At 71.6% G+C, this 57,671-nt stretch carries 47 protein-coding genes (1 of these 47 cut by a window edge); 32 read left to right on the top strand and 15 right to left on the bottom strand.

Going from position 1 to position 57,671, the window contains the following annotated elements; all coding sequences use genetic code 11:
- Window positions 1-244 carry the start of an alpha/beta fold hydrolase gene (locus tag IE107_RS07905; RefSeq protein WP_189542530.1) on the bottom strand. The gene continues 605 nt to the left of window position 1, outside the view, so the window shows 244 of its 849 coding nt (coding positions 1-244); the start codon lies at window positions 242-244; its stop codon lies beyond the left edge, outside the window.
- A gap of 115 nt (window positions 245-359) precedes the next feature.
- Window positions 360-2,210 carry a DEAD/DEAH box helicase gene (locus tag IE107_RS07900; RefSeq protein ID WP_189542914.1) on the bottom strand — a complete coding sequence of 617 codons (1,851 nt, stop codon included), beginning with the start codon at window positions 2,208-2,210 and terminating at the stop codon, window positions 360-362.
- 483 nt (window positions 2,211-2,693) lie between these two features.
- Here IE107_RS07900 and IE107_RS07895 point away from each other — a divergent pair, with 483 nt between their 5' ends.
- Window positions 2,694-3,428 (top strand): ferritin-like fold-containing protein, encoded by a 735-nt coding sequence (locus IE107_RS07895; protein WP_189542528.1) that lies wholly within the window; start codon window positions 2,694-2,696, stop codon window positions 3,426-3,428.
- Window positions 3,429-3,462: 34 nt separating this feature from the next.
- Here IE107_RS07895 and IE107_RS07890 read toward each other — a convergent pair whose 3' ends face one another.
- The 4 genes from IE107_RS07890 to IE107_RS07875 all read right to left on the bottom strand — a co-directional run bounded on the left by IE107_RS07890 (window position 3,463) and on the right by IE107_RS07875 (window position 5,322).
- Window positions 3,463-3,732: a hypothetical protein gene (locus IE107_RS07890; RefSeq protein WP_189542527.1), complete on the bottom strand. Its 270-nt coding sequence runs from the start codon at window positions 3,730-3,732 to the stop codon at window positions 3,463-3,465.
- Window positions 3,733-3,927: 195 nt separating this feature from the next.
- The gene (locus IE107_RS07885) at window positions 3,928-4,155 is read right to left on the bottom strand and encodes a DUF3107 domain-containing protein (protein WP_189542525.1); all 228 of its coding nucleotides are present in this window, start codon (window positions 4,153-4,155) and stop codon (window positions 3,928-3,930) included.
- Between the two features lie 141 nt (window positions 4,156-4,296).
- Window positions 4,297-4,938, bottom strand: a complete 642-nt coding sequence (locus IE107_RS07880; protein WP_030915445.1) for a TetR/AcrR family transcriptional regulator — start codon at window positions 4,936-4,938, stop codon at window positions 4,297-4,299.
- Window positions 4,939-5,106: 168 nt separating this feature from the next.
- Window positions 5,107-5,322 carry a hypothetical protein gene (locus IE107_RS07875; protein ID WP_189542523.1) on the bottom strand — a complete coding sequence of 72 codons (216 nt, stop codon included), beginning with the start codon at window positions 5,320-5,322 and terminating at the stop codon, window positions 5,107-5,109.
- A 110-nt stretch (window positions 5,323-5,432) separates the two neighbouring features.
- Between IE107_RS07875 and IE107_RS07870 the strand changes: the two genes are divergently transcribed.
- The 12 genes from IE107_RS07870 (at window position 5,433) to moeZ (ending at window position 20,116) form a co-directional block, all read left to right on the top strand.
- Entirely contained in the window at window positions 5,433-6,398 is a 966-nt protein-coding gene (locus IE107_RS07870) for an alpha/beta fold hydrolase (protein WP_189542521.1), read from the top strand.
- A gap of 8 nt (window positions 6,399-6,406) precedes the next feature.
- Window positions 6,407-7,684, top strand: a complete 1,278-nt coding sequence (locus tag IE107_RS07865; RefSeq protein WP_189542520.1) for a DUF3152 domain-containing protein — start codon at window positions 6,407-6,409, stop codon at window positions 7,682-7,684.
- Window positions 7,685-7,852: 168 nt separating this feature from the next.
- Window positions 7,853-7,948 (top strand): Ms4533A family Cys-rich leader peptide, encoded by a 96-nt coding sequence (locus IE107_RS36070; RefSeq protein ID WP_323138501.1) that lies wholly within the window; start codon window positions 7,853-7,855, stop codon window positions 7,946-7,948.
- A 227-nt stretch (window positions 7,949-8,175) separates the two neighbouring features.
- Complete coding sequence (locus IE107_RS07860) at window positions 8,176-9,900, top strand: ABC transporter substrate-binding protein (protein ID WP_189542518.1); 1,725 nt, start codon at window positions 8,176-8,178, stop codon at window positions 9,898-9,900.
- A gap of 2 nt (window positions 9,901-9,902) precedes the next feature.
- On the top strand, window positions 9,903-10,886 hold the full coding sequence (locus IE107_RS07855) for an ABC transporter permease (protein WP_189542516.1): 984 nt from the start codon (window positions 9,903-9,905) through the stop codon (window positions 10,884-10,886).
- On the top strand, window positions 10,883-11,872 hold the full coding sequence (locus IE107_RS07850; protein ID WP_189542514.1) for an ABC transporter permease: 990 nt from the start codon (window positions 10,883-10,885) through the stop codon (window positions 11,870-11,872). The genes IE107_RS07855 and IE107_RS07850 overlap by 4 nt, the downstream gene beginning before the upstream one ends.
- Window positions 11,869-13,449 carry a dipeptide ABC transporter ATP-binding protein gene (locus IE107_RS07845; protein WP_189542512.1) on the top strand — a complete coding sequence of 527 codons (1,581 nt, stop codon included), beginning with the start codon at window positions 11,869-11,871 and terminating at the stop codon, window positions 13,447-13,449. The genes IE107_RS07850 and IE107_RS07845 overlap by 4 nt, the downstream gene beginning before the upstream one ends.
- A 191-nt stretch (window positions 13,450-13,640) precedes the next feature.
- Window positions 13,641-15,461, top strand: a complete 1,821-nt coding sequence (locus tag IE107_RS07840; RefSeq protein WP_189542912.1) for a glycosyltransferase — start codon at window positions 13,641-13,643, stop codon at window positions 15,459-15,461.
- Complete coding sequence (locus IE107_RS07835) at window positions 15,454-16,914, top strand: hypothetical protein (RefSeq protein WP_229866758.1); 1,461 nt, start codon at window positions 15,454-15,456, stop codon at window positions 16,912-16,914. The genes IE107_RS07840 and IE107_RS07835 overlap by 8 nt, the downstream gene beginning before the upstream one ends.
- Before the next feature lie 154 nt (window positions 16,915-17,068).
- The gene (locus IE107_RS07830; protein ID WP_189542510.1) at window positions 17,069-18,034 is read left to right on the top strand and encodes an NAD-dependent epimerase/dehydratase family protein; all 966 of its coding nucleotides are present in this window, start codon (window positions 17,069-17,071) and stop codon (window positions 18,032-18,034) included.
- Window positions 18,022-18,852, top strand: a complete 831-nt coding sequence (locus tag IE107_RS07825) for a spherulation-specific family 4 protein (protein ID WP_189542508.1) — start codon at window positions 18,022-18,024, stop codon at window positions 18,850-18,852. Before IE107_RS07830 ends, IE107_RS07825 begins: the two co-directional genes overlap by 13 nt.
- A gap of 85 nt (window positions 18,853-18,937) precedes the next feature.
- Window positions 18,938-20,116: an adenylyltransferase/sulfurtransferase MoeZ gene (moeZ, locus tag IE107_RS07820; protein ID WP_189542506.1), complete on the top strand. Its 1,179-nt coding sequence runs from the start codon at window positions 18,938-18,940 to the stop codon at window positions 20,114-20,116.
- A 70-nt stretch (window positions 20,117-20,186) separates the two neighbouring features.
- Here the strand turns inward: moeZ and IE107_RS07815 are convergent, their stop codons facing one another.
- From IE107_RS07815 to IE107_RS07805, 3 genes are all read right to left on the bottom strand, one after another.
- Window positions 20,187-21,764: an alpha/beta hydrolase gene (locus IE107_RS07815; protein ID WP_189542504.1), complete on the bottom strand. Its 1,578-nt coding sequence runs from the start codon at window positions 21,762-21,764 to the stop codon at window positions 20,187-20,189.
- Window positions 21,765-21,858: 94 nt separating this feature from the next.
- Window positions 21,859-23,463 carry an alpha/beta hydrolase gene (locus IE107_RS07810; RefSeq protein WP_189542502.1) on the bottom strand — a complete coding sequence of 535 codons (1,605 nt, stop codon included), beginning with the start codon at window positions 23,461-23,463 and terminating at the stop codon, window positions 21,859-21,861.
- 121 nt (window positions 23,464-23,584) lie between these two features.
- Window positions 23,585-26,356, bottom strand: coding sequence for a lysylphosphatidylglycerol synthase domain-containing protein (locus tag IE107_RS07805; RefSeq protein WP_189542500.1), 2,772 nt, complete (start codon window positions 26,354-26,356; stop codon window positions 23,585-23,587).
- A gap of 221 nt (window positions 26,357-26,577) precedes the next feature.
- Between IE107_RS07805 and IE107_RS07800 the strand changes: the two genes are divergently transcribed.
- From IE107_RS07800 to nudC, 5 genes are all read left to right on the top strand, one after another.
- On the top strand, window positions 26,578-26,997 hold the full coding sequence (locus tag IE107_RS07800; RefSeq protein WP_229866757.1) for an MGMT family protein: 420 nt from the start codon (window positions 26,578-26,580) through the stop codon (window positions 26,995-26,997).
- 395 nt (window positions 26,998-27,392) lie between these two features.
- Window positions 27,393-30,881, top strand: a complete 3,489-nt coding sequence (locus IE107_RS07795; protein WP_189542497.1) for an ATP-dependent helicase — start codon at window positions 27,393-27,395, stop codon at window positions 30,879-30,881.
- 116 nt (window positions 30,882-30,997) lie between these two features.
- Entirely contained in the window at window positions 30,998-34,486 is a 3,489-nt protein-coding gene (locus IE107_RS07790; RefSeq protein WP_189542495.1) for an ATP-dependent helicase, read from the top strand.
- A gap of 202 nt (window positions 34,487-34,688) precedes the next feature.
- On the top strand, window positions 34,689-36,083 hold the full coding sequence (locus IE107_RS07785; protein ID WP_189542493.1) for a dipeptidase: 1,395 nt from the start codon (window positions 34,689-34,691) through the stop codon (window positions 36,081-36,083).
- A 44-nt stretch (window positions 36,084-36,127) separates the two neighbouring features.
- Window positions 36,128-37,072 (top strand): NAD(+) diphosphatase, encoded by a 945-nt coding sequence (gene nudC / locus IE107_RS07780; protein ID WP_189542491.1) that lies wholly within the window; start codon window positions 36,128-36,130, stop codon window positions 37,070-37,072.
- A gap of 75 nt (window positions 37,073-37,147) precedes the next feature.
- Here nudC and IE107_RS07775 read toward each other — a convergent pair whose 3' ends face one another.
- Entirely contained in the window at window positions 37,148-37,402 is a 255-nt protein-coding gene (locus tag IE107_RS07775) for a mycoredoxin (RefSeq protein WP_072483861.1), read from the bottom strand.
- A 259-nt stretch (window positions 37,403-37,661) separates the two neighbouring features.
- Between IE107_RS07775 and IE107_RS07770 the strand changes: the two genes are divergently transcribed.
- From IE107_RS07770 to IE107_RS07750, 5 genes are all read left to right on the top strand, one after another.
- Window positions 37,662-39,914 (top strand): ATP-dependent DNA helicase UvrD2, encoded by a 2,253-nt coding sequence (locus IE107_RS07770; protein WP_373302410.1) that lies wholly within the window; start codon window positions 37,662-37,664, stop codon window positions 39,912-39,914.
- A gap of 165 nt (window positions 39,915-40,079) precedes the next feature.
- Entirely contained in the window at window positions 40,080-40,415 is a 336-nt protein-coding gene (locus IE107_RS07765) for a hypothetical protein (protein ID WP_189542487.1), read from the top strand.
- A 172-nt stretch (window positions 40,416-40,587) separates the two neighbouring features.
- A complete protein-coding gene (locus IE107_RS07760; protein ID WP_189542485.1) occupies window positions 40,588-40,956 on the top strand; it encodes a WhiB family transcriptional regulator in 369 nt (122 codons plus the stop codon).
- Between the two features lie 32 nt (window positions 40,957-40,988).
- A complete protein-coding gene (locus IE107_RS07755; RefSeq protein ID WP_189542908.1) occupies window positions 40,989-41,312 on the top strand; it encodes a putative WhiB-interacting protein in 324 nt (107 codons plus the stop codon).
- Window positions 41,313-41,504: 192 nt separating this feature from the next.
- Entirely contained in the window at window positions 41,505-41,717 is a 213-nt protein-coding gene (locus IE107_RS07750) for a hypothetical protein (protein ID WP_189542483.1), read from the top strand.
- 58 nt (window positions 41,718-41,775) lie between these two features.
- On the opposite strand, the gene IE107_RS07745 is transcribed toward IE107_RS07750, so the two are convergent.
- Both IE107_RS07745 and IE107_RS07740 read right to left on the bottom strand, forming a co-directional pair.
- Entirely contained in the window at window positions 41,776-43,170 is a 1,395-nt protein-coding gene (locus IE107_RS07745) for an ABC1 kinase family protein (RefSeq protein ID WP_189542481.1), read from the bottom strand.
- Between the two features lie 41 nt (window positions 43,171-43,211).
- Entirely contained in the window at window positions 43,212-44,357 is a 1,146-nt protein-coding gene (locus IE107_RS07740) for a ThiF family adenylyltransferase (RefSeq protein WP_189542479.1), read from the bottom strand.
- A 220-nt stretch (window positions 44,358-44,577) separates the two neighbouring features.
- On the opposite strand from IE107_RS07740, the gene IE107_RS07735 reads away from it, so the two are divergent.
- From IE107_RS07735 to IE107_RS07720, 4 genes are all read left to right on the top strand, one after another.
- Window positions 44,578-45,201: a M48 metallopeptidase family protein gene (locus IE107_RS07735; protein WP_189542476.1), complete on the top strand. Its 624-nt coding sequence runs from the start codon at window positions 44,578-44,580 to the stop codon at window positions 45,199-45,201.
- A gap of 107 nt (window positions 45,202-45,308) precedes the next feature.
- Window positions 45,309-46,949 carry a TerD family protein gene (locus tag IE107_RS07730; protein ID WP_189542474.1) on the top strand — a complete coding sequence of 547 codons (1,641 nt, stop codon included), beginning with the start codon at window positions 45,309-45,311 and terminating at the stop codon, window positions 46,947-46,949.
- A gap of 11 nt (window positions 46,950-46,960) precedes the next feature.
- Entirely contained in the window at window positions 46,961-47,641 is a 681-nt protein-coding gene (locus IE107_RS07725) for an AIM24 family protein (RefSeq protein ID WP_189542472.1), read from the top strand.
- 19 nt (window positions 47,642-47,660) lie between these two features.
- On the top strand, window positions 47,661-48,416 hold the full coding sequence (locus IE107_RS07720; RefSeq protein WP_189542471.1) for an AIM24 family protein: 756 nt from the start codon (window positions 47,661-47,663) through the stop codon (window positions 48,414-48,416).
- Window positions 48,417-48,487: 71 nt separating this feature from the next.
- On the opposite strand, the gene IE107_RS07715 is transcribed toward IE107_RS07720, so the two are convergent.
- Together IE107_RS07715 and IE107_RS07710 are read right to left on the bottom strand one after the other, a co-directional pair.
- Complete coding sequence (locus tag IE107_RS07715; RefSeq protein ID WP_189542469.1) at window positions 48,488-49,036, bottom strand: NUDIX hydrolase; 549 nt, start codon at window positions 49,034-49,036, stop codon at window positions 48,488-48,490.
- On the bottom strand, window positions 49,033-50,493 hold the full coding sequence (locus IE107_RS07710) for a zinc-dependent metalloprotease (protein ID WP_189542467.1): 1,461 nt from the start codon (window positions 50,491-50,493) through the stop codon (window positions 49,033-49,035). Before IE107_RS07710 ends, IE107_RS07715 begins: the two co-directional genes overlap by 4 nt.
- A gap of 193 nt (window positions 50,494-50,686) precedes the next feature.
- Between IE107_RS07710 and IE107_RS07705 the strand changes: the two genes are divergently transcribed.
- The 4 genes from IE107_RS07705 (at window position 50,687) to IE107_RS07690 (ending at window position 53,940) form a co-directional block, all read left to right on the top strand.
- A complete protein-coding gene (locus IE107_RS07705; RefSeq protein WP_189542465.1) occupies window positions 50,687-51,829 on the top strand; it encodes an SDR family oxidoreductase in 1,143 nt (380 codons plus the stop codon).
- A gap of 118 nt (window positions 51,830-51,947) precedes the next feature.
- Window positions 51,948-52,409 (top strand): molybdenum cofactor biosynthesis protein MoaE, encoded by a 462-nt coding sequence (locus IE107_RS07700; protein ID WP_189542463.1) that lies wholly within the window; start codon window positions 51,948-51,950, stop codon window positions 52,407-52,409.
- Between the two features lie 128 nt (window positions 52,410-52,537).
- A complete protein-coding gene (locus tag IE107_RS07695) occupies window positions 52,538-52,708 on the top strand; it encodes a hypothetical protein (RefSeq protein ID WP_189542461.1) in 171 nt (56 codons plus the stop codon).
- Between the two features lie 143 nt (window positions 52,709-52,851).
- Complete coding sequence (locus tag IE107_RS07690; protein ID WP_189542459.1) at window positions 52,852-53,940, top strand: YlbL family protein; 1,089 nt, start codon at window positions 52,852-52,854, stop codon at window positions 53,938-53,940.
- A 28-nt stretch (window positions 53,941-53,968) separates the two neighbouring features.
- Here IE107_RS07690 and IE107_RS07685 read toward each other — a convergent pair whose 3' ends face one another.
- A complete protein-coding gene (locus tag IE107_RS07685; RefSeq protein ID WP_229866756.1) occupies window positions 53,969-54,529 on the bottom strand; it encodes a PPA1309 family protein in 561 nt (186 codons plus the stop codon).
- 137 nt (window positions 54,530-54,666) lie between these two features.
- Between IE107_RS07685 and IE107_RS07680 the strand changes: the two genes are divergently transcribed.
- Complete coding sequence (locus tag IE107_RS07680) at window positions 54,667-57,627, top strand: UPF0182 family membrane protein (RefSeq protein ID WP_189542904.1); 2,961 nt, start codon at window positions 54,667-54,669, stop codon at window positions 57,625-57,627.
- Window positions 57,628-57,671: the final 44 nt, after the last annotated feature.

Below are 57,671 nucleotides of genomic sequence, written 5' to 3'. Positions count from 1 at the left end.
CAGTCCCCTCGGTCTCGTACTGTCCGCGGCCGTCCACGGCGACGGTCCGGTACCCGGCGGCCGAGAGCGGTTCGAGGAGCGCTATGAAGTCCTCCTTGCTGCCCGTGTACCCGGGCAGCAGGAGGGCGGTGCCACGCACGGCGCCGGACGGCGAGGCGTCCAGCACGGCGAAGTCGCCGCGCGGAGTGCGCAGCTGGCGGGCGTGGGCGCAGGGGGGCGGGGTGAAGGTGTGCGGCCGGCTCATGGGACGAGGTTATGCCGTGGAACGCCGGACGGGCAGAAGAGAGGCGTCTGAACGCCGGACGGGCCCGAGGACATCCTCGGGCCCGTCGGCGTTCGGGCTGCTGAGCGGTGGCCGCTCAGCCCTCGGTCTTCGCGGCGGCCGCGCGCGGCGCCCGGCGCCTGCGCGGCTTCGCCTCGCCCTCGGTGACCGGGGCCTCGGCCACGGCCTCCGTCTTCGGCTTGGCGGCCGCACGGGTGCGGCGGCGCGGCCTGGTCTCCGGGACGGGCTCGGAGATGGGCGCGATCTGGAAGTCGACCTCGTCCTCGACCGGCTTGACGACGCGGGGGCGGCGACGCGGCTTGGTCACCGTCCTCGTCCCGGCCACCGGCTCGGAGATCGGCGCGATCTGGAAGTCGACCTCCTCCTCGACCGGCTTGACGACGCGGGCGCGGCGACGGCGCGGCCTGGTCTCGGCCACGGGCGCGTCCTCGGCCGGGGCCTCGGCGGCCTTCGGCTCCACCGTGACCTCGACCACGGCCTCCACCGTGTTGACCACGGCCTCGGCGGCGGCTTCCGCGGCACCGGCCCGGGTACGGCGACGGCGACGCGGCGTACGCGGCTCCGACGGGGCGTCAGCGGCCTCGGCGGCCGGGGCCGGCACCGCGGCGGTGGTGGCGGGCGTTTCCTGGACGGCGGCGCCGCCCCGGGTGCGACGGCGCTGGCGCGGCGTACGCGGCGCACGCTCCTCGCGGACGACGGGTGCCGAGGGCGCGGAGGACTTGCGGCCGCGGCCGCCCGTCTCACCGAGGTCCTCGATCTCCTCGGCCCGCAGACCCGCACGGGTCCGCTCGGCGCGCGGCAGGACACCCTTGGTGCCGGCCGGGATGTCGAGCTCCTCGAAGAGGTGCGGCGAGGTGGAGTAGGTCTCGACCGGGTCGTTGAACGTCAGGTCGAGCGCCTTGTTGATCAGCTGCCAGCGCGGGATGTCGTCCCAGTCGACCAGTGTGATCGCGATGCCCTTGGCGCCGGCGCGGCCGGTACGGCCGATGCGGTGGAGGTACGTCTTCTCGTCCTCCGGCGACTGGTAGTTGATGACGTGGGTCACACCCTCGACATCGATACCGCGGGCGGCGACGTCGGTGCAGACGAGCACGTCCACCTTGCCGTTGCGGAAGGCGCGCAGCGCCTGCTCGCGGGCGCCCTGGCCGAGGTCGCCGTGGACCGCGCCGGACGCGAAGCCGCGCTTCTCCAGCTGCTCGGCGATGTCGGCCGCAGTGCGCTTGGTGCGGCAGAAGATCATCGCGAGTCCGCGGCCGTTGGCCTGCAGGATGCGGGAGACCATCTCCGGCTTGTCCATCGAGTGGGCCCGGTAGACGTGCTGCGAGATGTTCGCGACGGTCGCGCCCTCGCCGTCGGGGGAGGTGGCGCGGATGTGCGTCGGCTGCGACATGTAGCGGCGGGCGAGACCGATGACGGCGCCCGGCATGGTCGCCGAGAACAGCATCGTCTGGCGCTTTGCCGGAAGCATCGTGATGATCTTCTCGACATCGGGCAGGAAGCCCAGGTCGAGCATCTCGTCGGCCTCGTCGAGCACCAGCGCGCGGACGTGCGAGAGGTCGAGCTTGCGCTGTCCGGCCAGGTCGAGCAGCCGGCCCGGGGTGCCGACGATCACGTCGACGCCCTTCTTCAGGGCCTCGACCTGCGGCTCGTACGCCCGGCCGCCGTAGATCGCGAGCACGCGGACGTTGCGCACCTTGCCAGCGGTGAGCAGGTCGTTGGTGACCTGCTGGCAGAGCTCACGGGTGGGGACGACGACGAGCGCCTGCGGCGCGTCGGTCAGCTGCTCGGGCCTGGCCCGGCCCGCCTCGACGTCGGCGGGGACGGTGACGCGCTCCAGCAGCGGCAGACCGAAACCGAGGGTCTTGCCCGTGCCGGTCTTGGCCTGGCCGATGACATCGGAGCCGGAGAGTGCGACGGGGAGCGTCATCTCCTGGATGGGGAAGGGGGACACGATACCGACGGCCTCAAGGGCCTCGGCCGTCTCGGAAAGAATCCCGAGTTCACGAAACGTAGTCAGGGTGCTGCCTCTTCTGTGAGACGCGGTCCGAGGCGAACGCTGGGGGTCGTACCGTGCCGGGGTTGGTCATCCGGCCGGGATGGGCCGGGTGGCGCGGGACCACTGCCGTCGCTCGAGCGCTCGTGCCGCTGAGGGGGCCCCTCATCTGCGGTCGTACGTGTCGTACGCACCGCGTGGAGGGCTGTCGGGTCGGAGCCGATCGGGCCACCGACCGGGCATCCTCATTCGTTTTCACCATTTTCACGCCACCGGTACGTCCAAAATACTCAGTAGGCGCAATACCACTGTACCCCGGATTCGCGCATGTGTGTCGGGCGAATTCGTCGGAACGGTGTGATGTCACTGGCTGACCAGGCCCTTCCGTCGCCCGCCGAGCGGGCTATTCTGCGCTCCATGGAGACGCCTGACAACGCCACTGAAACCCCTGAACCCACCGGAATCGCCGCCCAGGACTGGGCCGCCGCTTCGGTGGAGCCGCAGTACCGGGCAGCGGTCGTGGATCTGCTGGGAGCACTCGCGTACGGGGAGCTGGCAGCCTTCGAGCGGCTCGCCGAGGACGCCAAACTCGCGCCGACGCTGGCGGACAAGGCGGAGCTGGCAAAGATGGCCTCCGCCGAATTCCATCACTTCGAGCGGCTCACCGACCGGCTGACCACGATCGAGGTGGACCCCACCGGCGCGATGGAGCCGTTCGCCAAGGCGCTCGACGACTTCCACCGCCAGACCGCGCCGTCGGACTGGCTGGAGGGCCTGGTCAAGGCCTACGTCGGCGATTCGATCGCCAGTGACTTCTACCGCGAGGTCGCGGTCCGGCTCGACTCGGACACCCGCTCCCTGGTCCTCGCCGTGCTCGACGACACCGGGCACGGGAACTTCGCCGTCGAGAAGGTGCGCGCCGCGATCGAGGCCGACCCGCGCGTCGGCGGACGGCTCGCGCTGTGGGCCCGCCGGCTGATGGGCGAGGCGCTCTCCCAGGCGCAGCGGGTGGTTGCCGACCGCGACGCGCTGTCGACGATGCTCGTCGGCGGCGTGGCGGACGGCTTCGACCTGGCGGAGGTCGGTCGGATGTTCTCGCGGATCACCGAGGCGCACACCAAGCGCATGGCCGCGCTGGGACTGGCCGCGTAGCAGGCTCACCGGGGGCCGGTCCGCCGGGCCGGCCTCAGGCCGCCGCTGATCGGCTCAGCCGACGGCTCCGGGGGCGGACCAGCAGCGAGAGCGTCACGGCCCCGATCAGCACCGCGCCGATCAGTGTGGCCACGACGTGGCCGGGACCCAGCACCGAGTGCATGAGATATGCGCCGAACAGGGATCCCAGGGCGCCGGTGGTGAAGACGGCACGGCGGGACGGGAGCCGGTGCGGCAGGGAGCGGAGCGCCACCCAGGCAAGGGCGAGTCCGAGCACGACGGAGCCGAGTGGTACCAGGATCACAGATGATCACCTCGCGAGTTGCGGGGCGGTTAGGGCCTGACCTGAATCGGTCATCAGCGGTACTACCCGCCGGTTGCGGAACGCAACCCTCCTCGGCACCGGCTTCGCTCCGGAACCACCCTGAACAGCAACGGGCGGCGGCCCGGTGGGGGGGTCCCACCGGGCCGCCGCCGGTCACCGCTCGGAGCGTGCTGTCTACAGCGCGCCGAACCCCACACGACGCGCGGTGGGCTCGCCGATCTCCACGTAAGCGATCCGGTCGGCCGGCACCAGGACCTTGCGGCCCTTGTCGTCCGTGAGGCTGAGCAGCTCCGCCTTACCGGTGAGAGCCTCGGCGACCGTGCTCTCGACCTCTTCGGCGGAAAGCCCGCTCTCCAGAACGATCTCCCGGGGAGTGTGCTGCACCCCGATCTTGACCTCCACGGCTATGTCCCTCCGACGGTCAGTCCCTGCGCGGTGAGCCGCGCCGTACGCAGCACACATTAGCCCGCTGAGGGGAGCCGTCAGTGGTCGGCGGGCAACGCCCGCAGCGAACACGGGCGGCGGCCGCGCCGGGCGGACCGGTCAGTGCTGATCGATGCCGTGCAGCGGGAAGCCCGCGATGCCCCGCCAGGCCAGCGAGGTGAGCAACTGGACCGCGGTGTCCCGCGGAATGGCGGACTGGCTGGAGAGCCAGTAGCGGGCGACCACCTGGGAGACCCCGCCCAGGCCGACCGCGAGCAGCATGGACTCGTCCTTGGACAGTCCCGTGTCACCGGCGATGACGTCGGAGATCGCCTCCGCGCACTGCAACGACACCCGGTCGACGCGCTCGCGCACCGCGGGCTCGTTGGTCAGGTCGGACTCGAAGACCAGCCGGAAGGCGCCGCCCTCGTCCTCGACGTACGCGAAGTAGGCGTCCATCGTCGCGGCGACCCGGAGCTTGTTGTCGGTGGTCGAGGCCAGGGCCGTACGGACCGCCTGGAGAAGCGACTCGCAGTGCTGGTCGAGAAGGGCCAGGTAGAGCTCCAGCTTTCCCGGGAAGTGCTGGTAGAGCACCGGCTTGCTGACCCCGGCCCGCTCGGCGATGTCGTCCATCGCGGCGGAGTGGTAGCCCTGCGCCACAAAGACTTCCTGCGCGGCGCCCAGCAGTTGATTGCGTCGGGCGCGGCGAGGCAGGCGAGTGCCCCGCGGGCGCGCCGCCTCGGTCTGCTCGATGGCTGTCACGCCGCCTCCCAAATTTGTGATCGGACACAGCTTTTCCGTGCACGCTGCGCCGCACAGCCATCGTACTTTTGGGTAACCCGGGCGTGCGCGGCGCGGACGCAGAATTTCATGGACCGGACGGCTGCGGTACCCACAGATTCCTCGGCCGCCGGGACAAAACGGTTTGTATCAGCGGTAATCGTCCTCATCCTGTGTCACGACGCGGGCCTGTTCCGCCGCGTCGGCCTCGTTGGCGGCGTCCCGGTCGATGTCCGTGAGCGGTTCGTCGTGCCGCTGCTGGAGATCGGCCCGCTGTTCGGCGGCGTCCGCCCGGGGCGTCTCCTGGTCCGGTTCGTCCGGCTGGATGTCCTCGAAGGTCTCCGGGTCACTGGGGTCGACCGTCATGGTGACTCCCTTCCTTGCCTCCGAGCGTAGGAGCTGGCTCCGCAGGCCGCTACGCGGTCTGTGACCGCGAACACATGAATCGGGGTGTGATCGTCTCGTAACATTGCCGCATGTCTTCGACCGAGCTGCCGGGAGTCCGTGCCGTCGCCGCCGCGGCGTCCCCGGCGGTGAGCGCCGTCCGGGTCGCGGAGGGGGAGGAGCTGCGCGCCGTGGCTCTGCCCGGTCTGACGCTGACCGTCCGCTCCCGGCCGCCGGAGCGGACCGGGCTGCCGCCCGCGCTCTTCGTGCACGGGCTCGGTGGCTCCTCGCAGAACTGGTCGGCGCTGACGCCGCTGCTCCAGGACGTGGTGGACGGCGAGGCGGTGGATCTGCCCGGCTTCGGTGACTCGCCGCCGCCGGACGACGGGAATTACTCGGTCACCGGGCACGCCCGCGCCGTGATCCGGTTCCTCGACGCCGAGGAGCGCGGGCCGGTGCACCTGTTCGGCAATTCGCTCGGCGGGGCCGTGGCCACCCGGGTCGCCGCGGTCCGCCCCGATCTGGTGCGCACCCTCACCCTCGTCTCGCCCGCGCTCCCCGAGATCCGGGTGCAGCGGTCCGCGCTGCCCACGGGGCTGCTCGCCGTGCCCGGCGTCGCCGGCCTGTTCGCCCGGATGACCAGGGACTGGTCCGCGGAGGACCGCACCCGCGGCGTGATGGCGCTCTGCTACGGCGATCCGGGGCGCGTCTCCGAGGCGGGCTTCCGCGAAGCGGTGGCCGAAATGGAGCGCCGGACGGGGCTGCCTTACTTCTGGGACGCGATGGCGCGCTCGGCACGTGGCATTGTCGATGCGTACACGCTCGGCGGGCAGCACGGACTGTGGCGCCAGGCCGAGCGGGTGCTCGCACCGACCCAGCTCGTGTACGGCGGACGGGACCAGCTCGTCTCGTACCGGATGGCGCGCAAGGCGTCCGCGGCCTTCCGTGATTCACGGCTGCTGACCCTGCCCGACGCGGGGCACGTGGCGATGATGGAGTACCCGGAGGCGGTCGCCCAGGCCTTCCGGGAACTGCTCGACGAACGCGGCGGGAGCTGATCCGGGGCGTGGGACGACATAGTCGAAAGGGCCCCGAACCCTCGGGGCCCGGCATCGAGGCCGCCGCCGCGGACGCGGGCGGCGATCGCGCGGCCGCCCGGCCGGGCACCGGGCGGCGCCGGAGGCCGGCGGACACACCGGCCGACGCCGACGGGCACACCCCCTTCCAGCAGGCCGGACACGTCCGCGGCGGCCATCCCGAACAGCACGAACCCGGCGGCGGCTGGGGGACGGGCCCCCAGCCGCGCTTGCGGGCCGACGACCACCGGCCCGGAGCGCGGCCGCAGGCGGCGCCCCGGCAGCAGCCGCCCGGAACCCGGCCGCTGATACCGGGACCGCGGCGCGAGTTCGTCGAGGCCTTCGACACACCGCCCGCACCGCGCGGGTCTTCCGTCCCGCCGACCCGCTCCGCCGATCCGCACGCCCCGGCCGGCGAGCGGGACGAGCGGTCGCCCGGCGGCGACGCCCCGGCGCCGGGCAAGGGCGCCAGGGGGCGTACCTTCACCGGGATCGCGGCCGCCGCGGTGACCACCGTGCTCGCGGTGGTGGTGGCCGGGCAGGTCACCCAGGACAACGGCGGCGGGACCACCGCCGCACAGCCCTCGGGCGTCGACCGGCGCGGCCCCGACGGCGCCTCCCGCTCGGACGACCGGCCGGCCCCGGAGCCGGTGCGGGCCAAGCCGCTCTCGTACGCCCAGAAGATGGCCAAGGCCTATCCGCTCGCCCCGGACCTGAAGGCGTCCGGGAAGTTCGAGGCGGTTCCGGGGACGGCGAAGGCCCCGGGCCGGGGGCACAAGTACCGCTACCGGATCGATGTGGAGAAGGGCCTCGGCCTCGACGCCGCGCTCTTCGCCAGGGCCGTCCAGGAGACGCTCAACGACGACCGCAGCTGGGCGCACGACGGGGCCATGACGTTCGAACGGGTCTCCACCGACGACCCCGATTTCGTGATCACCCTGGCCAGCCCCGGGACCACCGGCGAATGGTGCATGAAGTCCGACCTGGACACGACGGTGGACAACGTCAGTTGCGACTCCGCGGCGACCGAGCGCGTGATGATCAACGCCTACCGCTGGGCCCAGGGCTCGTCGACCTTCGGTCCGGACAGACTCTTCGCCTACCGCCAGATGCTGATCAACCATGAGGTCGGTCACCGGCTGGGTCACAACCATGTGAGTTGCCGCACGCCCGGAGCCCTCGCCCCGGTGATGCAGCAGCAGACCAAGTCCCTGGACATCGACGGAATCAAGTGCAGGCCCAACGCCTGGGCATATCCACGCAGTTGAGTCGGGAAGGGGTGGGCCCACGGATGTGACGGGCCCGCCCCTTCGGTATGCCGGGCCCCGTGGCCGTATGCGGAAGGGGTGTACACCTGCCCACACGGCGTCCGAATGGTGAGACCACTGTCTCAATTCGCGTTGACATCCCCTGGGCCTTGATCCATATTTCTCGGCATGTCACACGGCCCCGTCCTCCCCGATCGCGCAGTCATAGAGCTGGCGCTCATCGGTGTGACCGGGCACAGTGTCGCCGACATCGACTGTTGCTGACGCCTGCCCGAGCGCGCGTCCGCCCGCGGTCCGAGCCCTGACGGGCCGAGGCCGCCACGCATGACCGCCGCGTCCGGCCGTCCTTTGCCCGCAGGCGCGGCAGTTCGGTGTTTCCGGTCGGCTTCTTCCACTCGTCGACCGGCTGTGTGCACTCGCTCTCGCCGCTGCCCGCGCGGAATTCCTTCCGTTCGTTTCCCCAGGCAGTACACCCGAGAGGTCACTTTCCGATGCGTCAACCGTCCGTCATATCGCGCCGCGTGGCAGCGGCCACCGCAGTACTCGTCGTGGCCGCGGGTGCCGCGGCCTGCGGGCCCGAGGACAACAGGGGCGGCGGCAGCGGCTCCGGCGCGGCGGGCAAGCCGGAGAAGGGCGGCACGCTCACCGTCCTCAACAGCAAGCCGCAGGAGGACTTCGACCCCGCGCGGCTCTACACCTCCGGCGGCGGCAACGTCCCGTCCCTGGTCTTCCGCACGCTCACCACCCGCAACCGCGAGGACGGCGCCGCCGGCGCGAAGGTCGTACCCGACCTGGCGACCGACCTGGGCACGCCCAGCAAGAACGCCACCGTGTGGACGTACACCCTCAAGGACGGCCTGAAGTACGAGGACGGCACCGCGATCACCAGTGCCGACATCAAGTACGGCATCGAGCGCTCCTTCGCCGCCGAACTCTCCGGCGGTGCGCCCTATCTGCGCGACTGGCTGATCGGTGGCGCCGACTACCAGGGCCCGTACAAGGACAAGAAGGGCCTCGACTCCATCGAGACGCCCGACGCGAAGACGATCGTCTTCCACCTCGACAAGCCGGAGGGCGAATTCCCCTTCCTGGCCACGCAGACCCAGACCACCCCGGTGCCCAAGGCCAAGGACACGGGCACCAAGTACGAGGAGCACCCGGTCTCCTCGGGCCCGTACAAGGTCGTCAAGAACGAGGGCGACGGCGAGCGCCTGATCCTGGAGCGCAACCCGCACTGGTCGGCGGCGACCGACGAGGAGCGCAAGGCCTACCCCGACCGGATCGATGTGCGCTCCGGGCTCGACTCGGCCGTCATCAACCAGCGGCTGTCCGCGTCGCAGGGAGCCGACGCCACCGCCGTCACCACCGACACCAACCTGGGCCCGGCCGAACTCGCCAAGGTCACCGGCGACAAGAAGCTCGCCGACCGCGTCGGCACCGGCCACTTCGGCTACACCAACTACATCGCCTTCAACCCGAAGGTGAAGCCGTTCGACAACCCGAAGGTGCGTCAGGCGATCTCGTACGCCGTCGACCGCTCCTCCGTGGTCAACGCGGCCGGCGGCTCCTCGCTCGCCGAGCCCGCCACCACCTTCCTGCCCGACCAGGCGGCCTTCGGCTACACGCCGTACGACCACTTCCCGGCCGGGAAGAACGGCGACCCGGCCAAGGCCAGGGAACTGCTGAAGGAGGCCGGTTACCCCAAGGGGCTGACCGTCACCCTCACACACTCCAACGACAAGGACTTCGCCACCAGCCCGGAGATCGCGACCGCGCTCCAGGAGGCGCTGAAGAAGGCCGGAATCACCGTCAAGCTCCAGGGCCTTGAGGGTAACGACTACTCCGACACGGTCTACGACGTGAAGAGCGAGCCCGGCTTCTTCCTCGGCGGCTGGGGCGCCGACTGGCCCTCCGGCGGCCCGTTCTTCGCACCGATCTTCGACGGGCGCCAGATCGTCAGGTCCGGCTACAACTTCAACTCCGGCCAGCTGAACGACCCCGCGGTCAACAAGGAGATCGACGAGATCAACAAGCTGACCGACCTGGACGCCGCCGCGAAGCGCTGGGGGGCGCTCGACAAGCAGGTCGGTGAGCAGGCGCTGACCGTGCCGCTGTTCCACCCGGTCTACAAGCGTCTGTACGGCGAGGCCGTCAAGAACGTCGTGATCAGCGACTGGACCGGCGTGCTCGACATCTCGCAGGTCGCGGTCAAGTAGTCATGGCAGAAGCACTTCTGGCCGAGGAGGCGGGGACCGCGCCGGCCCCCGCCTCCGGGGCCGGTCCGTTCTGGCGGCGGCTGCGCGCCCGGCGCGCGGCCCTCGTGGCGGCCGCGGTCGTCGCCCTGCTGGTCCTGGTCGCCCTCGCCGCACCGCTGCTCGCGGGCATCGAGGGCCAGGACCCCACCACGTACCACCCCGACCTCGTCGACTCCGCCACCGGCGGGGTGCCGATCGGCTCCTTCGGCGGGATCGGCGCCGACCACTGGCTCGGCGTCGAACCGCTCACCGGACGCGACCTGTTCGCCCGTGTCGTCCACGGCGCGCGGGTCTCGCTCGGCGTCGCGCTCGCCGCCACCCTGCTCCAGGTGCTCATCGGCGTCGGCATCGGGCTCGCGGCCGGGCTCGGCAACCGCTTCGTCGACCAGGCGCTCAGCCGGGTCACCGATGTCGTGGTCGCGCTGCCCGTCATGGTGATCGCGCTCGGCGCGCTCGCCGTCGTACCCGCGAGCTTCCCCCGCCCGGTCCTGATCGCAGTGATCATCGGCCTGGTCGGCTGGTCCGGGATCTCGAAGATCGTGCGCGCCCAGACGCTCTCGCTGAAATCGCGCGACCACGTCGCCGCCGCCCGGCTCAGCGGCTGGGGCTCCTGGCAGATCGCCCGGCGCGAACTGCTCCCGGCGCTGGCCGCGCCCGTCATCACCTACGCGGTGCTGCTCTTCCCGTCGAACATCGTCGTCGAGGCGGCCCTGTCCTTCCTCGGTGTGGGCATCAAGCCGCCCACACCGTCCTGGGGGCAGATGCTCAGCGACGCCGACACCTGGTACCAGGCGGCGCCCACCTATCTGCTGATCCCGGCGCTGCTCCTCTTCGTCACCGTGCTGGCGCTGACCGTCCTCGGCGAGGGCGTACGCACCGCACTCGACCCGCGCGCCGAGTCCCGGCTGCGGATCGGCACCGGCCGGAAGAAGGAGGCCGACGCGTGAAGTGGTTCCTGCTCAGACGCCTCGGCGGGGCGGTCTTCGTGCTGCTCGCCCTCAGCGTCGTCGTCTACGCCGCCTTCTACGTCGCCCCCGGCGACGTCGCGCAGATCGCCTGCGGTCCGCGCTGCTCGCCCGCGCAGGTGGCGCAGGTCAGCGAACAGCTGCACCTGGGCGACCCGTTGTACCTGCAGTACGCGCACTTCCTCCAGGGGCTCTTCGCCGGCCACGACTACTCGACCGGGACCGGGGTGCTGCACTGCCAGGCGCCCTGCCTGGGGCTCTCGTACCAGAGCGACCAGCAGGTCACCGAGCTGATCCTGGCCAAGCTCCCGGCCACCGCCTCGCTCGCGCTGGGCGCCTTCGTGCTGTGGATGCTGCTCGGGGTCGGCACCGGGCTGCTCTCGGTGTGGCGGCGCGGCCGGCTGACCGAGCGCGTGCTCACCTGGATCACCCTGGCCGGCATGGCGACACCGGTCTTCGTGATCGGACTGCTGCTGATCATCATCCTGGTCACGGCGCTCCAGATCCTGCCGTTCCCGGACTACGTACCGCTCACCGAGGACCCGGAGCAGTGGGCCTGGAACCTGCTGCTGCCCTGGATCTCGCTGGCCCTGGTGTCCGCGGCGCCGTACGCCCGGATGACCCGGGCCTCGATGCTGGAGACCCTGGCCGAGGACCATGTGCGCACCTTCAGGGCGTACGGGGTCGGCGAACGGGCGCTCGTGGGACGGCACGCGCTGCGCGGTGCGCTGGCGCCGGTGATCGCGCTCGGCGCGCTGGACATCGGCTCGATGTTCGGCGGCGCCGTCCTCACCGAGTCGCTCTTCGGGATTCCGGGGGTCGGCCGTGAACTCGTCGACGCCGTGAAGCACGTGGACCTTCCGGTGGTCGTCGGTCTGGTGCTCGTCACCGGATTCTTCGTCGTCCTCGCCAATGCCGTCGCCGACATCCTCCAGGCGATGGCCGACCGACGGGTGGTGCTGGCATGAGCCTGGTCGAAGTCTCGGATCTCTCGATCTCGTTCGGCGACGTACGAGCCGTGGACGGGCTGTCGTTCTCGCTGGAGGCCGGCGGCGCGCTGGGCGTGGTCGGGGAGTCCGGCTCCGGCAAGAGCGCCTCGGCGTACGCCCTGCTCGGACTGCACCGGGGGACCGGTGCGAAGGTCGGCGGCTCGATCCAGGTCGCCGGGGTGGACGTGACGGCCGCGGACGACGCGGAACTGCGGGCCCTGCGCGGTGCGAAGGCCGCGATGGTCTTCCAGGACCCGCTGTCCTCGCTGGACCCGTACTACGCGGTGGGCGACCAGATCGCCGAGGTGTACCGGGTCCACCACCGGGGCTCCCGCCGGGCGGCGCGGGCTCGGGCGGTGGAGGTGCTGGACCGGGTCGGGATCCCCGACGCGGTACGGCGTTCCCGGTCGCGGCCGCACGAGTTCTCCGGCGGGATGCGGCAGCGGGCGCTGATCGCGATGGCTCTGGCCTGCGAGCCCCAGCTGCTCATCGCCGACGAGCCGACGACCGCCCTGGACGTCACCGTCCAGGCCCAGATCCTGGACCTGCTGCACGATCTGCGCCGCGAGACGGGCATGGGGCTGCTGCTGGTCACGCACGACGTGGGCGTGGCGGCGGAGTCGGTCGACGAGGTGCTGGTCATGCAGTCGGGGCGGGCGGTGGAGCGGGGGCCGGTGGGCGAGGTGCTCGTGGCCCCGCGCGAGCCGTACACGCGGGCGCTGCTGGCGGCGGTGCCGCGGGTGACGGAGCAGCGGATCTCCTCGGGCGCGAAGCCGGCGGGCGACGGCGAGGTGCTCGTCGAAGCCGACGGTGTGCGGCAGGTGTTCGGCAGGGGGAAGAGCGCGCAGGCCGCCGTCGACGGGGTCTCGCTCACCGTGCGGCGCGGCGAGACCCTGGGCATCGTCGGTGAGAGCGGCAGCGGCAAGACCACCCTCGGGCGGATGCTCGTCGGGCTGCTGGAACCCACCTCGGGCCGGCTCACCCGCGACGCCCGGGTCCAGATGGTCTTCCAGGACCCCGTCTCCTCGCTCAACCCGCGCCGCTCGATCGGCGAGTCGGTCGCCGACCCGCTGCGTGCCTCGGGGGAGCGCGACGAGGCGGTGATCAGGACGCGGGTACGGGATCTGCTGACCCGCGTCGGCCTCGCCCCGGAGAGCTACGACCGCTATCCGCACGAGTTCAGCGGCGGACAGCGCCAGCGTGTCGGGATCGCCCGCGCGCTGGCCGCCGAGCCGGAGCTGATCGTCTGCGACGAGGCCGTCTCCGCGCTCGACGTGACGACCCAGGCCCAGGTGACCGCCCTGCTCGCGGAGCTCCAGCGGGAGCTGGGGCTCGCCCTGGTCTTCATCGCGCACGACCTCGCCGTCGTACGGCAGGTCAGCGACCGGGTCGCCGTCATGCGCCGGGGCCGGATCGTCGAGGAGGGCGGGGTGGACGAGGTGTACGGGAACCCCCGCGATCCGTACACCAAGCAGCTCCTGGCGGCCGTTCCCGCGCTCGACCCGGCGCTCGCGACGGTGCGCCGCGCGGCCCGCAAGGAGCTGGCCGCCGCCTGACCCTGTGTGACCGATCGCTCCCATAGCGCGACTGAACGCTATCGGGGCGGGAAAGTTACGACGGTTCACCCCTTTCGGTGGCGCGACGGACAACCGTCCGTCGCGCCACCGGCGTATCCGCTTACGGTCGTCCCGCTGTGAGCCGCCATTCAACGGCGGCCGCCCACAAGGGAGATCGGGGGTGTGTGCTCGTGCGGATCGGACTCCTCACCGACGGTGGTTACCCGTATGCGACCGGTGAGTCCGGGCTCTGGTGCGACCGTCTGGTGCGCGGGCTCGCGCAGCACGAGTTCGATCTCTTCGCGCTGAGCCGCTCCGCCGAACAGGAGGCACAGGGCTGGGTCCAGCTCCCGACGCAGGTCGGCCGGGTGCGGACGGCACCGCTGTGGACGGCCGACGAGAACACCCTGGGCACCCGGGCCTCCAAGGGGCTGCTGGCCCGGATGGTGACGGGCGGGGGCGCCCGTTCGTACGGACGACGCGAACGGCAGCGCTTCGAGGCGCACTTCGCGGCGCTCGCGGCCTCGGTCTGCGCGGCGGGCGCGGTGGGTGGCGAGGACGAGGCCCCCGGCGCGGGCGCCGGTGCACCGGGCGGCGAAGGACGTACCGCTGCCGCGGACGGGCAGTTCACGGACGGCCTGTACGGACTCGCCGAACTGGCCCGCGAACACGGCGGACTCATCGCGGCCCTCCGCTCCGAGACCGCCGTGCGGCTGCTCGAAGCGGCCTGCCGTGCCCCGGGCACCGGGCGCATCGTCCAGACCGCCACCGTCCCCGATCTCCTCGCCTTCGCCCGGGAGCTCGCCCGGGTGCTCCGCCCGCTCTCGCTCGACTGGTACGACGAGGAGGGCCTGGGTGCGGTCGACCTCTGCCATGCGACGGGCGGCGGGGCCGTCGCTCTGCCGGGGCTGCTGGCCAAACGCTTCTCCGGGGTGCCGCTGCTGGTGACCGAGCACGGCGCGCAGTTGCGGGCGCACTACCTCGCGGCGACCGGCGCACCGCTCAACGCGCCGGTGCGCGCCCTCCTCGCCTGCTTCCACCGGCGGCTCGCCACCGAGGTGTACCGGCAGGCCGCGATCGTCACCCCCGGCAACGCCCACGCCCGCCGCTGGCAGGAGCGGTGCGGCGCCGAGCGCGGGAAGCTGCGCACCGTCTACCCGGGCATGGCATCCGACCGCTTCACGGCGCTGGGGGAGAGCGGCGACAGCGGACCCGGCGGCACCCTGGTCTGGGTCGGCCGGATCGAGCCCGCCAAGGACCTGATCGCGCTGCTGCACGCCTTCGCGGAGGTACGGAAGGCCGAACCGGGCGCCCGGCTGAGGATCATCGGAGCCCCGGCCCCGGGCCCCGAGGGCGCCACGTATCTCGCGCACTGCCGGGCCCTCGCCGCCCAGCTCTTCCCCGACGAGGCCCCGGACGCGCATGCCGTCGGCGACAACCCGGTCTCCTTCGAGGAGATCGGCGGGGCCGAGGTGGCCGATCTGCCGGACGCCTATGCGGCGGGCGGGGTCGTCGTCCTGTCCAGCGTGGTCGAGGGCTTTCCGGTCGGTCTCGTCGAGGCGATGTTCTGCGGCCGGGCCACGGTGTCGACGGACGTCGGCGCGGTCGTCGAGGTCATCGGGGGCACGGGCCTCGTGGTGCCCCCGCGCAATCCCAGGGCGCTGGCCGACGCCTGTCTCGCACTGCTGCGGGATCCCGAGCGCCGTGCACGGCTCGGAGCGGCGGCGCGCGCCCGCGCACTCGAACTCTTCACCGTCGAACAGAACATCGCGGCTTTTCGCGGCATCTACCTGGAGCTGATCTTGCGTGCCCCGGTGCGCAGGGAGGCCGAAGCGGTGGACGCCGACGGCGAACCGCGGCCGTTCGCCATGCCGCCGGAGGCGCATGTCCTGGGCCCGTGGACGGCCTCGGTCCCCGCCCCGGCGGCCACGGCCGACCGCAAGCCCAGTTGGGCGGCCGGGTCCCGGGCCGTCTGTGCGGGAGCACCGGGAGCGGGTGGCGGCGATGCGTGAGCAGGGGCACGAGACGGCCGGACCGGACCGGAGCGGACCGGCCAGGTCCGACGCGGCCGGTGACGATCACGGAGGAATCACCATGGGCGGCCCGACCGAGGTGTCCGACGCACCCGCCACGCCGACCACCGGCGGAAGCTGGGACTTCCGCTCGCGGGCCCTGCTCTCTGCAACCCCTGGTACGCACGAGCAGCCAGGAACGCGCGAGCAGCCCGGGACGCACGAGCAGCCAGGAACGCGCGAGCAGCCCGGGACGCGCGAGGCCACCGAGTCCTGCCGGGCACCCGCGCCCTCCGTGGCCGCCCGCGCCCCCGAGGTCGCGCGCGCCGCCGCGGCGCGCCGGCCCCATGCCCCGCGCCGGGGCCCCGCCGACCCCGTGAAGTCGCTGATGCACCGGCACCGCGAGCTGTGCGAGCGGGCCGTCGACCCGCTGGAGGTCGCCGCCGGGCTCGAAGCCCATGGCGTCACCGACCGCACCGCCGCCCGCTACCGGCACCGCGACGTCTTCTCGCTCGCCGAGGAACTCTTCGCCCGGGTGCCCGCCGTGGCGGCGGAGTCCGCGGCAGGGCCCGGTGCGCCGGAGCGTGACGTCGCGACCCGCGCCGCATGGTCGCTCCGCGCGCTGCTGCCGGGCGCCGCCTGCATCGCGACCGCCGGCGCACTCGGGCTCACCGAGGGAGCGCTCGACGGCCGGGCACGGATCGCCATCGCCCTCACCGGAGCGCTCCTCGCGCTCATCGGTCTCGCCGTCAGCCTCCGTAGCGGCCCCCTGCACGCCGAAGGCCGGTCATCGGGCGCGGCCAAGGCGTACTGCTGCTGGCTCCTGGGCTATGTCCTGTACGGCGAACCGCTGCTCGACCAGGTGCTCGGCGGCGGTCCCGAGGGCCCCTGGGAGATCACCCCCGCACCGTTGCTGGGCCTGGCACTCTCGCTCGCCCCGGCCACCTGGTGCGCCCACCTCTTCTCCGTACACGCCCACCGCAGACTCAACAGCAGCCGCGCACTGGAGGAGTTCGCCGCGGGGGTGCGCCCCCTGTTGTCCGGGGCCGTCGCACTGCATCTGTGCGCCCTCGCCGTACTGCTGTACCTCGCGCATCTGGGGTACGGGGGCGGCGGGGCGTTCGTGGGGGCAGCCGCGCTCGGGGTGCTGCTCCTGCTCGCCCGGCTGCTGACCGTGCACGGGTTCCCCGGGCTCGCCGCCGGCGGGCTGGCCGTCGCCTGCGTGGTCGAGGCGCTGGCACCCGCTCTGGTCCTGGCCGGTCGGCTGCCCGGCCTGCACTTCCTCGCCCGCCCCGTCGACGTCCTCGTCCTGGCGTCCGGCACCGGATCCGTACCCGCGCTCGCGTGCGGTGCCTCCGCCCTGGGACTGCTGGTCGCCGCCACCGTCGTCCTCTCCAGGGCATCCGCCCACACCACCGCCCGGCCGGTCGATGAAGGCCCGGCCGCCGCGTAACCACCACAGCCGTACCACTGCCATCGCACGCCCCGCGGAGCCGACGCCGCGGGTCATTGCCCGCAACTGCGTCTCACTTCCTCAAGGAGAAACCGGACATGACCCCCCAATCCCCTTCACCGGCAGCTCGCCGTCGGCGCCGAGGGGGCGCGCGATGAGGGTTCTGCTGCTCGGAGCCAACGGATTCCTCGGCCGGTTCGTGGCCGACCGCCTGCTCGCCGATCCCGCCGTGCACCTCACGGCGCTCGGCCGCGGCGACGACGCCGACGTACGGTTCGACCTCGCCAGCGGCAGCCCCGGCGCGCTGACCCGCTTCCTGGACGCCGTCCACCCCGGAGTCATCGTCAACTGCGCGGGCGCCACCCGCGGCGGGGCCCGTGATCTGACCCGGCACAACACCGTCGCCGTCGCCACGGTCTGCGAGGCGATGCGGCGCAGCGGCTGCACGGCCCGGCTCGTCCAGGTCGGCTGCTCGTCGGAGTACGGGCCCTCGCAGCCCGGCTCGTCCACCGCCGAGGACGCGCTCCCGCGCCCCGGCGGCCCGTACGGCGTCAGCAAGCTCGCCGCCACCGAACTCGTCCTCGGCTCGGGCCTCGACGCGGTGGTGCTGCGGGTCTTCTCCCCGGTCGGTCCGGGCACCCCGGCCGGTTCCCCGCTCGGCAGGCTCGCCGAGGCGATGCGCCGGGCCATGCAGTCCGGCGACGGCGAGCTGAAGCTCAGCGGCCTCGGCGTGCAGCGCGACTTCGTGGACGTACGCGATGTCGCGCGCGCCGTGCACGCCGCCTCGCTCTCCGCCGCTCAGGGCGTCGTCAACATCGGCACCGGCCGCGCCGTGCGGCTGAGGGACGCCGCCGCCGTCCTCGCCAGGGTCGCCGGATACGCGGGCGCACTCCACGAGCTCGACGCGCCCCCGCCCCGGCTGCCCATCGGCGCCCCGCGCACCTCGACCGAGTCGGTCATCGAGCACCTCTCGGCGACGCCCTCCCCCTACCCGGACGGCTGCGGCGCCTGGCAGCAGGCCGATGTCCGCACCGCCAGGGACCGGCTCGGCTGGCGCCCCCGGATCAATCTGGAGGAGTCCCTCGCCGACATCTGGATGGAGGCGGCATGCCGCATCTGACCAGTACCGGCACGGCCCGCCGGACCAGCCGCGCCGAGCAGTTCGGCTTCGGTGTACCCGGCTACGCGCATCCGCTGCTCGCACCGGCCGAGTGGGCCGAGCTGGCCCGCCCCGGCACCCCGCTGCACTGGGCCGTCCTCAACATCGACAACGGCCCCGGTGCCCGCCCCGATCCGCACTGCCTGGAAGCCGCGGGCCGGCTCCGCAACGCGCGCGAGCGGGCCCTGCACGACGAGGATCCGCAGGACTCGGTACGGGCGGCGGGCGGCCGGCTCCTCGGCCATCTCGACCTGGCCTTCGGCAGCCGCCCCTTCGGAGAACTGATCGCCGACGCGCAGTCGTTCCTCGACTGGTACCGCGTCGACGGCTTCTATCTCGGCCGCTGCCCGGCCGAGCGCGCCCACCTCCCGGCGGTGCGCCGGCTCACCAGCACCCTCGCGACGCTCCTCGAAGACGGCGAGCGCCTGTACGGGCAGGGGAGCGGGCCGCTGGTGCTGGGTCTGGGCACCCATCCGTATCCCGGCTACGCCGAGGCCGCCGACCAGCTGGTCACCTTCAGCGGACCGTGGACCGACTACCGCTGGTCGCAGGTGGCGGAGTGGACCGCCTCCTATCCGCCGGAGCGGTTCGCGCACTTCGTCCACGGCGTTCCGCGCACCCATCTGGACGAGGCCATGCGCATCGCCCGCTGGCAGGGCGCGGGCACGATCTTCTTCACGGATCGAGACGGCCAACACGGACAAACAGACCCATTCGCGACGCTGCCCAGGTACTGGGACGAAATCGTCTCGCGGATCGGACCTGGTATCTCGGAATGAGAGGGGGCGTGGCAGTGTTACCGGAAGAACAACCGTACGTAGCTGAAGTACGTAGAAACCGACCACCTGCATTGTTGAGGTTCCTGTGTCGCTGCCACCCCTGGTCGAGCCCGCTGCCGAGCTCACCGTCGACGAGGTCCGCAGGTACTCCCGCCACCTGATCATCCCGGATGTCGGGATGGAGGGACAGAAGCGGCTGAAGAACGCGAAGGTGCTCTGTGTCGGTGCCGGCGGTCTCGGCTCGCCGGCCCTGATGTACCTGGCCGCGGCCGGTGTCGGCACGCTCGGCATCGTGGAATTCGACGAGGTCGACGAGTCGAACCTGCAACGCCAGATCATCCACAGCCAGTCCGACATCGGGCGCTCCAAGGCCGAGTCCGCCAAGGACTCGGTGCTGGGCATCAACCCGTACGTGAACGTGGTCCTTCACCAGGAGCGGCTCGAAGCCGACAACGTGATGGACATCTTCGCCCAGTACGACCTGATCGTGGACGGCACGGACAACTTCGCCACCCGCTATCTGGTCAACGACGCTGCCGTACTGCTGAACAAGCCGTACATCTGGGGCTCGATCTACCGGTTCGACGGCCAGGCGTCCGTCTTCTGGTCCGAGCACGGCCCCTGCTACCGCTGCCTCTACCCGGAGCCGCCCCCGCCGGGCATGGTCCCCTCCTGCGCCGAGGGCGGTGTGCTCGGGGTGCTCTGCGCGTCGATCGGTTCCATCCAGGTCAACGAGGCCATCAAGCTGCTCGCCGGCATCGGTGACCCGCTGGTCGGCCGGCTGATGATCTACGACGCCCTGGAGATGCAGTACCGCCAGGTCAAGATCCGCAAGGACCCCGACTGCGCGGTGTGCGGCGAGAACCCCACCGTCACCGAACTCATCGACTACGAGGCCTTCTGCGGCGTCGTGTCCGAGGAGGCCCAGGAGGCGGCGCTCGGCTCCACGATCACTCCCAAGCAGCTCAAGGAGTGGATCGACGCGGACGAGAAGATCGAGATCATCGATGTCCGTGAGCCGAACGAGTTCGAGATCGTCTCGATCCCGGGCGCGAAGCTGATCCCGAAGAACGAGTTCCTGATGGGCAGCGCCCTCCAGGACCTCCCGCAGGACAAGCGCATCGTCCTGCACTGCAAGACGGGCGTCCGCAGCGCCGAGGTCCTCGCGGTCCTCAAGTCCGCGGGCTTCGCCGACGCGGTCCACGTGGGCGGCGGCGTGATCGGCTGGGTCAACCAGATCGAGCCCGAGAAGCCGGTGTACTGAGACAGCGTTCGAACGCGGGGAAGGGGCCGGTCCGCTGGGACCGGCCCCTTCCCCGCGTCTCCGGGCCGCTCTACGAACAGGTCTTGCCGTCCTTCGGGACCATCCCGTCGAGGAAGTACGCGTCCACGGTCGACGTCACACAGGTGTTCCCGCCGTACGCGCCGTGCCCCTCGCCCTTGTTGGTGAGCAGGATGCCCACGCCCTTGCCCAGCTCGTCCGCCATCTTCCGGGCACCCTCGTACGGCGTCGCCGGGTCACCGGTCGTGCCGACGACCAGCACCGGACCGGCGCCCGGGGCGCTCGCCTCCGGGTTGTCGTGCTCACCCGGCACCGGCCACTGCGAGCACCAGCCCGCCGTGTCCCACGCCAGGAACGGGCCGAACACCGGGGACAGCTTCCGGAACTCCGGCAGCAGCGCCCTGGCCTCGTCCGCCGTCGGACGGGGCTTGCTGTCCGCACAGGAGATGGCGCGCTGCGAGTGGTTCTGGGTGTCGTAGTGGCCCTTCTCGTCACGGCCGTTGTACGAGTCGGCCAGCTGGAGCAGCATGGTGCCGGTGCCGTTCTCGGCCTCGTCCAGTGCCTGCGTCAGGAACGGCCAGCTGCTCTTGGAGTAGAGCGGCGTGACGATGCCGGTGATGGCCAGCGATTCGTTGAGCTCGCGGCCCGAACGGGTCGGCAGCGGCTTCTTGTCGATCCGCTCCAGCAGCTTCGCGATCCGCCGCGTACCCGCCTTCGGGTCCTGGCCGCGGTCCTTGAGGTAGTTCTCCAGCGCCCGCTGGAAGCCGGTCGCCTGGTTGCGGGCGTGCCCGATCGTGTCCGCCGTCGGATCGACGACGGCGTCCAGGACGGTGCGTCCGACGCGGGCGGGGAAGAGGTGCGCGTAGGTGCCGCCGAGCTCGGTGCCGTACGAGAAGCCGAAGTAGGTGAGCTTCTTGTCGCCGAGCACCTCGCGGATCAGGTCCATGTCCCGGGCGGCGTTCGTCGTACCGACATACGGCAGGACCTTGCCGGAGCGGTGCTCGCAGCCGGCGCCGAAGTCCGCGCCGTCCTTCAGGAACGCCGCCTCCTCCGCTGCCGTGTCCGGGGTCATGTCGACCTTCCGGTAGGCGGCCTCCTGCTCCTTGTCGGTGCGGCAGCTCACCCCTTCGCTGCCCGCGACCCCGCGCGGGTCGAAGCCCACCAGGTCGTAGCGGGAGTTGAGGTTGCCGTACGAGCCGGCGGCACGGGGCAGTATCGAGACCCCCGAACCGCCGGGGCCGCCGAAGTTGAACAGCATCGAGCCGAGGCGCCGGCTGGTGTTCTGGGCCTTCTTGCGGATCAGTGCGATCCCGATCGTCCCGCCGTCGGGCTTCGCGTAGTCCAGCGGCACCCGGACCGTCGAGCAACGCCACTCGGAGCCGGGGGCCCTCTCGCCCGCGCGGGCCTCGCAGCGCTTCCAGTCCAGTCGCTGGGAGGTGAGGGCCGCGGGCACCGGGGGTGTGCCCGGCTGCCCGCTCGGCGCGGTGGACGGCCCGTCGGCCGAGGACGCGGCATCGCGGTCCGTCCGGTCGTCCGGCTTGTCGTCCGTACCTCCGCCGCAGCCCGCGAGCAGCCCCGTCAGCAGAAGTGCGGCGCCGGCCAGAGCCCCGGCGCGTGCATGTGCGACCACGTGTGCGTCCTCCCCGATGTACCTGTACTCACGTCGTACAGAAAGTCCGCCCATGCTAGGGGGTGCCCACCGGGTGCACGCCGGGGATGCGTCGCTACTTGCAGACGGTTCCGGCCGCCGGAACCCTGCCGTCCAGCAGGTAGCCGCTCACGGTCTTCTGCACGCAGGCGTTGCCGCTGTTGTACGCGCCGTGCCCCTGGCCCTCGTACGTCATCACCACGCCGACGCCCTTGCCCAGCGCGTCGGCCATCGCCCTGGCGCCCTCGTACGGCGTCGCCGGGTCGCCGGTGTTGCCGACGACGAGGATGGGGGCCGCGCCCGGGGCGCTGACGTCCGGGGTCTCCCAGACGCCCGGCACCGGCCAGTCGGTGCAGCTCAGCAGGGACCAGCCCAGATAGTTGCCGAAGACCCGCGAGGCGGACCGGAACTCGGCGAGCTTGGCCTCGGTCTGGTCCGCGGTGAACCGCTGCTTGGAGTCGGCGCAGTTGATGGCGGTGTTGGCGGACGTCGAGTTGTCGTAGCGGCCGTTGTCGGCACGGCCGTTCAGCGAGTCGGCGAGGGCGAGGAGCAGCGAGCCGTTTCCGCCGTCGGCCTCGTCGACGCCCTGTTCCAGCAGCGGCCAGGTCTGCTTGGAGTAGAGGGCGGCCGCGATGCCGGTCGTCGCCAGGGTCTCCGTCAGCTGACGCGAGCCGAGTCCCTGGATCGGCTGCTTCTCCAGGCTGTCGAGCAGACCGGAGATGCCCTGCTCGACCTCCTTCGAGTTGGTGCCGGGAAGCTTGCAGGCCTCGCCGCGGTCGGCGCAGTCCTTGGTGAAGTTGTCCAGCGCGAGCTGGAAGCCCCTGGCCTGGCCGAGCGAGGCCTGCTCGGAGTCCAGCGTCGGGTCCACCACCGCGTCCAGCACCGACCTGCCGACGTTCTTCGGGAACAAGTGGGCGTAGACACCGCCCAGTTCGGTGCCGTAGGAGATGCCGAAGTAGTACAGCTTCTTGTCGCCGAGCACCTGGCGCATCAGATCCATGTCACGGGCGGCGTCGGTGGTGCCGACGTGCGGTAGCTGCCTGCCGGAGTTCTTCTCGCAGGCCGCCGCGAAGGTCTTGGTGCTGTTGACGAGGGTGTTCACCTCCGCGGGGGTGTCCGGGGTGCCGTCGATCTCGAAGCGGGCGTCGAGCTGCTTGTCGGTCTCGCACTTCACACCGTCGCTGCGGCCCACGCCGCGCGGGTCGAAGCTGACCAGGTCGTAGCCGGCGCGGAGCTTGTCGTAGTCGGTGCCGAAGGCGGGCAGGGTGGCGACACCGGAGGCGCCGGGGCCGCCGAAGTTGAAGATGAGGGAGCCGATCCGCTTGTCCGGGTTCTTGGCCCTGGCCCGGATCAGTTCCAGCCGGATCGTCTCGCCCCCGGGGTTTGCGTAGTCGAGCGGCGCCCGCATGAACGAACACTCCCAGGGGGTGCCGCCAGGCAGCGGGGACGGCGCCTTTCCGCTGCCCTGCGCGGGGGACGGGGCGGGGCAGGGCCTCCACGTCAGTTTCTGGGAGGCGAGGTCGCCGGAGGTGCTGGCCTCGGCGGCGTCCGCCGCGAGCGGCGAGCTCTGCGGCCCGTCCGGGCCTTCCTTGCCGCCGCTCTCCGAGCAGGCGGTGACGGGCAGGAGCACGGTGACGGCGGCGGCCAGGACGGCGGCGCGCAGGGCGGGGGAGGTCCTCATGCACTCATGGTGCGGCGGGGAGCCGGTCGCTGCACGGAGCACCGGTCCAAGCGGGTGGCGGACGCCCCGGCCGTCGCCCGACTGGCCTTGCGGGCAGCGCCGTACGGCGGCTGAGGGGGTGTCAGAGTTCACCCTTGCGGGTCAGATGGTTGAAGCAGAGCCAGCCGGGAAGCACCGGCAGCCACAGCGTCAGCAGGCGGAACAGCAGCACGGCGGGTGCCGCGACCTCCTTCGGCAGGCCGACCGCGATCAGGCCCAGCGTCAGCGCACCCTCGACCGCACCCATTCCGCCCGGTGTGGGCGCCGCCGACCCCAGCGCGTTGCCCGCGAGGAAGACCACCGCGATGCTGGCGTAGCTGAGATGCGGCACGTCCGGACCGCTGAACGCGCGGACCGAGGCGTCCAGACACATCACGAACATGCCGGTCAGCAGCAGCATTCCGCCGATGCCGGTCAGCAGCTTCTGCGGCCGCTGCACCACGTCGAGCATGCGCGGTACGACCCCGGCGAACAGCGACCGCACCCGCGTCACCACGAACTTCCGCAGGAACGGGACCGCCGTCACCACCAGCACCAGCACGGCGACCGTCAGCAGTCCGGCGATCACCGTCCTGGACGGGGTGAGCGAGGACGGCGTCCTCTCGGTGCCGGTCAGATAGCCGAAGGCCGCCAGCAGCAGGATGTGGCAGCCGAGACCGAACAGCTGCGAGGCGCCGACGCTCGCCACGGCCAGCCCCGGACGTACCCCGGCCCGTTGCAGGAAGCGGGTGTTCAGCGCCACACCGCCGACCGCGGCCGGGGCGACGATCTTCACGAAGGACCCGGCGATCTGCGCCAGCACCGTCTTGCCGAACGACACCCGCTCGGGCACGAAGCCCAGCAGGCTCATCGACGCCGCCACGTAGCTGAGGGCGGAGAAGGCGACCGCGGCCGCCACCCAGCCCCACTCCGCCTGCTCGACGACCGCGCCGAAATCGGCCTGGGTGACCTGCGAGATGAGGAAGTACGCCGCGATCGCACCGGCGATGCAGCTGAGCAGGGTGCGGGGCTTGATGCGTTCGAGACGCACCGGTTCGACCGGTGCCTGGGGCCGGATCCGCAGCACCTGCCGCCGCATCTGGGAGAGCAGGTCCTCCTCGCGGGCCCCGTCCAGGGCATCGTCCAGGGCACGCTTCTCGGCCTGCTTCTGGTTGCGCAGCGCCTTGCGGTCGGCCTTGCGGTCCGCCTTGTGGTCGGCGGCCTCGTGCTCGTGCGCTCTGGCCCGCTTGGCCGTGTCCGATGCCTCCAGCACCGCCTCGCGTTCCCGCTGCGAGCGCTCCCGGGCGAGCCGGCGCAGCGCCGCCCGGGTGGAGCGGCTCAGCGCGATCGGCTGGAGCAGCGGCAGGCAGTCCGCGACCGCGTCGGGGCCGAGCACCTCCAGCGCACCGGCGACGGCCCGCTCGGCGCCCACCCGCAGACCCGTCGTGGTCAGCAGCTGCGCGACATCCATCCGCAGGACCAGATCACCGGCCGCGATCTCGCCGCCGCGCAGATCGGTGACGAACACCTTGCCGGAATGGTCCACCAGGATGGCGTCGCCGGTGAGCCTGCGGTGCGCGATCCGCCGGGACTGGAGGGCCTTCACCTGGCGCCAGGCACCGTGCAGCAGCTCGTCGGTGATCTCCGAGTCCTCCAGCGCGTCCAGTGAACGGCCGCCGATGTGCTCGTACACCAGCATCACGGCGTCGGGTCCGAGCTCGGACGTGGCGATCAGTTTGGGCGCGTTCGCCCCGGCGGCGATCGCCGCATAGGCCAGCAGCGCCTCCTGTTCCAGGGCCTGGCGCAGCGACTGGAGGGAGCGGCGCTGGGTGATGCCGCGCAGGGTGAGCCTGCGCCACACCCGGTAGAAGAAGCCCTGGGCCTGCTGCTCGCGGTCGACGACCGTGACATCGAGCGGCGGCCCGTCCTCCAGCGAGACCAGGTAGCGGCGCCCCCGGTCGCTCTGGTCGCCCGACTCCGGGGCGTCGTCCGCGCGCATCGCGCTGACCGGGCGGAAGCCGACATGGCGCAGGCCGGCCATCAGATGCTGGCCGGTCGGCCGTACGTTCGGCGAGCCGACCGCGTACAGCGTGCCGTACGCGACGGTCCAGCCGATCAGCACGGTGAGGATGATCGAGAACGGGGTCGTGTAGCCGCCGACCAGCATGGCGAACGCGTCGAGCAGCAGCACCACCCACAGCACGACCCGCCAGCGCGGCCGTCTCGCCATGCCGACCGCCGTCATATAGGCGATCACCGGCGCGAGATAGCCGTGCACGGGATCGGTGAGCGCGTCACCGGGCTGCGGCTGGGTCAGGGCGTCCTGGATGGTGCCGGGGGCGGACTTGGCGACCCACAGGTCGGCGGCGAGCGTGACACCGTGGGCCAGTACGGCGGCGAGGACCCCGTCGGCGATCCGCAGACCGTCGCGTTTGATCAGCCGCTCGATGGCGAAGGCGACCGGGACGAGCAGAACGGCGATGCTGGAGATCAGACCCGCCATCTTGATCAGGATGTCGGGGGCCTGGCCGGTGCCCTTGCTGATGTCCTGTTCGAGACCGGTGGTCGTGCCGTGGGCGAACGCGGCGATCGAGAACAGGACGGCGATCGCCAGGACCCCGATGAGGACCCGCATGAGGTCGGAGGGGCGGTGCACCCGGGCGGGCAGCAGCGGTTCGTCTCCCGAGACGCGCTCGGCCTGCTCCTCCGCGGCGGTCGAGAGCGTCGAGCCGGCCAGGCGCCCGGGGAGCTCCCCCTGCCCGGCAGCGGGCTTCCCGGGCTCGGCACCGGGCTTCCCGGGCTTCCCGGCGGGCACGCGGGACGCGTCCGGCTGCGGCTCGGTGTCAGGGGCGTCCGCCGCCTTCGGTGGCTGCACGCCCTGCTCCTTCGTCGCCTCTGATTGGTCTTCGTGTTCTCGTATCACCGGTCACCGCCCGCACGATGGTGGCACGGCCCGGCGACGTGGGGGGGCATCAGGGTGCACTGCGCGGACATGGGAAGCGCAAGATACGCCCCTTTGCTTCCGCCCGCAGGCCCTGTGACCGGACGCACACGGACCGGGCCGGGATGTCGGTGGCGTACGGCAGGATGGGCCGGATGAGCCAACACCGCACGAGCGGCGACGGGACGGGCGACGACCGCGCGAGCCACGCACTGCCGGAGTACGCGGAGCGGGTGCTCGACGTCGCCGAGCTGATCCCGCCCGGCCGCGTCATGACGTACGGCGATGTCGCCGAGTGGCTGGACGAGGGCGGTCCGCGCCAGGTCGGCCGGGTCATGTCGCTGTACGGGGCCGCGGTGCCGTGGTGGCGCGTGGTGCGCGCCGACGGGGCGCTGCTCCCGGGCCACGAGCTGCGGGCGCTGGACCACTACCGCGCGGAGGGCACCCCGCTGCGCGAGGCGTCGCGCGGCGCGGAGGGCCATCTGCCGCGCCTCGACATGAAGCGGGCACGGTGGGACGGCGTCGCCGTGGACGGGGGCGCGGACCGGGACAAGGGCGGAGGTGCTCACAACTGACAGCTTCCGCCATCCGGCGGCACAGCGGGCGGCGCCGGGGCCGTACGACGTACCCGACTTCCAGGAAGTGCCCCAAGGTGCACGGGTAGTGATCGAGTGTGTGCGGAAAGCGACTTCCGGATGGGCTCGTGACATTCGACGCGACGGGACCGCGGCCGCGCGGAGTGACGGAAAGCACGGCCGGGTGCGCGACGGCGTCCGCGCCCCGGGACGTGACGAGGCACGCAGCGTTCCCGTCCCGGAACATGACGAAGCACGCAGCGCTCCCGTCCCGGAACGTGACGAGGCACGCAGTGCTCCCGTCCCGCATCGCGCCCCCGCTGGCGTAGCTTCGTAAGTTCGCGGCGCGCACCGCATCCTCAACACCAGTACACCCACCAGGACCGGCGATCCACGTGAGCTCCTCCTCCTTCACCCGGCACAGTCCGCACCGTCAGTCACGGCAGCGGTCCGCGGGCGCGTACCGTCTCGTGCGCACCCCGCCGGGCTCCGTGGACCCTCCTCTCCTGGACGCGGCACAGCGCGCGGTGGTTGATCACCCCGGCGGCCCGCTCCTGGTGCTCGCCGGGCCGGGCACCGGCAAGACGACCACGCTCGTCGAGGCGGTCGCCGCCCGCATCGCACGGGGCGGCGATCCGGCCCGCGTCCTGGTGCTCACCTTCAGCCGCAAGGCCGCCGTGGAGCTGCGCGACCGGATGGCCGACCGCCTCGGTGCCGCCCGCGGCCCGCAGGCCACCACCTTCCACTCCTTCTGTTACGCCCTGGTCCGTGCCCACCAGGATGCCGACCTCTTCGCCGAACCGATGCGGCTGCTCTCCGGACCGGAACAGGACGTCACCGTCCGCGAGCTGCTGGCCGGCCAGCTCGAACTGGAGCGGGACGGCTTCGCGCACATCCGCTGGCCCGACGAACTGCGGGCCTGCCTGACCACGCGCGGCTTCGCCGACGAGGTACGCGCGGTGCTGGCCCGCAGCCGCGAGCTGGGCCTGGGGCCGGACGCGCTGGCCGCCTTCGCCCGCCGCACCGGCCGGCCGGACTGGGGCGCCGCCGCCGAGTTCCTCGCCGAGTACCTGGACGTGCTGGACGCGCAGGGGGTGCTGGACTACGCGGAGCTGGTGCACCGGGCGGTGCTGCTCGCGGAGCGCCCCGAGGTGTCGGTGCTGCTCGCGGGGCAGTACGACGCGGTGTTCGTCGACGAGTACCAGGACACCGACCCGGCACAGGTCCGGCTGCTGCACGCGCTGGCCGGCAACCGGGGGAGCGCCCCGGGCGCCGGGGGCGGCCGGGACCTGATCGCCTTCGGCGACCCCGACCAGTCGATCTACGCGTTCCGGGGCGCCGATGTGAACGGCATCCTCGACTTCCCGGAGACGTTCCGGCGGGCGGACGGCAGTCCGGCCCCGGTCGGCGTGCTCACCACCTCGCGGCGCTCCGCCGGACAGCTGCTGGCCGCCACCCGGCTGCTCACCCGCCGGATGCCGCTGACCCGGCTGCCCTCGGCGAAGGTCCGCGCCCACCGGGAGCTCACCGCGGTCCGCGAGGGCGGCAGCGTGGAGGCGTACACCTATCCCACCGCGTCCACCGAACTCGACAACATCGCCGATCTGCTGCGCCGGGCCCATCTGGAGGACGGCGTCCCGTGGAGCGAGATGGCGGTGCTGGTACGGGCCGGGGGCCGTACGATCCCCTCCCTGCGCCGGGCCCTGACGTCGGCGGGCGTCCCCCTGGAGGTCGACGGGGACGACCTTCCCCTGCGCCACGAACCGGCGGTGGCACCGCTTCTGACGGCCCTGCGCGCGGTCGCCACGGCTGCCCTGCACCGGGGTGCGCCGGGCTCGGAGGAGGCCGCGGAGGCGGCGGAGGATGTCGCAACGGACGCGGTGGACGCGGCGGACGCGGCGGACGCGGCGGTTCCGGCAGTGGATGCGGCGAACGCGGCGAACGCGGTGGACGCGGACGAGGGTGCGGCGGCTCCGGCGGTGGACTCGCACGAGGACGCGGCGGCGGCCTCCTGGCTGGACACCGAGACCGCCCTGACCCTCCTCGCCTCCCCCCTCGGCTCCATGGACGCCGCCGACCTGCGCCGCCTCGGCCGCGCCCTGCGCGACGAGGAGCGGGCCGCCGGGAACCGCGTACCGGCCCCCTCCGGCGAGCTGCTGGCCCGAGCGCTCGCCGAGCCCGAGCGGCTCGTGGCGCACGATCCGGCGTACGCCCGCGGCGCCCAGCGCCTCGGCGCACTCCTGCGCAAGGCCCGCGAGCTCCTCGAAGGCGGCGGCACCGCGGAGGAGGCCCTGTGGGCCCTGTGGTCCGGCACCCCGTGGCCCGGCCGGCTGGAACGGGCCGCACTGCGCGGCGGCGCGGGCGGCCGCAACGCCGACCGCGACCTCGACGCCGTCTGCGCCCTCTTCGACACCGCGGCCCGCGCCGAGGAACGCACCGGCGGGCGCGGCGCGCTCAACTTCCTGGAGGAGGTCGACGCCCAGGACATCGCCGCCGACACCCTCTCCAGGCGCGCGGTGCGCCCCGACGCCGTACGGCTGATGACCGCGCACCGCTCCAAGGGCCTGGAGTGGCACCTCGTCGTCGTTGCGGGTGTGCAGGAGGGGCTCTGGCCGGACCTGCGCCGCCGCGGTTCGCTGCTGGAGGCGGACCGGATCGGCCGCGACGGCCTGGCCGAACCGCTCACCCCCGGCGCCCTCCTCGCCGAGGAGCGCCGGCTCTTCTACGTCGCGGCGACCCGTGCCCGCGAACGGCTCGTCGTCACCGCGGTGAAGGCGCCCGCCGACGACGGCGACCAGCCCTCCCGCTTCCTCACCGAGCTGGGCGCCGAACCGCGCGACGTCACCGGCCGCCCGCGCCGCCCCCTCGCCGTCGCCGCGCTCGTCGCCGAACTCCGCGCCACCACCGTCGACCCCGAAGCCTCCGACACCCTGCGCGAGGAGGCCGCCCGCCGCCTCGCCCGGCTCGCCGCGCTCACCGACGACGAGGGCCGGCCGCTCGTACCCGCCGCCCACCCCTACCGCTGGTGGGGCCTGTACGAACCCACCCGCTCCGCCGTCCCGCTCCGCGACCGGGACCGGCCCGTGACCCTCTCCGGCAGTGCGCTCGACCAGCTCGCCAACACCTGCGCGCTCCAGTGGTTCCTCGGCCGTGAGGTGAAGGCGGACGCCCCGGCGACCGCGGCCCAGGGCTTCGGCAACGTCGTCCATGTACTCGCCGACGAGGTGGCCTCCGGACGAACCCCCGCCGATCTCGACGTCCTGATGGAGCGGCTGGACTCGGTCTGGGACGGTCTCGTCTTCGACGCCCCCTGGAAGTCCCGGCAGGAGAAGGAACAGGCACGGGCCGCCCTCGAACGCTTCCTGCGCTGGCACGTCATGGACCGAGCCGGCCGCGCCCCCGTCGCGAGCGAGCACGACTTCGACGTGACGCTGGAGGCGGGGGAGTACGAGGTACGCATCCGGGGCTCCATGGACCGTGTCGAGCAGGACGCCGAGGGCCGGGCCTATGTCGTCGACTTCAAGACCGGCAAGCAGTCCCCGACCAAGGACGAGGTCGCCCGCCACCCCCAGCTCGCCGTGTACCAGCTGGCCGTCCGGGAGGGAGCCGTCGACCAGGTCTTCGACGGCCGCCGGCCCGAGTCCGGCGGCGCCGAGCTCGTACAGCTGCGCCAGCCCGCAGCCAAGAAGGAGGGCGGCGAAGCCCACCCCAAGGTCCAGGCGCAGGAACCCCTCGCCGGTGAATGGGTCCCCGAACTGCTGGCCACCGCCGCGGGCCGGGTGCTGGACGAGCGCTTCACCCCCACAGCCGGCCAGCACTGCACGCACTGCGCCTTCCGGGCCTCGTGCAGCGCACAGCCGGAGGGCCGCCACGTCCTGGAGTGAGCGGGGCGGCCGGGAATCGGGCGGCCCGCACGCCGTCGGTGCGTCTGCCGGCGCGCGCGTTGTCGGTGCGTCCGCCGGCCCGCGTGCTGTCGGTGCGTCCGGTTAGCCTTCCTGGGGTGTCCTCACGTATCACCGATCCCGAGCAGCTCAAGGAGCTCCTCGGGATCCCCTTCACCCCGGAGCAGACGGCCTGCATCACCGCGCCGCCCGCTCCGCAGGTGATCGTGGCCGGGGCCGGGTCCGGGAAGACCACGGTGATGGCGGCACGCGTGGTGTGGCTGGTCGGCACCGGCCAGGTCGCCCCCGAACAGGTCCTCGGGCTCACGTTCACCAACAAGGCGGCCGGTGAGCTCGCCGAGCGCGTCCGCAAGGCCCTGATCGCGGCGGGGGTCACCGATCCGGACGCCATCGACCCGGACGCCCCCCCGGGCGAACCCAGCATCTCCACGTACCACGCGTTCGCCGGCCGGCTCCTCACCGAGCACGGGCTGCGCATCGGACTCGAACCCACCACCCGCCTCCTCGCCGACGCCACCCGCTACCAGCTCGCCGCCCGCGTACTGCGCGAGGCCCCCGGCCCCTACCCGTCCCTGACCAGGTCCTTCCCCACCCTCGTCAGCGATCTGCTGGCCCTCGACGCCGAGCTCGCCGAACACCTCGTACGCCCCGAGCGGCTCGCCGAGTACGACACGGAGCTGCTCCGCACGCTGGAGACCGCCAGGCTCAGCAACGCCGAGCTGCGCCGGATCCCCGAGACCGCCGAGGCCCGTGGCGAGCTGCTCCGGCTGACCCGGCGCTACCGCGAGGCCAAGAGGAGCCGGGACCTCCTGGACTTCGGCGACCAGATCGCGCTCTCCGCCGAGCTGGCCCTCACCCGCCCCGAGGTCGGCACGATCCTGCGCGAGGAATTCCGGGTCGTGCTGCTCGACGAGTACCAGGACACCTCCGTCGCCCAGCGCCTGCTGCTCTCCGCCCTCTTCGGCGACGGCCCCGGGGGGAGGACCGGGCACGCCGTCACCGCCGTCGGCGACCCCTGCCAGGCGATCTACGGCTGGCGCGGCGCGTCCGTCGCCAACCTCGACGACTTCCCGCTGCACTTCCCGCACGCCGACGGCACCCCCGCCACCCGCTACTCCCTCAGTGAGAACCGCCGCAGCGGCGGCCGGCTCCTGCATCTCGCCAACGGCCTCGCCGCACCGCTGCGCGCCATGCACGAAGGCGTCGAGGCGCTGCGCCCCGCCCCCGGTGCCGAGCGCGACGGCACCGTCCGCTGCGCGCTGCTGCGCACCCACGCCGAGGAGATCGACTGGCTCGCCGACTCGATCGCCCACCTGGTGAGGACCGACAGGAAACCCGGCGAGATCGCCGTCCTGTGCCGCACCGCGGGCGACTTCCCGGAGATCCACGCCGCGCTGGTGGCCCGCGACATCCCGGTCGAGGTCGTCGGCCTGTCCGGGCTGCTGCACCTTCCCGAGGTCGCCGACCTCGTCGCGGTCTGCGAGGTGCTCCAGGACCCCGGCGCCAACGCCTCCCTGGTCCGGCTGCTCACCGGCCCCCGCTGGCGGATCGGCCCCCGCGACCTGGCCCTGCTCGGCCGCCGGGCCCGGCTCCTCGTCCACCGCGCGGCCCACGGCGACGACGAGGACTTCGACCCCGACCGCCGGCTCGCCGAGGCCGTCGAGGGCATCGACCCGGCCGAGGTGATCTCGCTCGCCGACGCGCTGGACACCTTCCTCGAATCGGGTGGGGAGGAGGACGACGGGCTGCCGTTCTCCGCCGAGGCCCGCATCCGCTTCGCCCGACTCGCCGCCGAGCTGCGCGACCTGCGCCGCTCGCTGGCCGACCCGCTGATGGACGTACTGCACCGGGTCCTCGCCACCACCGGCCTGGAGGTCGAGCTCTCCGCGTCGCCGCAGGCCCTGGCCGCCCGCCGCCGTGAGACCCTCGCCAACTTCCTCGATGTCGCGGCCCGCTTCGCCGCCGTCGAAGGCGAGGCCACCCTCCTCGCCTTCCTCGGTTTCCTGCGCACCGCCGTCCAGTACGAGAAGGGCCTGGACAACGCCCTGCCCGGCGGCGAGGACACCGTCAAGGTCCTCACCGCCCACAAGTCCAAGGGCCTGGAGTGGGACGTCGTCGCCGTGCCCGGTCTGGTCAGCGGCCAGTTCCCCAGCGGCCAGTCCCGTGACGCCTGGACCGCCCAGTCCAAGGTCCTCCCGCACGCCCTGCGCGGGGACCGGGCCACCCTCCCCGATGTGCACTCCTGGGACGCCAAGGGGCTCAAGGCGTTCAAGGAGGAGATGAAGGAGCACCAGCACACCGAGGAGCTCCGTCTGGGATACGTCACCTTCACCAGACCCCGCACCCTGCTGCTCGGCTCCGGCCACTGGTGGGGCCCGTCCCAGAAGAAGCCGCGAGGCCCGTCCGGCTTCCTGCACGCGCTCTACGAGCACTGCGCGGCCGGGCACGGCGAGATCGAGGCCTGGGCCGACGGGCCGGCCGAGGACGAGAAAAACCCGGCGCTCGACGCGGAGACCGCCGACCAGGCGTGGCCGCTGCCGCTGGACGAGACCGCACTGACCCGTCGCCGGGCCGCCGCGGTCACGGTGCTGGCCCACCTGGAGGCCCTCGCCAGGACCGGCGGTGTGCCGGACGCGCACGGGGCGCTGCCCGACGAGGCTCCGGAGCCGGACGCCGACGCCTACGACGACGCCCCGTTTCCCGACGACGAGGCGTATGCGGACGACGCCCCGTTCCCGGACGAGGCATTCCCGGGCGAGGGTTTCCCGGACGACGCCGAGGACTGGGACGCGCTGTCGACGGAGCGCCCACCGGCCCCCGCCCGTACCGCCGCACCCACGCCGCACGTTCCCGCGGCCCGAACCCCCGAGCCCGCCGGGCCGCACCGCCTCACCCCCGAGGAGGCCCGCACCCTCGCCTCCTGGGACCGCGACCTCGACGCCCTCACCGGCGAGCTGCGCCGGGCCCGCGCCACCGTGCGCGACGTCCTCGTACCCGCGTCGCTCTCCGCCACCCAGCTGCTGCGCCTCGCCGACGACCCCGACGGCTTCGCCCAGGAGCTGGCCCGCCCCATGCCGCGGCCCCCGCAGCCGGCTGCCCGCCGGGGCACCCGCTTCCACGCCTGGGTGGAGTCCCGTTTCGAGGAGCTGCCGCTGCCCATGCTCGGCCCCGACGAGCTGCCCGGCGGTGACGAGAGCGACGCCGAGATCGCCGACGAGCGCGACCTCGCCGCACTCAAGGAGGCCTTCGAGCGCACCCCGTACGCCCGCCGCACCCCGTACCGCGTCGAGACGCCGTTCCAGATCACCCTCGCCGGCCGGGTGATCCGGGGCCGCATCGACGCGGTGTACCGCACCGGGGACACGTACGAGATCGTCGACTGGAAGACCACCCGCACCAACACCGCCGATCCCCTCCAGCTCGCGGTCTACCGCCTGGCCTGGGCGGAACTGCACGGCCTTCCGCTCACCGACGTCATCGCCACGTTCCTGTACGTACGCAGCGGCGAGACCGTCCGTCCCACCCGTCTCCCGGGCCGGGCGGAACTGGAACGGATCCTGCTGGACGAGCCACCGCCCACGGCATAGGCGGCATCCATCGAGGCGGCGGCATTCCCGCGCCAGAACTGCTCGACTCGCTCTCCCTCCTCGCGGCCGGGCACCGGGCACTGTCCCGCGGGGCCGTTCAACCGGAGGAGCGGCGCTGCCGGGTGTCCGGTCACAGCGGGGGCAGTGCGGCCGGTGCCGCGGGCGGGCGGACCCCGCCGGGCGAGGCACTAGGCTCAAGGCCATGAGCGACACCCCGGACAGCGCCGTCCGTACGTACACCGAGCAGCACCGCACAGCCTTCCTGGACGACCTCGCCGCCTGGCTGCGCATCCCGTCGGTATCCGCCCAGCCGGTCCACGACGGGGACGTTCGGCGCAGCGCCGAGTGGCTGTCCGCCAAGCTCGGGGAGACCGGCTTCCCGGTCACGGAGATCTGGGAGACGCCCGGCGCCCCCGCGGTCTTCGCCCACTGGCCGTCCGACGACCCGGACGCCCCGACCGTCCTCGTCTACGGGCACCACGACGTGCAGCCCGCCGCCCGCGAGGACGGCTGGGACACCGAGCCGTTCGAGCCGGTGATCCGCGACGGCCGCATGTACGGGCGGGGCGCCGCCGACGACAAGGGGCAGGTGTTCTTCCACACACTCGGCGTCCGGGCCCACCTCGCCACCACCGGCCGCACCGCCCCCGCCGTCAACCTGAAGCTCCTGATCGAGGGTGAGGAGGAGTCCGGCTCGCCGAACTTCCGCGCCCTGGTCGAGGAGCGGGCCGACCGGCTCGCCGCCGACGCCGTGATCGTCTCCGACACCGGCATGTGGGACGAGTCGACCCCCACGGTCTGCACCGGTATGCGCGGCCTCGCCGAGTGCGAGATCGAGCTGTACGGCCCCGAGCAGGACATCCACTCCGGTTCGTTCGGAGGCGCGGTCCCCAACCCGGCCACCGCCGTGGCCCGGCTCGTCGCCGCGCTGCACGACGCGGACGGCCGGGTCGCGATCCCCGGCTTCTACGACGGTGTGGCCGAACTCACCGACACCGAGCGTGCGCTCTTCGCCGAGCTGCCCTTCGACGAGGCGACCTGGCTGCGTACCGCCAAGTCCCGTGCGGCATCGGGCGAGACCGGATACTCCACGCTGGAACGCGTATGGGCCCGCCCCACCGCCGAGGTCAACGGCATCGGCGGCGGCTACCAGGGCGCCGGAAGCAAGACGATCATCCCGTCCTCCGCCCTGGTGAAGATCAGCTTCCGGCTGGTCGCCGGCCAGGAACCCGACCGCATCCAGCAGGTGGTCCGGGCCTGGGCCGAGGCGCAGGTCCCGGCCGGTGTCGGGCACCGGATCACCTTCTCCCCGGCCACCCGCCCCTGTCTGACCCCGCTGGACCACCCCGCCCTGCAGGCCGTGGCCCGCGCCATGGGACGGGCCTTCGGCCGCAAGATCCTCTTCACCCGTGAAGGGGGCTCGGGACCCGCCGCCGACCTCCAGGACGTGCTGGGCGCTCCCGTCCTCTTCCTGGGCATCTCCGTACCGTCCGACGGCTGGCACGCCCCCAACGAGAAGGTCGAGCTGGACCTTCTGTTCAAGGGTGTGGAGACGACCGCGCACCTCTGGGGCGAGCTGGCCGCCGCACTCCGCTGAATCCTCTGAACACCCGATCCGTCCCGGGGGAGTAGGAAGCACCTGTGAGCACCTTCGACAACGCCACCGACCGGCCCATCGATCTCACCGCGCCCAGCGGCATCGACCGTGCCGCGCACCACCGCCTCGACGAGGCATGGCTGTCCGCCGCGTGGAGCCACCCGACCACCCGCGTGTTCGTCGTCTCCGGCGGCCAGGTGCTGATCGACGACACCGCCGACGGCGGCACGGAGATCGTCATGACCCCGGCCTTCGAGGCCCCGGTCACCGAGACCCACCGCTACTTCCTCGGCACCGACGAGGACGGCGTCAGCTACTTCGCGCTCCAGAAGGACTCCCTGCCCGGCCGCATGGACCAGCCCGCCCGCCCGGCCGGCCTGCGCGAGGCCGGTCTGCTGCTCGGTCCGCGCGACGCGGGCCTGATGGTGCACGCGGTGGCCCTGGAGAACTGGCAGCGCCTGCACCGCTTCTGCTCCCGCTGCGGCGAGCGCACGGTCATCGCGGCGGCCGGTCACATCCGCCGCTGCCCGGCCTGTGGCGCCGAGCACTACCCGCGCACCGATCCCGCGGTGATCATGCTGGTGACCGACGACCAGGACCGCGCCCTGCTGGGCCGCCAGGTGCACTGGCCCGAGGGGCGCTTCTCGACGCTCGCGGGTTTCGTCGAGCCGGGGGAGTCGATCGAGCAGTCCGTGGTGCGCGAGGTGTTCGAGGAGGCGGGGGTCACGGTCGGCGAGGTCGAGTACATCGCCAGCCAGCCCTGGCCGTTCCCGTCGAGCCTGATGCTCGGTTTCATGGCGCGGGCCACCTCGTCCGAGATCGATGTGGACGGCGAGGAGATCGAGGAGGCCCGCTGGTTCTCCCGCGAGGACCTGAAGGCCGCCTTCGAGTCGGGCGAGATCCTGCCCCCGTACGGCATCTCGATCGCGGCACGCCTGATCGAGCTCTGGTACGGCAAGCCGCTCCCGAAGCCGGGCACCGTCGGCTGACCCCGCACCTGCGGGCGAACGCCCCCTCCGGTGCTCGACCGGAGGGGGCGTCCTCGTACTGCGGGAGAGGCGGGATCAGGCGGCGAGCGCCTGCTTCACCTGCGCCAGGGACGGGTTCGTCATGACGGCCTCGGCGCCCGTGGAGCCGACCACCAGGACGGTGGGAACGGTCTGGTTGCCCCCGTTGGCCTTCTCGACGAAGGCCGCGGACTGCGGGTCCTGCTCGATGTTGATCTCGTTGTAGGCGATGCCCTCGCGGTCCATCTGGCTCTTGAGCCGGCGGCAGTAGCCGCACCACGTGGTGCTGTACATCGTCACAGTGCCCGACATGTCTTCGCGCTCCTTGGTCTCGTCGGTCTTCTCAAACTCGTCTGTCGCATCCGTCTCATCCGTCACGCGGAGAAGTTGGACCGTGCGTCACCGCACGGAAAGGCAACGTACGCGAGGCGACCACCATTCCCCACAGCCGGGCCGGGGCGGGGCGGGGCGGTGCGGCCGGGTGGGGCCGAGTGCGGAGGCGAGTGCCGGGCCGGCGGAAGGCGGGACCAGCCACACCGCATCAGCACGCCGGACCGCATTAGTACGACGGATGCGCCGCCCCTGTGGACAACTTCCGCGCCCGACTCTTCCGACCTGGCAGCATGGCGGGGTGACAGCAGCAACGCATTCCTCCCTCTTCCCACAGGTCCCCGAGTCGGCGGACGCCGTGCTCGACGGCCTGGACCCCGAGCAGCGCGAGGTCGCCACGGCCCTGCACGGTCCGGTGTGCGTGCTGGCCGGAGCCGGTACGGGCAAGACGCGTGCGATCACCCACCGCATCGCGTACGGGGTGCGCGCCGGGATACTCCAGCCCACGAGTGTGCTCGCCGTCACGTTCACCAACCGGGCCGCCGGTGAGATGCGCGGACGGCTGCGTCAGCTCGGTGCCGGAGGCGTCCAGGCACGGACGTTCCACTCCGCCGCCCTGCGCCAGCTCCAGTACTTCTGGCCGAAAGCGGTCGGGGGGGACCTGCCCCGGCTGCTGGAGCGCAAGGTCCAGCTGGTCGCCGAGGCCGCCGCCCGCTGCCGCATCCGGCTCGACCGCAACGAGCTGCGGGACGTCACCAGCGAGATCGAGTGGTCCAAGGTCACCCAGACCGTGCCCGCCGACTACCCGGCCGTGGTCGCGAAGACCCAGCGGGACGCCCCGCGCGACCCGGCCGAGATCTCCCAGATCTACGCGACGTACGAGGAGCTGAAGCGCGACCGTTCGGTGATCGACTTCGAGGACGTGCTGCTGCTCACCGTCGCCATCCTCCAGGACCGCCACGACATCGCCGACCACGTCCGCCGCCAGTACCAGCACTTCGTCGTCGACGAGTACCAGGACGTCAGCCCGCTCCAGCAGCGGCTGCTCGACCTCTGGCTCGGCGACCGGGACACCCTGTGCGTCGTCGGCGACGCGAGCCAGACGATCTACTCCTTCACCGGAGCCACCCCCGACCACCTGCTGAACTTCCGTACCCGCCATCCCCACGCGACGGTGGTCAAGCTGGTCCGGGACTACCGCTCCACCCCCCAGGTCGTCCATCTGGCCAACGGACTGCTCGGCCAGGCCCGCGGCCGCGCCGCGGAGCACCGGCTCGAACTGGTCTCGCAGCGCGAGCCCGGCCCCGAGCCCGACTACACGGAGTACGCCGACGAGCCCTCGGAGGCCGAGGGCACCGCCCGCCGGATCCGCGATCTGATCGCCGCCGGAGTGCCGGCCGGCGAGATCGCCGTGCTCTACCGGGTCAACTCCCAGTCCGAGGTCTACGAGCAGGCCCTGGCGGACGCGGGCGTGCCGTACCAGCTGCGCGGCGCGGAGCGCTTCTTCGAACGGGCGGAGGTGCGGGAAGCGGGAGTCGCCCTGCGCGGCGCCGCCCGTGCCGGGGGCAACGACTCCCTGCTCGACGACGCGGAGGGGCTGCCCGCGGAAGTGCGCGCGGTGCTCTCCACCAAGGGATGGACCTCGGAGCCCCCCGCGGGCTCGGGGGCGGTGCGCGACCGCTGGGAATCCCTGGCCGCCCTGGTCCGGCTCGCCGAGGACTTCGAGCGGGCCAGGCCGGGCGCGACGCTCTCCGACCTGGTGGCTGAGCTCGACGAGCGGGCCGCCGCCCAACACGCCCCCACGGTCCAGGGCGTCACCCTCGCCTCGCTCCACTCGGCGAAGGGCCTGGAGTGGGAAGCCGTGTTCCTGGTCGGCCTGACCGAGGGCATGATGCCGATCACCTACGCCAAGACCGACGAGCAGATCGAGGAGGAGCGCCGGCTGCTGTACGTCGGCGTCACCCGGGCCCGCCTCCACCTCTCGCTGTCGTGGTCGCTCGCCCGCTCGCCCGGCGGCCGTGCCGGACGGCGCCCGAGCCGTTTCCTCAATGGGCTGCGCCCCGGCTCGGTGTCTTTCGCCGCACGCGGCGCGGCCGGTGGCGGCGGGATCGAACGGGGCCCGGAGCCGGTCGCCAAACGCGGCCGCCGTGGCCCTGCCCGCTGCCGGGTCTGTGGCAGGACCCTCACCGACGCCGGCGAGATGAAGCTGATGCGCTGCGAGGACTGCCCTTCCGACATGGACGAGGCGCTGTACGAGCGGCTGCGTGACTGGCGGGCAGTCAGGGCGAAGGAGATCGGCCAGCCCGCCTACTGCGTGTTCACGGACAAGACGCTGATGGCGATCGCCGAGGCAGTACCGGGCAGCGCGGGCGAACTGGCGGTGATCTCCGGGGTCGGCGCGCGGAAGCTGGGCCGGTTCGGGACCGCGGTTCTGGCCATTTGCGCAGGTGAGACAGTGGAAGAAGTGCTCGGCGAGGCCGCTGACGAAGTGTGAGAAAAACTCGTCGAAAAAATAGTTTGCGCCTGCCCCAGTCATCACCATAGGTTCTTAACCACGGGAACAGCGACTTCTCTGAAGCCCTGGCCCTGTGCTGTACTTATCCGAATACGTAGGACCGGCCCGCCGGTCCGCCCGAGACGCCGAGAGGAGGCGATTGAAGTGATCAGCATCATCAGGACCAACAAAGTGACCGATCTTTCGGTCGTCTCCGCCTTCTCGCTCGGCCTCTCCTGCTCTTCCGAGTCCTCGCTCCGTGGCACCGGTCTGTCCGGCATTTCCGTCGCCGGCCCGCTGTCTCCGGCGAGCCTCCCCGTGCGGGAGCGCAATGAGCGACCGGCTCTGGCACCGGCAGCAGCAGTAGCGAAGGGACAGGCCCAGGCCTATGCCTTTGCGGCTGTCGGTGCGGGAGCGGAATTCGGCGCCGAGAAGCAGACGATGCAGCACCACACGATGTGGGCCTTCCGTGGGCCTGAACCCTGGAGTGATCCAGCCTGATCCACCATCAGGCCGGCGCCTTCAGGGCCGCGGAACCCCACTCGGGATCCGCGGCCCTTTTGTTTTGTCCAAACGGACGAGACAGCGAAGGAGCCTCGGGACAAGCAACACCCGGTACCAGCCGCCACCCGGCCAACAAGGCCGGAACGACCAGACGAGGACACCACCCACCGTGCAACTCGAAGCGCACGCCCCGTCCGTACCGCCTTCCGACACGTTCCCGCCGCCCGGCCCCACGGAGGACTCCACCTTGATCCCCCTCACCGCGCTCACCGCGCTCGACGACGCCATCGAGAACCTCGGCGTGCCCGTCCCGTGCCGCTCCTACGACCCGGAGGTCTTCTTCGCGGAGTCGCCCGCCGACGTCGAGTACGCCAAGTCCCTCTGCCGCACCTGCCCGCTCGTCGAGGCCTGCCTCGCAGGTGCCAAGGAGCGCCGCGAGCCGTGGGGCGTCTGGGGCGGTGAGCTCTTCATCCAGGGCGTTGTCGTCGCTCGCAAGCGGCCGCGTGGCCGTCCGCGCAAGAACCCGGTCGCGGCGTGATCGCCGGACTGGGGGCCACGGCTCCCAAACCCATGAAGCGCATCGGCACCATCGACCGTCCCCACACCCACGATCCCCGAAATCAGGCAGAAATGTCCGTCCCCACCAACGAGCCCGTCGGCTCGGCAACACCGAGCGTCACGATCACCGGCGCGAACGACTCGCGTCAGAACAGGACCCGCGAGATGCAACTCATCCCAGAAGCCCTGGCCCGTGCTCATATGCACGACCGCCTGAGGGAGGCCGACACGCAACGGCAGGCCGTACGCCTGGTCAACGCGCGCCGGATGCAGCGCCGGGCCGAGCGCGCCTCGATGCGCGCCCGCCGAGCGCTGGCCATGGCGGTCATGCACTAGTCAGGCCGAACAGCAGCAGTACCCGCTGCCGGGCAGCCGCTCTGCCCGGCAGCGATCAGTACCCATAGTCAGTACCCCTTCCGCGGGGCCGGCCCGAACGGGCCGGCCCCGCGGTCGTGCTGAGTGGTGATGCTGCGCGGCGGTGTTGTGTGGTGCCGCGCGGGGCGGCGGAGACGGAGTTATCGTCACGAGGTGGACGAGGAGACACACCGGATTCAGCAGCCCGCGCAGAGCGACGCCGCGGCCGTCACCTGTACCCTCTGCGGCGCCTCCGCCGACGGCGAGACCGCACCGCCGACCTGGATCTGCTCCGTGGAGAACGGCAGACAGCAGTACTTCTGCGAAGCGTGCGCCCGCACCCACATCAGGGCGATCGAGAGCCGCCTCGACTCCGCCTGGTGGTGACCCCCGGCGTGCCCGCACCCGACGGAGCGGGAACGCGGCCGGCCGTGATGCCCCGGCCCTACGCCCCGGCGGGCGCGTCGCCCGCCAACTCCTGCACCGCTGGGCCCCGCTCGTCCTCCGGCAGAAAGCCCGGCAGCCAGGATTCGAGCTCGTCGCGCAGTCGTACCGTCGCACCCAGTTGGCACAGCACCCCGATCGTGCTCAGGGTCACCCGGTGTATCAGCAGATAGGAGGGGGGCAGATTCAGCTGCTTGCCGAGCTGGTGAGCCGGGGAGCGGGGGTCCGCGATCCGTGCCGCCTGATTGCGCAGCCAGCTCCGGGTGAACGTGAACTCCTCGACCTGCGCCGGTTCGATGATCGGCAGGAGATAGTCGAGCACCGCGTCCGGGTCGAGGTCGATCGAGTCCTTGATGAACCCCTCCTCGCGCAACAGCTCGTACACCGCCGCCGACTCGCCCCCCAGCGTCAGCCGCAGGGAGTCCCCGATGGTCTGCGGCAGACCGCCCGGCAGCCGGTCCACCGTCCCGAAGTCCAGCACTCCGAGCCGCCACTGCCCGTCAGCGCCCGCCTCCTCGGCGGGCGGCAGCAGCCGGAAGTTGCCCGGATGCGGGTCCGCGTGCAGCAGACCGGTGCGCGCGGGCCCCGAGAAGAGGAAGCGCGCCAGCAACTGACCGGCCCGGTCGCGCTGCTCCGGAGTGCCGTCCGCGATCACCTCGGCCAGCGGAACACCGTCCATCCACTCCGTTACCAGCACCTGGTCGGACCGGTGCACCACACCGGGGATCACGACATCCGGGTCGTCCGCGAACTCCTCGGCGTGATCCCGCTGCGACCGGGCCTCCTGCTCGTAGTCCAGCTCCTCCGAGACCCGGTCGCGCAGTTCCGTGATGAGGGGTTTGATGTCCATTCCGGGCACCAACGGGCCGAGCAGGCGGGCGAATCTGCTGAGCTGGGTGAGATCCGAGAGCAGCGCCTCACCGGCACCCGGATACTGCACCTTCACCGCGACGTTCCGTCCGTCGTGCCAAACCGCCCGGTGCACCTGGCCGATAGAGGCGGCGGCTGACGGCCTGTCCTCGAACGCGAGGAACAACTCCCGCCAGTCCTCGCCGAGCCGCTCCTCCAGCACCGCGTGCACGGTGTCGACGGGCATGGGGGGCGCGGCTTCCTGCAGCTTGATGAGCGCCGCCCGGTACGGCCCGGCGACCTCCTCGGGAAGCGCGGACTCGAAGACGGACAGGGCCTGACCGAGCTTCATCGCCCCGCCCTTCAACTCGCCCAGGACCTTGAACAGCTGGTCCGCGGTGCGCTGCTGCACCTCCCGGGCGACCAGCTCCGCCGATCTGCCACCGATCCGCTTGCCCAGACCCCACGTCGCCCGGCCGGCGAAGCCCAGAGGCAGGGCGGCCAACTTGGCGGTACGGGTGACCGCTTTCCGGGGTAGATCAGACATGAGCCCCTCCAAATCCCAGACTGCCGTACCGCGTGCGGCGGTTACCCGGCCATTGTGTCCTGCCTCGTGTCGGACGTGGAGGAGCGCTCCCTCCCAGTGTGCCCAGCCGCCCCACAGGAACAGTCGAGGTGCGGTTCCATACGCTCGGGTCGCCAGTCCAACAGCGGCAGCGCCGCCTCCCAACGAGTCCCGGTGCTCGCGGGCAGTTCCCCGTCCAGAAAGGACAGCGCGTGAGCGGCCGCCAGCCCCGCCACCGCTGTTGCCAGTCCCAGATCACAGGCCTGCACGGCAGTCCGCCGCCCGGACCGCCATTGGGACAGCATCCTCGTCCAGTCCGCGTCCCGGGCGGCGCGCTCCAGGGCCAGGCATCCGGCGCAGGCCGTACCCCCGGGCAGGACCAGGGGCCCGACGACTCCCGTCGCCTCCATCACTCCGGCGTAGAGATGGGGAGTGCCCGAGGCGATCCACGGTTCGGCCGAGCGCGGGTCGGGGGCGTACGCCGAGAGGCCGTCGCGAGGGGCCACCACGACCAGCGACAGCCCCGGCTCGCCACCGCCCGGAGAACCCGCCGTCTCCGCGGCCCGGGGAGCCGCACCCGCGGCGGATCTGCGCACCAACTGCCTGGCAGCGGTGTCCCTGCGCTCCCCGACGGCCGTCGGCGGAAGCCCGCCGGGCGAGACGTCCCACGGCTCGGTGTGCCCGCCGTCCAGGACCTCCACCCGGCCCACCCCGGACCCCGACAGCACCGCCGCGATTGCCGCGCCGACGCGGCCGGCACCCCGCACCTGGACCCGCATCGCCCGACGGGCCGCCAGCCGCCGCATCCCGCCTCCCGGTTCGCGATGGACGACGGAGAGCGACGCCAGATCGGGGCGGTGCCGGTCCAGCGCGCCGGGCCGGTTCCGTAACGCATCGGTCTCCGGGCCGGCGGCCCGCACGTCGTCGATCAGTCCCGCGTCGGCCAAACTGCCGACCAGAGTGTCGACTTGATGGTCCGACAGGTCCAGTGTGCGAGCCTCCTCGCGCAGCAGCGGCAGGCCGCGTGTTCCGTCGAGCAGTTCCAGAAAACTGCCCGTGGCGATATCCAGCGGGCCGAACTTCACCGCATGGGCGTGAGTCACCCCGAATTGCACGGTGCCTGCGCTGCGCCATGCGCGGCGCAGTGCGGGCTTCAACATCGGATGCACGGCTACCCCCGGTCTGTGTTCCTTGATCCCTGTGTGCGGGCCACGGCCCGGGATCCTCGCGAGATCCGTTGTCAGAATGCAGGCCGGCGCCGAAGCGTGCGAAAAGTTGTCCACAGGCCGGGGGTATTAGTCGTTCAAATGGTGCATGCCGTGGAGTGGATCAAGTGTGAACCGTCCCGGAGGCGGGACTTCCCCCGCTGACACCGGGTAACGTCGTGGCGTGCCCGCCGACCCGTCACCCGGATTCGCCGGGGAGACCCCCGCGCGCAGCGCCGGAACCCCGCAGCGCGGCGCGGTGGACCGTCCGCCCCGCGCCTCCGCGACGAGCGCCGTCGAGGTCCGCCGGAGCAGCCGCCGCAGCAGAACGGTCTCCGCGTACCGGGAGGGCGACCGAACCATCGTGCTCATCCCGGCCCGGATGTCGGAGGCCGAGGAGCGGCGCTGGGTCGGTGTGATGCTCGACAAGCTCGCGGCGCAGGAGAGCAAACGAGTCTTCGACGACAGCGAACTCGCCGCGCGGGCCGAGCGGTTGTCCGCCCAGTACTTCGAGGGCCGGGCCCGGCCGGCGTCGGTGCGGTGGGTGACCAACCAGAACACCCGATGGGGTTCGTGCACCCCGGCCGAGGGCAGCATCCGTCTGTCGCACCGGCTGCAGGGCATGCCCGAGTACGTCGTCGACTACGTCCTGGTCCATGAGCTGGCGCATCTGCTCGTGCCCGGCCACGGTCCGCGGTTCTGGCAGCTGCTGGAGGCGTATCCCCGTACCGAGCGGGCACGCGGTTACCTGGAAGGCGTGGTGGCCGCCGACCGGCTGCCGCAGCTGCCCGCCGCCCGCGGTGAGTGACGTCCGCAGATTCTGTACCGGGTGTGTACCGACTTAGCTCGACGTCAGCGTTTGCGGTTAGCCTGGCGCGACGCATTCACATTCGGGATGGGGGACGGTCGTTACGCATGGCCAGGGAATTCCAACGCGGCCACAAGGCCAAGATCAGTGATCTCACGGCGGGGACGGATCTGTACGTAGGTGTGCAGATCGCCGGTCCGGGACTGACCTTCGACATCAGTTGCTTCGGCCTCGATGCCAATGAGCAGCTCTCCGACGACCGGTATTTCATCTTCTTCAATCAGCCTAAATCGCCCGAGGAGTCCATTCAGCTTCTCGGTGCCCAGGCCGGTGACACCGAGTCGTTCCGCGTCACCCTGGACCGCATTCCGGCGAACATCCACAAACTGTCGTTCACCGCGACGGTCGACGGCGCCGGGCAGATGTCCCAGATCGGTCCCGGATACATCCGGATCGTCGCGGGTGGCGAAGAGGTTGTCAGGTACGCCTTCAACGGTTCGGAGTTCACCACCGAGCGTGCGGTGATGCTGGGCGACTTCTATCTGAAGGACGTCTGGCGGTTCGCCGCGGTCGGCCAGGGCTTCGACGGCGGCCTCGAAGCGCTGCTGAAGAACTTCGGTGGTGAGGTCGCCGAGGAGGAGCCCGCCGCACCTCAGCCGCAGGCGGCGGCTCCGTCCTTCGCCCCACCCACCCAGGCGGCCGCGCCGGCACCCGCCCCGCCCTTCGGGGCCCCGCCCGCACCGCCGGCGCCCCAGGCCCCGCAGCCGGCCCCGTCCTTCGGCGCTCCGGCCGCCCCCGCCCCCGCCACGACGCCGCAGCAGATGCATGCCGCGCCGACGATGGCCGCGCCACTGGCACCGCACGGCGGCACGGTGCCGCCGCCCGCCCCCGCCCCGGCTCCGTTCGGGCAGCCGGGCCAGCCGCCGCAGTTCGGCCAGGTCCCGGGCCAGGCGCCGCCCGCGCCGTACGGTCAGCAGCCCCCCGGCCCGTACGGCCAGCAGGCCCCGGCGCCCTACGGTCAGCAGCCCCCGGGCATGCAGCCGCCCGGTGCGCCCCAGGGCGTACCGCAAGGAGCGCCGCAGGCCGGTGCCGGTCTTCAGGCGGCACTCCAGCCGTACAAGGAGACGGCCACCGGTCAGCGCTGGACCCCGCAGAACCAGCAGCTCATGCGGGTCGACCTCACCATGGGCGGCACGCCCGTGCTCGCCCGCCAGGGCAGCATGGTGATGTACCAGGGCAAGGTCGACTTCAGCTACAAGGGCGCCGGCTTCGCCGGCCGTGTCGTCGGCAACGCCACCGGCCAGGAAATGCAGCTGATGCGCTGCACCGGCCGCGGACAGGTCTTCCTGGCCGAGGACGGCTCGCATCTGCACGCCATCGAGCTGCAGGGCGACGGCATCTGCGTCTCCGCGGAGAACGTCCTGGCCTTCGACGAGTCGCTGCAGCACGAGGTCCGCAGGATCGAGGGCCACGGCATCCCCGGTGGCGCCCTGTTCACCATGCAGTTCCAGGGCACCGGCACGGTCGTCGTCAAGACCCACGGGGTCCCCGTCGTCCTGCCCGTCACGCCGACCACCTTCGCCGACTGCAATGCCGTCGTGGCCTGGTCGGCCGCGTCCCAGGTGATCATCTCCAGCCAGGTCCGGCTGCGCCGCAACGCGTACCCGGGACACAGCGGGGAGACCGTGAACCTCCAGTTCCGGGGAGCCCCCGGCAACTTCATCGTCGTCCAGCCCTACGAGGTCTGAGGGAGCCCGTCATGAATCAGCAGCTCGCGGGCTACGCCCCGACCCCCGTCACGGCCCGTATGGAGAACCACGGCCGCACGATGCTCAAGGTCGCCATGGCCACCGGCCAGGACCTCTACGCACGTACCGGCTCGATGGTCGCGTACGAGGGCTTCATCCAGTACGAGCCCAATCCGCCCGCCGTCCGGCAGATCGCCTCCCAGTGGATCACCGGCGAGGGCGCACCGATCATGAAGTGCTCCGGCGACGGACTGCTCTACCTCGCCGACTACGGCGCCGACGTGGTCGTCATCAACCTCGACAACGACTCCCTCTCGGTCAACGGCACCAACGTCCTCGCCTTCGACGGACACCTCACCTGGGGTGTGGAGCGGGTCAAGGGCCTCGCCAAGTTCGCGGGCCAGGGCCTGTGGAACGTCTGCATCTCGGGCACCGGCTGGGTCGCCATCACCTCGCGCGGCACACCGATCGTCGTCGACTGCGGACGCGGCGAGGACGAGACCTACGTCGACCCGGACGCCCTCGTGGCCTGGTCCCCGAACCTCAAGGTGAAGGGCAAGCGCAGCTTCAAGGCCTCCTCGCTCATCGGGCGGGGCAGCGGCGAGGCGTACCAGATGGCTTTCGCCGGCCAGGGCATCGTCGTCGTGCAGCCGAGCGAGGACAGTACCGACCGCCTGCGGGTCCGGAACTGACGGGGGAGGAGAACACACCATGCAGAGTCCGCTTTTCAGCTACACGGAACAGCAGTCCCAGGACCGGTACACCGTCCAGAACCCGCAGCTCCTGCGGGTCTCGCTGACCGGCCACGACGACATCCTCGCCCGCAAGGGCGCCATGGTCGCGTACCAGGGGCTGATGGAGTTCGACGGCGAGTACCGGTCCCACGGGCAGCGCCGCGCCCGCGCGAACACCGGTGAGGGCCTCGACCTGATGCGCTGCTCCGGGCAGGGCACCGTCTACTTCGCCAACCTCGCGCAGTACATCCACGTCGTGGACGTCGACCGGGACGGCATCACGGTCGACAGCGCCTACGTCCTGGCGCTGGACTCCTCGCTGAACACCGAGGTCATCGCGGTGGACAGCCAGTACGGCATCTCGGGCACCGGGAAGTACCAGCTCAACATCTCCGGCACCGGCAAGGTCGCCCTGATGACCTCGGGCCAGCCGCTGATGATGCAGGTCACGCCGGACAAGTACGTCAATGCCGATGCCGACGCGATCGTCGCCTGGTCCAGCTCGCTGCGGGTGCAGATGCAGGCCCAGACGCACTCCTCGGGCGTCTGGCGGCGGCGCGGCAACACCGGCGAGGGCTGGGAGCTCAGCTTCCTCGGCCAGGGCTTCGCCCTGGTCCAGCCGAGCGAGGTGCTGCCCCCGCAGAACCACGAGATCGGCCAGGGCGTCCGGGCCCAGTACGGAATGGGCCAGAGCGGCGCCCACGGCCAGAACCAGAACAACTCCTGGAACTGAGCCACGCCGCACGGGCACGGGAGAGGGGGCTCTCCGCGGAGACCGCCCCTCACCCGTGCCGCAGGCCGCTCCTACCGGCGCTGCTCCAGCTCGGAGCGGGCGCGCTCCGTCAGCCGTACGACCGATGCGTCGGCCACCGAGGCGACCTCGTCGTACGTGAACCAGCGCAGGTCCAGTGACTCGTCGCTGATCTGCTCCGTCGCGCCCGAGGGCGCCAGTGCCACGTACTGCACATCCAGATGCCAGTGGCAGGGCGCCGGGATCGTGTGGCGGTCCAGCGTCACCGGGCCGCCCGCGAGCAGGGTCAGGCCGGTGATGCCGGACTCCTCGGTCGCCTCCCGCAGTGCGGCGGTGGCGAGCGAGGCGTCCTCGGGCTCGCAGTGCCCGCCCATCTGCAGCCACATCCGGAGCTTGCGGTGGAGCGTGAGCAGGACCCGGCCGCGCTCGGGGTCGACGACCAGCGCGCTGGCCGTCAGATGGCCCGCTTCGCAGGCCTTCCACATGCCGTCCGGATGCCGGGCCAGATGGTCGAGATAGACCTGGCGCAGCTCGTCCTGGCCCCGGTCCGCCGGATTCCCGTACCCCTTCAGTACGAGGACGGCGTCGTCGTACAGGCTCACCGGTCGGTGTCGCCCTTGCCGTCGTCCTCGCGGCCCTCGGGCTCCCCGGTGCCGGGCGAGTCCTTGCCGTCCGCCTCCGCGGCGGGCTGCTGCGGGCCCTTGGCGGCCTCGCCGAGCATCTTGTCCAGTTCGGAGAAGTCCAGCTGCTCGTGGTGCACAAAGCCGTCCGGATCGTCCAGGTCCTGGGCCGTCGGCAGCATGTCGGGGTGCTCCCACAGGGCGTCGCGCCCGTCGAGCCCGCGTGCGTCGGTGAGGGACGCCCACAGGCGCGAGGCGTCACGCAGCCGGCGCGGACGCAGCTGAAGGCCGATGAGCGTGGCGAAGGTCTGCTCGGCGGGGCCTCCGGAGGCGCGGCGCCTGCGCATCGTCTCGCGCAGCGCGTCCGCCGAGGTCAGACGGGACTTCGCGGCCTCGTGGACCACGGCGTCCACCCAGCCCTCGACCAGCGCGAGTGCCGTCTCCAGCCGGGCCAGGGCGGCCTTCTGCTCGGGCGTGTCCTCCGGCTGGAACATGCCCTGCTGAAGGGCGTCCTGGAGCTGCTCGGGCTGCGAGGGGTCGAACTGGCCGACCACGTCCTCCAGCTTGCTGGTGTCGACCTTGATTCCGCGCGCATACCCCTCGACGGCGCCGAACAGGTGCGAGCGCAGCCACGGGACATGGGCGAAGAGGCGCTGATGGGCGGCCTCGCGCAGGGCGAGATACAGCCGCACCTCGTCCTGCGGCACGCTGAGGTCCTTGCCGAAGCGCTCCACGTTCAGCGGAAGGAGCGCGGCCTTGCCCGCCGGGCCCAGCGGGAGGCCGATGTCGGTCGAACCGACCACCTCGCCCGCCAGCACGCCGACGGCCTGGCCGATCTGCTGGCCGAACATCGCGCCGCCCATCGACCGCATCATGCCGATCAGCGGGCCGGCCATCGCCTGCATCTCCTCGGGCAGCACGTCGCCCATGGCGAGACCGACGCGCTCCGCCACCGGGTCGACCAGCTTCTGCCAGGCCGGAAGGGACGCCTCGACCCACTCCGCACGGCTCCACGCCACGGTCGAGACCGAACCGGAGGGCAGCGACGTCACGCCGTCCAGCCAGAGGTCGGCGAGACGCAGCGCCTCATCGACCGCGGACCGCTCGGTCGGGCCGACGCTGGCGTCCTTCGTGCCGTCCGGCGTGCCCTGCGAGACCGTCTGGCGGGCGATCTGCTTGGCCATGTCCCAGTTCACGGGACCGCCCTCGTAGCTCAGCATCTGGCCGAGCTGCTGGAAGGCGGCGCCCAGGTCATTGGGGTTCATCGAGCCGAACATCGCCGCGAACGGGTTGTCCCCGCCCGCGCCGGGCCCGAAGCCGAACGGGTTCGCCGGCCCGCCCGAGCCCTGCCCACCTCCGGTGGGGTCCTTCTTCTTGCCCTCGTCGCCGTTGTCCGGCTCCTCCGGCGGAAGGCCGAATCCGAATGGGGTGTCACTCACGGGGTTTCCTCGGCTCGTAGGGCCGCCGGCTCGAACCGACGGCGACTGCCCGACATCACCATCCAGCGTAGACACCAAAAGTCCGCTCAGGGCCTCAGTGCTCCGCCTGCTTCCGGCCTGCGGCAGGATGGACGCCACCTGGTACGCACGCGTCATTCGGGTACGTACTGAAGACAACCGCTGGAGACGCCCGGTGAGTTCCCCAGATCCTCAGGTTCGCGCAGCGCGAAACCTGTCCGCCCCCTCGACCGAGAACAAACCAGAAAAGAACCGCTCCCGGAGCCGCGGCCCCGTCGTCGCGGTCACCGGAGCCGCGACGGGCGTGGGCGAGCTGCTCACCGCACGCCTCGCGGCATCGGAGGAGATCAAGCAGGTCATCGCCATCGACGAGCGCCGCGGAGAGGTCTCCGAGGCGACCTGGCACATCCTCGACGTCCGTGACCCCGCCATCGCGGAGAAACTGCGCGGCGCGGATGTCGTGGTGCATCTCGCACTCGATCTCGACCTGGAGACCGACCCCGGCGCCCGCACCGCGTACAACGTGCGCGGCACCCAGACCGTGCTGACGGCCGCCGCGGCCGTCGGCGTCCACCGGGTCGTGCTGTGCACATCGGCGATGGTCTACGGGGCGCTGCCCGACAACGACATCCCGCTCGCCGAGGACGCCGAACTGCGCGCCACGGCCGAGGCCACCGGCGTCGGCGACCTCCTGGAGATCGAACGGCTCGGCCGCCGGGCGCCCCGCGCCCACCCCGGACTCAATGTGACCGTGGTCCGGCCCACGGTCCTGGTCGGCGGTACGGATACCGCGCTGACCCGCTACTTCGAGTCGCCGCGCCTCCTGGTCGTCGCCGGATCGCGTCCGGCCTGGCAGTTCTGTCATGTCGACGACCTGGTCACGGCCCTGGAGTACGCCGCGCTCGAGAAGATCGACGGCGAGTTCGCGGTCGGCTGCGACGGCTGGCTGGAGCAGGAGGAGGTCGAGGAGCTCAGCGGTGTCCGCCGGATGGAACTGCCCTCCGCCGTGGCCCTGGGCGCCGCCGCCCGCCTGCACCGGATCGGCCTCACCCCGTCCCCGGCGGGTGATCTGGCGTACACGATGCATCCCTGGGTGGTCAGCGTGAGCCGGCTGCACGACGTGGGATGGCGCCCGAGCTGGACCAACGAGGAAGTGCTCGCCGCCCTCCTCGAAGAGGTCGAGGGCCGGCACACCGTCGCCGGACGCCGCCTGGGCCGCAAGGACGCCACCGCGGCGGGTGCCGCCGGCGCGACCGTGGCACTGCTCGGCACCGCCGCCCTGGTCCGCCGCGCCCGCAAGGCCCGCCGCCGCATCTGAGAGTCGCCCCGGACCTCGTTCTCCCACGGGCTTCTGCAGAAAGCTCCAAGGTCAGGGGCGGCCCGCCGGTGGAAAGGGCTGTTCCGCGTTGTCGGTGCCGTACGGCACCATGGGCCTCATGGCACCCACCAACGACCACCCCGGCGAGCAGGCGGCGGGCGACCCCGTCCGGCTGCTGGAGATCCGCGACACCCCGCTGTCGGTCGACGAGGTCTTCCGGGCCGTCGGGGACGACGCCGCGGGCGGCACGGCGCTCTTCGTCGGTACGGTGCGCAACCACGACGGCGGCCAGGACGTCGAGGCTCTCGGGTACTCCTGCCACCCCTCGGCGCAGGACGAGCTGCGCCGGGTGGCCGAGAAGGTCGTCGCGGATTTCCCGGTCCGGGCGCTGGCCGCGGTCCACCGGGTGGGTGACCTCCAAGTGGGCGACCTCGCCGTGGTCGTCGCCGTCTCCTGCCCGCATCGCGCCGAGGCGTTCGCGGCCTGCCGCAGGCTCATCGACGACCTCAAGCACGAGGTCCCGATCTGGAAGCACCAGCGTTTCTCGGACGGCACCGAGGAATGGGTCGGAGCCTGCTGAGCGCAAGTCGGCCAGGAGGCCATTCGGTCCGATTTGCGTAACTCCACCCCTGCCGTGAGCGTAGGTTCTCCAGACGGTTAATCTGCTGATCGGTCAGTTGCGGTCGCTCATGGGGTAGGGAGGTCGTAATGGCAGCACTTGCCTGGTTGCTGATTCCGCTTTTCGCTGTGCTCGGCGCTGCGATATGGGGAAGCTGGGCCACCCGCAATCGAACGACCGGCGATGTCACCGAACTAGCCGGCTATGCCAGGTTCCGCGAGGCGATGGAGAAGTCGCATTCCGGTTCCGATGCCGCCTGACATTTCGTCGCGCGTGCACAGTCGCCGATCCGCATCGCGGCTCCGACCGTCGACGCGCTCCGGCGCGGACCGAGCCCGGTTTCCGGCCTCGCGCGGCCCGGCCCCGGCGGTGCACTGACAGACCCTTCCCGTACTGTCGTTCCATGCCACGCCGCACCGCGACGATGCTCGCCTCCACCCTGATCCTCATCGCGCTGCTCTGCGCAGGCGTGCTGATCAAAGTGCCGTATTCGGAGATGTCCCCCGGCCCGACCGTGAACACTCTGGGCAAGGTCGGCGGCGAACCCGTCCTGCAGATTTCCGGGCACAAGACGTACCCGACGTCCGGCAACCTCAATATGACGACGGTCAGGGTCACCGGCGCCGACTACAACATGAATCTCGTCGAGGCCGTCGCCGGCTGGCTGGCCCATGACAGCGTGGTCGTGCCGCACGACACGCTCTACCCCGACGGCAAGACCGAGCAGGAGTCCACGCAGGAGAACGCCGAGGAGTTCAGCCAGTCCCAGGAGAGCGCCAAGGTCGCCGCGCTGACCGAACTGGGCATCCCGGTGGCGTCGCGCGTCGTGGTCTCGACGGTCGTCAAGGGCAGTCCCGCCCAGGGCAAGCTGCATGCGGGCGACGTGATCAAGCAGGTCGACGGCACCCCCGTCAGGCAGCCCGAGGACGTCGCGAAGCTCGTCACCCGGCACGACCCCGGCGAGCAGGTCACGTTCACGATCATCCCGGCCCGCACGGCCCAGGCGGCCGAGAAGGCCGGCAAGGAGCCCGAGGGCAGCCGGAAGATCGTCATCACCACGGCGAAGGCCCCCAAGGAGAACCGCGCGATCGTCGGCATCCAGGCCGGGACCGACCACACGTTCCCGTTCCGGATCGACATCAAGCTCGCCGATGTCGGCGGCCCGAGCGCGGGTCTGATGTTCTCGCTGGGCATCGTCGACAAGCTGACACCCGGCAAGCTCACGGGCGGCAAGTTCATCGCGGGCACCGGAACGATCGACGACAAGGGCAAGGTCGGCCCGATCGGCGGCATCAACATGAAGCTGGTCGGCGCGCGCAACGCCGGAGCCAGGTACTTCCTGACACCGGACGAGAACTGCAGGGCCGCCGCGTCCGACACCCCGAGCGGGCTCACGCTGGTGAAGGTGAAGACGATCGACGACGCGAAGAAGTCGCTGGAGAAGATCCGGGCGGGGGACACGGCCGGGCTGCCGAGCTGCTCGGCAGGCTGACCGCGCCCCCTGCGGGGGACGCGACGGATCAGGCCTCGAAGGTCGCGGCCAGGGCGTCGGCCAGCCCGGGCACCAGACCGGCACCGGTCCGCACCTCGCTCGGGGTGTCCTTCGCGCGAAGCCGTACGGCCGACTCACGCGTACCGTCCCGCAGGACCGCCACGGTCATCCGCACCTCCTGGCGCTCCGGGTGCTTGGCGACCCACTTGGTCAGCTGTGCGTCGCTGAGCCCCTCGGGCACCGAGGCCTCGGCGGACGGCGGCAGCATCAGCCGCTCCACCGTCAGCGCGCATCCGATCACCGCGTCGGGCCAGGCGATCGTGGCGAGGAACTCGTCCAGGGCGGTCCCCGGCGGCAGCTCGTCCTGCTCGATGGGGGTCAGGGGGGCGGACGGGGAATCGGCGCTGTCCAGACCGAGCTGGGCCGCCAGGCCGGGCTCCTGGACCCGCAGCTTGGCGGTGTCGACCAGGGCGAACAGCCGGGCCGGCTGGTCCCAGCCGAGGCCGGAGATGTACTCGTCGATTTCGAGCACGGCGACGGTGAGCGGGCTCGCGGCCATCGGAGGGCCTGAGGGGGAAACGTTGGGCATGGTCAATATCCTGCCTCCTTCCGCCCCGGGAGCGGGAACTAGGTAAAGCCTCAGTAAGTTGCATAGGTGGGCTCTACGATCGCTGGGCCCGCTTCACACGACCCGCGAACTTCGAGGTGCGCACGTTGGCTTTCCAGATGCCGGACCGCGGCGGAGGCCCGACCGGGCCACGGATCAGAGTCGGCCGCCCGTCCCGGCGTGCCCGTACCCTGCTCATGACACTGGGCGTCCTGGCGGTTCTCGCCATGGCGTTCGTCATGTTCGCCGGGTTCTGGACGGACTGGCTCTGGTACCGGTCGGTCGCGTATTCGTCCGTCTTCACCACCACCCTGTGGACCAAGATCGGCCTGTTCCTGGTCTTCGGCCTGCTGATGGCCGTAGCCGTCGGCCTGAACATCTGGCTCGCGCACCGGCTCCGGCCGCCGCTGAGTGCGATGTCCCTGGAACAGCAGAGCCTGGACCGCTACCGGATGAGCCTCGCCCCGCACAAGAAGTGGGTGCTGCTCGCGATCACCGCGCTCGTCGGGCTGATCGCCGGAGCGTCCGCCTCCGGCCAGTGGCGTACCTGGCTGATGTATGTGAACGGCGTGGCGTTCGGGCAGAAGGACCCCCAGTTCCATCTGGACGTGTCCTTCTACGCCTTCGACCTGCCCTGGTACCGCTTCCTGCTGGGCTTCGGTTTCGCGGCCACGGTGCTCTCGCTGATCGCCGCCGCCATGACCCACTACCTGTACGGCGGGCTGCGCGTCACCAGCCCCGGCGCGCGGGCGACCGGTGCGGCCACCGGCCATCTGTCGGTGCTGCTCGGCGTCTTCGTCTCGCTGAAGGCCGTGGCCTACTGGCTCGACCGGTACGGCCTGGCCGTGAAGTCCAGCGACTTCAAGGCCACGGACAACTGGACGGGCCTGCGGTACGTCGATGCCAACGCCTATCTGCCGGCGAAGACCATCCTGTTCTGCATCGCCGCGATCTGCGCCGTCCTGTTCTTCGCGACGCTCTGGCGCCGCACCTGGCAGCTCCCGGTGATCGGCTTCGGCCTGATGGTGCTCTCGGCGATCCTGATCGGCGGGCTGTACCCCGCGATCGTGCAGAAGTTCCAGGTCCAGCCGAACGAGCAGGCCAAGGAAGCGCCGTTCATCCGGAAGAACATCGAAGCGACGCGTGACGCGTACGACATCGACAACGCGCAGGTCGACGACTACTCGGGCAAGAGCACGACGGACGACGACGCCAAGCTGCGCGCCGGCGCGAACGACGCCGCCAGCTACCGGGTGATGGACCCCAACGTCGTCTCCCCGGCCTTCCAGCAGCTCCAGCAGAAGAGGAACTACTACCAGTTTCCCAAGACGCTGGACGTCGACCGCTACAAGGACGCCGCCGGCAAGGACCAGGACACGGTCATCGGTCTGCGCGAGCTCAACCTCGACGGCATCCCCAAGCGCAACTGGATCAACGACCACTTCACCTACACCCACGGCTACGGTGCCATCGCGGCCCGGGGCACGACGACCGGCAAGAACCCGAAGGGATCCCCGGACTTCACCGAGTCCGGTCTGCCGACCAGCGGTGAGCTCGGCAAGTACGAGCAGCAGATCTACTACGGCGAGAAGACGGAGCAGTACTCCATCGTCGGCGGGCCCCAGAAGGAGCTCGACTACGAGGAGGACGGCGAGAAGACCACCAGCTACCAGGGCAACAGCGGGGTCAGTCTCTCCAACGCCTTCAACCGCGCCGCGTACGCGGTGGCGTTCAGCGAGCCGCAGATCCTCTACTCGGGAGCCATCGGCGACGGTTCGCGGATTCTCTACAACCGCACGCCCAAGGAGCGCGTCGAGGCGGTTGCCCCGTGGCTGACCATCGACGGCGACGCCTACCCGGCCGTGGTGAACGGCCGCATCCAGTGGGTCGTCGACGCGTACACCACCACCAACGGCTACCCGTACGCCTCGCGCACGACGCTCGGCGACACCACGGCCGACTCGCTGACCACCAACCAGCGCGCGGTCGTCGCCCAGCAGAACCAGGTCAACTACATCCGCAACTCGGTGAAGGCCACCGTCGACGCGTACGACGGCAAGGTCAAGCTCTACGAGTGGGACACCGAGGACCCCGTCCTCAAGACCTGGCGCAAGGCGTTCCCGGGGACCGTGGAGCCCAGGGCGGACATTCCGCAGGAGCTCATGGACCACCTGCGCTACCCGCAGGACCTGTTCAAGGTGCAGCGCGAACTGCTCACCCGCTACCACGTCACGAACCCCGCGCAGTTCTACAGCGGCAGTGACGCGTGGCAGGTCCCGGACGACCCGACCAAAAAGGAGTCCGGTGCCGTCCCGCCGTACTACCTGAGCATAAAGATGCCGGACCAGCCGGCCCAGAAGTTCTCGCTGACGACGACATTCACCCCGAAGGGGCGGCCCGACCTCGGGGCGTTCATGGCGGTGGACGCGGACGCGGCCAGCAAGGACTACGGCAAGATAAGGCTGCTGAGAGTCACCACCACGGTGAAGGGCCCCGGGCAGGTACAGAGTGAGCTCAACGGCAACGACGACGTCGCCGAGTTCGTGAGAAACCTGAAGGGAACCGACTCCGACATCGAGTACGGCAACCTGCTGACCGTGCCGCTGGAGGGAGGCTTCCTCTACATCGAGCCGGTGTACACGCGCGGTGGCACGCAGAACTATCCGCTGCTGCGCAAGGTCGCCGCCTCGTACGGGTCGAAGACCGTCTTCGAGAACAGCCTCGGGGAGGCGCTCAACGCGGTCTTCGGAGTGACGGACTCCGGCACCACGCATCCGCCGACGGACACCACCCGGCCCCCGGGCGAGTCCACGCAGCCACCGGCCACCGGTGACGCGGCGCTGAAGAAGGCGATCGCGGACGCGCAGAAGGCCTACTCCGAGGGCCAGGCGGCCCTGAAGGAACAGGACTGGACCGCCTACGGCAAGGCGCAGGCGGATCTGCAGGATGCGTTGCAGCGTGCGGCGGCCGCCCAGCCCAAGTCGGGCAGTGCGAACAGCACGGGCGGTGCGAAGGCCACGGACAGCGCGACCGGTTCGGACAAAAAGAACAAACCCGATGGTGCTGAAACCGGTGGCTGAGTAACCCGGTAAAGGCTCGCCCTCGCGTCGTGGTACGGTTTCAG

Origin of the sequence: Streptomyces gelaticus (genome assembly GCF_014649535.1) — a bacterium.
Taxonomy (GTDB): domain Bacteria; phylum Actinomycetota; class Actinomycetes; order Streptomycetales; family Streptomycetaceae; genus Streptomyces; species Streptomyces gelaticus.
Note: the sequence above shows the minus strand (reverse complement) of the source record. Positions and strands in the feature narration are given on the sequence as shown.

What these genes read in the sequence shown, in the direction of transcription:
- IE107_RS07900 (WP_189542914.1), bottom strand. Translation starts at nt 2,210, where the DNA reads ATGACGCTCCCCGTCGCACTCTCCGGCTCCGATGTCATCGGCCAGGCC.
- IE107_RS07895 (WP_189542528.1), top strand. Translation starts at nt 2,694, where the DNA reads ATGGAGACGCCTGACAACGCCACTGAAACCCCTGAACCCACCGGAATC.
- IE107_RS07875 (WP_189542523.1), bottom strand. Translation starts at nt 5,322, where the DNA reads ATGACGGTCGACCCCAGTGACCCGGAGACCTTCGAGGACATCCAGCCG.
- IE107_RS07870 (WP_189542521.1), top strand. Translation starts at nt 5,433, where the DNA reads ATGTCTTCGACCGAGCTGCCGGGAGTCCGTGCCGTCGCCGCCGCGGCG.
- IE107_RS36070 (WP_323138501.1), top strand. Translation starts at nt 7,853, where the DNA reads ATGTCACACGGCCCCGTCCTCCCCGATCGCGCAGTCATAGAGCTGGCG.
- IE107_RS07860 (WP_189542518.1), top strand. Translation starts at nt 8,176, where the DNA reads ATGCGTCAACCGTCCGTCATATCGCGCCGCGTGGCAGCGGCCACCGCA.
- IE107_RS07855 (WP_189542516.1), top strand. Translation starts at nt 9,903, where the DNA reads ATGGCAGAAGCACTTCTGGCCGAGGAGGCGGGGACCGCGCCGGCCCCC.
- IE107_RS07845 (WP_189542512.1), top strand. Translation starts at nt 11,869, where the DNA reads ATGAGCCTGGTCGAAGTCTCGGATCTCTCGATCTCGTTCGGCGACGTA.
- IE107_RS07835 (WP_229866758.1), top strand. Translation starts at nt 15,454, where the DNA reads ATGCGTGAGCAGGGGCACGAGACGGCCGGACCGGACCGGAGCGGACCG.
- IE107_RS07830 (WP_189542510.1), top strand. Translation starts at nt 17,069, where the DNA reads ATGAGGGTTCTGCTGCTCGGAGCCAACGGATTCCTCGGCCGGTTCGTG.
- IE107_RS07825 (WP_189542508.1), top strand. Translation starts at nt 18,022, where the DNA reads ATGCCGCATCTGACCAGTACCGGCACGGCCCGCCGGACCAGCCGCGCC.
- IE107_RS07810 (WP_189542502.1), bottom strand. Translation starts at nt 23,463, where the DNA reads ATGAGGACCTCCCCCGCCCTGCGCGCCGCCGTCCTGGCCGCCGCCGTC.
- IE107_RS07800 (WP_229866757.1), top strand. Translation starts at nt 26,578, where the DNA reads ATGAGCCAACACCGCACGAGCGGCGACGGGACGGGCGACGACCGCGCG.
- IE107_RS07785 (WP_189542493.1), top strand. Translation starts at nt 34,689, where the DNA reads ATGAGCGACACCCCGGACAGCGCCGTCCGTACGTACACCGAGCAGCAC.
- IE107_RS07775 (WP_072483861.1), bottom strand. Translation starts at nt 37,402, where the DNA reads ATGTCGGGCACTGTGACGATGTACAGCACCACGTGGTGCGGCTACTGC.
- IE107_RS07770 (WP_373302410.1), top strand. Translation starts at nt 37,662, where the DNA reads ATGCGCCGCCCCTGTGGACAACTTCCGCGCCCGACTCTTCCGACCTGG.
- IE107_RS07755 (WP_189542908.1), top strand. Translation starts at nt 40,989, where the DNA reads ATGAAGCGCATCGGCACCATCGACCGTCCCCACACCCACGATCCCCGA.
- IE107_RS07745 (WP_189542481.1), bottom strand. Translation starts at nt 43,170, where the DNA reads ATGTCTGATCTACCCCGGAAAGCGGTCACCCGTACCGCCAAGTTGGCC.
- IE107_RS07730 (WP_189542474.1), top strand. Translation starts at nt 45,309, where the DNA reads ATGGCCAGGGAATTCCAACGCGGCCACAAGGCCAAGATCAGTGATCTC.
- IE107_RS07725 (WP_189542472.1), top strand. Translation starts at nt 46,961, where the DNA reads ATGAATCAGCAGCTCGCGGGCTACGCCCCGACCCCCGTCACGGCCCGT.
- IE107_RS07720 (WP_189542471.1), top strand. Translation starts at nt 47,661, where the DNA reads ATGCAGAGTCCGCTTTTCAGCTACACGGAACAGCAGTCCCAGGACCGG.
- IE107_RS07700 (WP_189542463.1), top strand. Translation starts at nt 51,948, where the DNA reads ATGGCACCCACCAACGACCACCCCGGCGAGCAGGCGGCGGGCGACCCC.
- IE107_RS07695 (WP_189542461.1), top strand. Translation starts at nt 52,538, where the DNA reads ATGGCAGCACTTGCCTGGTTGCTGATTCCGCTTTTCGCTGTGCTCGGC.
- IE107_RS07690 (WP_189542459.1), top strand. Translation starts at nt 52,852, where the DNA reads ATGCCACGCCGCACCGCGACGATGCTCGCCTCCACCCTGATCCTCATC.
- IE107_RS07685 (WP_229866756.1), bottom strand. Translation starts at nt 54,529, where the DNA reads ATGCCCAACGTTTCCCCCTCAGGCCCTCCGATGGCCGCGAGCCCGCTC.
- IE107_RS07680 (WP_189542904.1), top strand. Translation starts at nt 54,667, where the DNA reads ATGCCGGACCGCGGCGGAGGCCCGACCGGGCCACGGATCAGAGTCGGC.